53 protein-coding genes and 1 riboswitch (1 of these 54 running past the window's edge) are annotated in these 57,671 nt (G+C 43.7%); of the genes, 41 read left to right on the forward strand and 12 right to left on the reverse strand.

What is annotated here, in order from left to right:
• Window positions 1-118: 118 nt before the first annotated feature.
• The 3 genes from HNQ46_RS10700 to HNQ46_RS10710 form a co-directional block, all read right to left on the reverse strand.
• Window positions 119-634 carry a hypothetical protein gene (locus HNQ46_RS10700; protein WP_183684678.1) on the reverse strand — a complete coding sequence of 172 codons (516 nt, stop codon included), beginning with the start codon at window positions 632-634 and terminating at the stop codon, window positions 119-121.
• Window positions 635-695: 61 nt separating this feature from the next.
• A complete protein-coding gene (locus HNQ46_RS10705; RefSeq protein WP_183684679.1) occupies window positions 696-1,268 on the reverse strand; it encodes a hypothetical protein in 573 nt (190 codons plus the stop codon).
• A 747-nt stretch (window positions 1,269-2,015) separates the two neighbouring features.
• Window positions 2,016-2,660, reverse strand: a complete 645-nt coding sequence (locus tag HNQ46_RS10710) for a hypothetical protein (protein WP_183684680.1) — start codon at window positions 2,658-2,660, stop codon at window positions 2,016-2,018.
• Window positions 2,661-2,799: 139 nt separating this feature from the next.
• On the opposite strand from HNQ46_RS10710, the gene gdhA reads away from it, so the two are divergent.
• From gdhA to HNQ46_RS10735, 5 genes are all read left to right on the forward strand, one after another.
• Entirely contained in the window at window positions 2,800-4,134 is a 1,335-nt protein-coding gene (gdhA, locus tag HNQ46_RS10715; RefSeq protein WP_007157527.1) for an NADP-specific glutamate dehydrogenase, read from the forward strand.
• A 208-nt stretch (window positions 4,135-4,342) separates the two neighbouring features.
• Complete coding sequence (gene metE / locus HNQ46_RS10720; RefSeq protein WP_183684681.1) at window positions 4,343-6,610, forward strand: 5-methyltetrahydropteroyltriglutamate--homocysteine S-methyltransferase; 2,268 nt, start codon at window positions 4,343-4,345, stop codon at window positions 6,608-6,610.
• Window positions 6,597-7,499 carry a methylenetetrahydrofolate reductase [NAD(P)H] gene (gene metF, locus HNQ46_RS10725; protein ID WP_183684682.1) on the forward strand — a complete coding sequence of 301 codons (903 nt, stop codon included), beginning with the start codon at window positions 6,597-6,599 and terminating at the stop codon, window positions 7,497-7,499. Before metE ends, metF begins: the two co-directional genes overlap by 14 nt.
• Before the next feature lie 301 nt (window positions 7,500-7,800).
• Window positions 7,801-8,694, forward strand: coding sequence for a DUF3881 family protein (locus HNQ46_RS10730; RefSeq protein WP_183684683.1), 894 nt, complete (start codon window positions 7,801-7,803; stop codon window positions 8,692-8,694).
• 55 nt (window positions 8,695-8,749) lie between these two features.
• On the forward strand, window positions 8,750-9,514 hold the full coding sequence (locus tag HNQ46_RS10735; RefSeq protein ID WP_183684684.1) for a YlmH/Sll1252 family protein: 765 nt from the start codon (window positions 8,750-8,752) through the stop codon (window positions 9,512-9,514).
• Between the two features lie 824 nt (window positions 9,515-10,338).
• Here the strand turns inward: HNQ46_RS10735 and hflX are convergent.
• The 3 genes from hflX to HNQ46_RS10750 form a co-directional block, all read right to left on the reverse strand.
• The gene (gene hflX / locus HNQ46_RS10740; RefSeq protein ID WP_183684685.1) at window positions 10,339-11,619 is read right to left on the reverse strand and encodes a GTPase HflX; all 1,281 of its coding nucleotides are present in this window, start codon (window positions 11,617-11,619) and stop codon (window positions 10,339-10,341) included.
• Between the two features lie 60 nt (window positions 11,620-11,679).
• Window positions 11,680-11,874, reverse strand: a complete 195-nt coding sequence (locus HNQ46_RS10745; protein WP_183684686.1) for a type II toxin-antitoxin system HicB family antitoxin — start codon at window positions 11,872-11,874, stop codon at window positions 11,680-11,682.
• 337 nt (window positions 11,875-12,211) lie between these two features.
• Window positions 12,212-12,991 (reverse strand): DUF1461 domain-containing protein, encoded by a 780-nt coding sequence (locus HNQ46_RS10750; RefSeq protein ID WP_183684687.1) that lies wholly within the window; start codon window positions 12,989-12,991, stop codon window positions 12,212-12,214.
• Between the two features lie 113 nt (window positions 12,992-13,104).
• Between HNQ46_RS10750 and ybaK the strand changes: the two genes are divergently transcribed.
• The 19 genes from ybaK (at window position 13,105) to HNQ46_RS10840 (ending at window position 31,928) form a co-directional block, all read left to right on the forward strand.
• Window positions 13,105-13,596, forward strand: coding sequence for a Cys-tRNA(Pro) deacylase (gene ybaK / locus HNQ46_RS10755; RefSeq protein ID WP_183684688.1), 492 nt, complete (start codon window positions 13,105-13,107; stop codon window positions 13,594-13,596).
• Window position 13,597: 1 nt separating this feature from the next.
• Entirely contained in the window at window positions 13,598-14,635 is a 1,038-nt protein-coding gene (locus HNQ46_RS10760; RefSeq protein WP_183684689.1) for an LLM class flavin-dependent oxidoreductase, read from the forward strand.
• A 168-nt stretch (window positions 14,636-14,803) separates the two neighbouring features.
• Entirely contained in the window at window positions 14,804-15,088 is a 285-nt protein-coding gene (locus tag HNQ46_RS10765) for a thioredoxin domain-containing protein (protein WP_183684690.1), read from the forward strand.
• A gap of 144 nt (window positions 15,089-15,232) precedes the next feature.
• Entirely contained in the window at window positions 15,233-17,644 is a 2,412-nt protein-coding gene (locus HNQ46_RS10770; RefSeq protein WP_183684691.1) for a glycoside hydrolase family 31 protein, read from the forward strand.
• 576 nt (window positions 17,645-18,220) lie between these two features.
• Window positions 18,221-18,349, forward strand: a complete 129-nt coding sequence (locus HNQ46_RS12195; RefSeq protein WP_279287720.1) for a hypothetical protein — start codon at window positions 18,221-18,223, stop codon at window positions 18,347-18,349.
• A gap of 147 nt (window positions 18,350-18,496) precedes the next feature.
• Complete coding sequence (locus tag HNQ46_RS10775) at window positions 18,497-19,471, forward strand: molybdopterin-binding protein (RefSeq protein WP_183684692.1); 975 nt, start codon at window positions 18,497-18,499, stop codon at window positions 19,469-19,471.
• A 92-nt stretch (window positions 19,472-19,563) separates the two neighbouring features.
• The gene (locus HNQ46_RS10780) at window positions 19,564-20,601 is read left to right on the forward strand and encodes an XdhC family protein (RefSeq protein WP_183684693.1); all 1,038 of its coding nucleotides are present in this window, start codon (window positions 19,564-19,566) and stop codon (window positions 20,599-20,601) included.
• A 19-nt stretch (window positions 20,602-20,620) separates the two neighbouring features.
• Window positions 20,621-21,607 (forward strand): GTP 3',8-cyclase MoaA, encoded by a 987-nt coding sequence (gene moaA, locus HNQ46_RS10785; protein WP_183684694.1) that lies wholly within the window; start codon window positions 20,621-20,623, stop codon window positions 21,605-21,607.
• Window positions 21,608-21,620: 13 nt separating this feature from the next.
• Window positions 21,621-22,544, forward strand: a complete 924-nt coding sequence (locus HNQ46_RS10790) for an MOSC domain-containing protein (RefSeq protein WP_183684695.1) — start codon at window positions 21,621-21,623, stop codon at window positions 22,542-22,544.
• A 165-nt stretch (window positions 22,545-22,709) separates the two neighbouring features.
• Window positions 22,710-23,648: a molybdate ABC transporter substrate-binding protein gene (gene modA / locus HNQ46_RS10795; protein ID WP_183684696.1), complete on the forward strand. Its 939-nt coding sequence runs from the start codon at window positions 22,710-22,712 to the stop codon at window positions 23,646-23,648.
• Window positions 23,648-24,337 carry a molybdate ABC transporter permease subunit gene (modB, locus tag HNQ46_RS10800; RefSeq protein WP_243155921.1) on the forward strand — a complete coding sequence of 230 codons (690 nt, stop codon included), beginning with the start codon at window positions 23,648-23,650 and terminating at the stop codon, window positions 24,335-24,337. Before modA ends, modB begins: the two co-directional genes overlap by 1 nt.
• The gene (locus tag HNQ46_RS10805) at window positions 24,337-25,500 is read left to right on the forward strand and encodes a sulfate/molybdate ABC transporter ATP-binding protein (protein WP_183684698.1); all 1,164 of its coding nucleotides are present in this window, start codon (window positions 24,337-24,339) and stop codon (window positions 25,498-25,500) included. Before modB ends, HNQ46_RS10805 begins: the two co-directional genes overlap by 1 nt.
• A gap of 93 nt (window positions 25,501-25,593) precedes the next feature.
• Window positions 25,594-26,082 (forward strand): cyclic pyranopterin monophosphate synthase MoaC, encoded by a 489-nt coding sequence (gene moaC, locus HNQ46_RS10810; protein ID WP_183684699.1) that lies wholly within the window; start codon window positions 25,594-25,596, stop codon window positions 26,080-26,082.
• Entirely contained in the window at window positions 26,079-27,278 is a 1,200-nt protein-coding gene (locus HNQ46_RS10815; protein WP_183684700.1) for a cysteine desulfurase family protein, read from the forward strand. Before moaC ends, HNQ46_RS10815 begins: the two co-directional genes overlap by 4 nt.
• Window positions 27,279-27,389: 111 nt before the next feature.
• A complete protein-coding gene (locus tag HNQ46_RS10820) occupies window positions 27,390-28,223 on the forward strand; it encodes an Rpn family recombination-promoting nuclease/putative transposase (protein WP_243155922.1) in 834 nt (277 codons plus the stop codon).
• Window positions 28,224-28,448: 225 nt separating this feature from the next.
• Complete coding sequence (locus tag HNQ46_RS10825; protein ID WP_183684701.1) at window positions 28,449-28,781, forward strand: ArsR/SmtB family transcription factor; 333 nt, start codon at window positions 28,449-28,451, stop codon at window positions 28,779-28,781.
• 80 nt (window positions 28,782-28,861) lie between these two features.
• Window positions 28,862-29,080, forward strand: a complete 219-nt coding sequence (locus tag HNQ46_RS10830) for a cation transporter (protein WP_007157499.1) — start codon at window positions 28,862-28,864, stop codon at window positions 29,078-29,080.
• 163 nt (window positions 29,081-29,243) lie between these two features.
• Window positions 29,244-31,280: a heavy metal translocating P-type ATPase gene (locus HNQ46_RS10835; protein WP_183684702.1), complete on the forward strand. Its 2,037-nt coding sequence runs from the start codon at window positions 29,244-29,246 to the stop codon at window positions 31,278-31,280.
• A gap of 24 nt (window positions 31,281-31,304) precedes the next feature.
• On the forward strand, window positions 31,305-31,928 hold the full coding sequence (locus tag HNQ46_RS10840) for a hypothetical protein (RefSeq protein ID WP_183684703.1): 624 nt from the start codon (window positions 31,305-31,307) through the stop codon (window positions 31,926-31,928).
• 272 nt (window positions 31,929-32,200) lie between these two features.
• Here the strand turns inward: HNQ46_RS10840 and HNQ46_RS10845 are convergent, their stop codons facing one another.
• Window positions 32,201-33,085 carry a LysR family transcriptional regulator gene (locus tag HNQ46_RS10845; RefSeq protein WP_007157496.1) on the reverse strand — a complete coding sequence of 295 codons (885 nt, stop codon included), beginning with the start codon at window positions 33,083-33,085 and terminating at the stop codon, window positions 32,201-32,203.
• A 427-nt stretch (window positions 33,086-33,512) separates the two neighbouring features.
• Here HNQ46_RS10845 and HNQ46_RS10850 point away from each other — a divergent pair, with 427 nt between their 5' ends.
• Window positions 33,513-34,922, forward strand: a complete 1,410-nt coding sequence (locus HNQ46_RS10850) for a uracil-xanthine permease family protein (RefSeq protein ID WP_007157495.1) — start codon at window positions 33,513-33,515, stop codon at window positions 34,920-34,922.
• A 473-nt stretch (window positions 34,923-35,395) separates the two neighbouring features.
• Here the strand turns inward: HNQ46_RS10850 and HNQ46_RS10855 are convergent, their stop codons facing one another.
• Window positions 35,396-36,049: a helix-turn-helix transcriptional regulator gene (locus HNQ46_RS10855; RefSeq protein WP_183684704.1), complete on the reverse strand. Its 654-nt coding sequence runs from the start codon at window positions 36,047-36,049 to the stop codon at window positions 35,396-35,398.
• A 614-nt stretch (window positions 36,050-36,663) separates the two neighbouring features.
• On the opposite strand from HNQ46_RS10855, the gene HNQ46_RS10860 reads away from it, so the two are divergent.
• Together HNQ46_RS10860 and HNQ46_RS10865 are read left to right on the forward strand one after the other, a co-directional pair.
• Entirely contained in the window at window positions 36,664-38,346 is a 1,683-nt protein-coding gene (locus tag HNQ46_RS10860) for a tryptophanase (protein WP_183684705.1), read from the forward strand.
• Window positions 38,347-38,472: 126 nt separating this feature from the next.
• Complete coding sequence (locus HNQ46_RS10865) at window positions 38,473-39,819, forward strand: sodium-dependent transporter (RefSeq protein ID WP_183684706.1); 1,347 nt, start codon at window positions 38,473-38,475, stop codon at window positions 39,817-39,819.
• A gap of 104 nt (window positions 39,820-39,923) precedes the next feature.
• On the opposite strand, the gene HNQ46_RS10870 is transcribed toward HNQ46_RS10865, so the two are convergent.
• On the reverse strand, window positions 39,924-40,565 hold the full coding sequence (locus tag HNQ46_RS10870; RefSeq protein WP_183684707.1) for an NAD(P)-binding protein: 642 nt from the start codon (window positions 40,563-40,565) through the stop codon (window positions 39,924-39,926).
• Window positions 40,562-40,804 (reverse strand): hypothetical protein, encoded by a 243-nt coding sequence (locus HNQ46_RS10875; RefSeq protein WP_007157491.1) that lies wholly within the window; start codon window positions 40,802-40,804, stop codon window positions 40,562-40,564. Before HNQ46_RS10875 ends, HNQ46_RS10870 begins: the two co-directional genes overlap by 4 nt.
• A 284-nt stretch (window positions 40,805-41,088) precedes the next feature.
• On the opposite strand from HNQ46_RS10875, the gene HNQ46_RS10880 reads away from it, so the two are divergent.
• The 7 genes from HNQ46_RS10880 to HNQ46_RS10910 all read left to right on the forward strand — a co-directional run bounded on the left by HNQ46_RS10880 (window position 41,089) and on the right by HNQ46_RS10910 (window position 47,625).
• On the forward strand, window positions 41,089-41,811 hold the full coding sequence (locus HNQ46_RS10880; protein WP_243155923.1) for a Maf family protein: 723 nt from the start codon (window positions 41,089-41,091) through the stop codon (window positions 41,809-41,811).
• A gap of 191 nt (window positions 41,812-42,002) precedes the next feature.
• Entirely contained in the window at window positions 42,003-43,379 is a 1,377-nt protein-coding gene (locus HNQ46_RS10885) for a sodium-dependent transporter (RefSeq protein ID WP_183684708.1), read from the forward strand.
• 188 nt (window positions 43,380-43,567) lie between these two features.
• Window positions 43,568-43,685: riboswitch (FMN riboswitch) on the forward strand.
• Window positions 43,686-43,862: 177 nt separating this feature from the next.
• Entirely contained in the window at window positions 43,863-44,495 is a 633-nt protein-coding gene (locus HNQ46_RS10890) for an ECF transporter S component (RefSeq protein WP_243155924.1), read from the forward strand.
• Window positions 44,496-44,555: 60 nt separating this feature from the next.
• Entirely contained in the window at window positions 44,556-45,071 is a 516-nt protein-coding gene (locus HNQ46_RS10895; protein ID WP_183684709.1) for a hypothetical protein, read from the forward strand.
• Between the two features lie 76 nt (window positions 45,072-45,147).
• Window positions 45,148-45,657 carry a hypothetical protein gene (locus HNQ46_RS10900; RefSeq protein WP_183684710.1) on the forward strand — a complete coding sequence of 170 codons (510 nt, stop codon included), beginning with the start codon at window positions 45,148-45,150 and terminating at the stop codon, window positions 45,655-45,657.
• 112 nt (window positions 45,658-45,769) lie between these two features.
• Window positions 45,770-47,299: a polysaccharide deacetylase family protein gene (locus tag HNQ46_RS10905; protein ID WP_183684711.1), complete on the forward strand. Its 1,530-nt coding sequence runs from the start codon at window positions 45,770-45,772 to the stop codon at window positions 47,297-47,299.
• Window positions 47,300-47,322: 23 nt separating this feature from the next.
• Window positions 47,323-47,625: a YerC/YecD family TrpR-related protein gene (locus HNQ46_RS10910; RefSeq protein WP_007157484.1), complete on the forward strand. Its 303-nt coding sequence runs from the start codon at window positions 47,323-47,325 to the stop codon at window positions 47,623-47,625.
• A gap of 331 nt (window positions 47,626-47,956) precedes the next feature.
• Here the strand turns inward: HNQ46_RS10910 and HNQ46_RS10915 are convergent, their stop codons facing one another.
• On the reverse strand, window positions 47,957-48,586 hold the full coding sequence (locus tag HNQ46_RS10915) for a DUF1836 domain-containing protein (protein ID WP_183684712.1): 630 nt from the start codon (window positions 48,584-48,586) through the stop codon (window positions 47,957-47,959).
• A 155-nt stretch (window positions 48,587-48,741) separates the two neighbouring features.
• Here HNQ46_RS10915 and HNQ46_RS10920 point away from each other — a divergent pair, with 155 nt between their 5' ends.
• The gene (locus tag HNQ46_RS10920; RefSeq protein ID WP_183684713.1) at window positions 48,742-51,141 is read left to right on the forward strand and encodes an ATP-dependent helicase; all 2,400 of its coding nucleotides are present in this window, start codon (window positions 48,742-48,744) and stop codon (window positions 51,139-51,141) included.
• Between the two features lie 337 nt (window positions 51,142-51,478).
• On the opposite strand, the gene HNQ46_RS10925 is transcribed toward HNQ46_RS10920, so the two are convergent.
• Window positions 51,479-51,988: a GNAT family N-acetyltransferase gene (locus HNQ46_RS10925; protein WP_183684714.1), complete on the reverse strand. Its 510-nt coding sequence runs from the start codon at window positions 51,986-51,988 to the stop codon at window positions 51,479-51,481.
• 250 nt (window positions 51,989-52,238) lie between these two features.
• Here HNQ46_RS10925 and HNQ46_RS10930 point away from each other — a divergent pair, with 250 nt between their 5' ends.
• The 6 genes from HNQ46_RS10930 to HNQ46_RS10955 form a co-directional block, all read left to right on the forward strand.
• Entirely contained in the window at window positions 52,239-53,183 is a 945-nt protein-coding gene (locus tag HNQ46_RS10930) for a MurR/RpiR family transcriptional regulator (protein WP_330604604.1), read from the forward strand.
• A 39-nt stretch (window positions 53,184-53,222) separates the two neighbouring features.
• On the forward strand, window positions 53,223-54,218 hold the full coding sequence (locus HNQ46_RS10935) for a dihydroxyacetone kinase subunit DhaK (protein WP_183684715.1): 996 nt from the start codon (window positions 53,223-53,225) through the stop codon (window positions 54,216-54,218).
• 77 nt (window positions 54,219-54,295) lie between these two features.
• Window positions 54,296-54,940, forward strand: a complete 645-nt coding sequence (gene dhaL, locus HNQ46_RS10940) for a dihydroxyacetone kinase subunit DhaL (protein ID WP_183684716.1) — start codon at window positions 54,296-54,298, stop codon at window positions 54,938-54,940.
• Entirely contained in the window at window positions 54,937-55,872 is a 936-nt protein-coding gene (gene pfkB / locus HNQ46_RS10945) for a 1-phosphofructokinase (RefSeq protein WP_183684717.1), read from the forward strand. The genes dhaL and pfkB overlap by 4 nt, the downstream gene beginning before the upstream one ends.
• 13 nt (window positions 55,873-55,885) lie before the next feature.
• A complete protein-coding gene (gene fba, locus HNQ46_RS10950; RefSeq protein ID WP_183684718.1) occupies window positions 55,886-56,740 on the forward strand; it encodes a class II fructose-1,6-bisphosphate aldolase in 855 nt (284 codons plus the stop codon).
• A gap of 147 nt (window positions 56,741-56,887) precedes the next feature.
• A protein-coding gene (locus HNQ46_RS10955) for a substrate-binding domain-containing protein (RefSeq protein WP_183684719.1) crosses the window boundary here: on the forward strand, window positions 56,888-57,671 show its 5' portion. Its footprint extends 218 nt past the window's final position; only the first 784 of its 1,002 coding nucleotides appear in the window; the start codon lies at window positions 56,888-56,890; its stop codon lies off the right edge, out of view.

The raw sequence follows: 57,671 nt of genomic DNA on the forward strand, positions 1-57,671 counted from the left end.
ATAGCCCAAAATGAAAGCCAGCGCCTTTAGACGCTGGCCAGTAGCAGGGGCTTATAGCCCCGAGCAAACCACCCGTTTGACGGGTGGTAGTGATTCTTATTCTTTAGGGATACTATTATTATTTTTTAAGTTGCTGAATTGCACTTTCGGGTTCAAAAAAGACCTTCTTGAATTTCTCATAATAGTCCATATTATAAAAAAATCCCTTGTAATAGGGTAGAATTAATTTTTTGTTTTGGTACACAGCAAATCCATCACCTAAATCAAGAACCAGTACCTCTCCATTAATGATTTTTTGAAGGAATTCTTCTAATAGTTCAGATTGGTATGTTCTCTTTTCATTTTGGTGTTTTTGAGTCTTCTTTAATAGACGTAATGATATGATTTTTCCTAACCAAATACCCCAGAAATAATTCATTATAATATTAGAGAAGCAAATAAAAAACAATAATTTAGTATACCAAGTTATCTTAAATTCGCTTACAGCAAACCAGGTAAGAAATAAAAAGCAAAAGTAAATTATATTCAAGAATTGGTAGAATAGAAAATGAGGGTTGGCTTTTCCGGCACGAAAACAAAAGTTTCGAAAGCCTCTGGTATAGTAAACTTTTTCTCGCTCAGCTTTAGTTAACATTGATGCTTCCTCCTTTAGAAGTTATGGTTTGTTTCATCAAATCAGCAGGTGTCAACAACCCTTAACTTTTCTCTGATAAAGAGGAAGAATCTTTTTCAAAGTATTCTTTAGGGATACTGTTATTTTTAAGTTGCTGAATTGCACTTTCGGGTTCAAAAAAGACTTTTTTGAATTTCTCATAATAGTCCATATCATAAAAAAATCCCTTGTAAAAGAATGCAATTAATTTTTTGTTTTGGAACAAAACAAATCCATCACCTAAGTCAATGACCAGTACCTCTCCATTAATGATTTTTTTAAGGAATATCTCTAACCACTCAGATGGAGAATTCTGTGTTTCCTTCTGTTGTTTTTGAGTCCTCTTAAATAGATGTAATAATATGATTATTTTTAACCAAGTACCCCAGAAATAACCTATTATAATATTAGAGAAGCAAATAAAAAATAATAATTTAGTATACCAAGTTATTTTAAATTCGCTTATAGCAAACCAGATAAGAAATAAAAAGCAAAAGTAAATTATATTTACGAATCGGTAGAATAAATAGTGAGGGTTGGCTTTTTCGGCACGAAAACAAAAGTTTCGAAAGCCACTGGTATAAAAAACTTTTTCTCGCTCAGCTTCAGTTAACATTAATGCTTCCTCCTTTAGAACTTATGGTGTGTTTCATCAAATCAGTAGGTGTCAACTATCATTAGCGCTTCTCTGATAAAGAGAAAGAATCTTTTCCCAATTACTCTTTGGGGATATTGTCATTATTGTTAAGCTGCTGAATTACAATCTCAGGCTCAAAAAATACTTTTTTAAATTTATCATAATAGTCCATGTCGTAAAAAAATCCCTTGTAAAAGAGTGCAATTAATTTTTCGTTTTGATACAAAACAAATCCATCGAATAAGTCGATAACTAGTATCTCTCCGTTAATGATTTTTTGAAAGAGTTCCTTAAACGGTTTAGATCGGTATTTCTGTCTTTTCTCTTCTTGACTTTTTGTTTCTAATAATTGAAGTATTATAGAATGTTTATAAAGGATGATTCCTAACCAAACACCCCAGAAATAATTTGCTATAATGCTCAGAAAACTTAAAAAAAACCAGATTTAACAAACCAAGCTATTTTAAACTTGGCTATAGTAAATAAGATAAGACACATGAAACATAAGTAAAGAATTTTGCGTAATCGGAACAGTAGAGCATGAGGGTTAGCTTTTCCTGCACGAAAACAAAAGTTTCGAAATCCTCTGGTATAGAAAACTTTTTCTCGTTCAGCTTCTGTTAACATTGATGATTCCTCCTTTAGAAGTTATGGATTATTCCACCAAATCAGTTTTGCAAGTTACCATTAGCTCTTCTCTGATAAAGAGAAAGAATTTTTTCCCAATTACTCTTTAGAGATATTGTCATTATTGTTAAGCTGCTGAATTGCAATCTCGGGCTCTAAAAATATTTTCCTCAACTTCTCATAAAGCTCCATGTCATAAAAGAACCCCTTGTAAAATAATGTATATATATTTTTGTTTCGGTACAAAACAATTCCGTCTCCTAAATCCTTGACCAATATATTTCCATCAATGATTGCTTGTAGTAATTCCTCACGAGATTCAGAAAGATATTTCTGCCTCTTTTCTTGTTGCTTCTTTGTCTCCATCAACTGAAACAATACAGAATGTTTGTATATAATCATTGTTAACCAGATACCCCAGAAATAATTAGCTATAATACCCAAGAGCCCCCCAAATAAAATGCATTTAACAAGCCAATTTATTTTAAATCCAACCATTACAAATACGATAAGACACATGAAACATAAGAGAAGAATTTTGCGTAATCGGAGTAGTAGAGCATGAGGGTTAGCCTTTCCGACACGAAAGCAAAAGTTTCGAAAGCCTCTGGTAAAGTAAACTTTCTCTCTTTCAGCTTCAGTTAACATTGCTTTTCCTCCTACCCTTAGCATAAATTCTGAATCAGTATATTTAGGCAAAATGTTGCCACGAATCTTTCTTTTGCATCCTGCTTGCTCTTCCATTTTACGTGATATTTTATCGTGATTTTATGGAAGGAGCAATTAGTATTCTTTTTCGGAATACAAGATATTTCCTATTGTAGTTGAAAATGATTTAGTGCTATAGTTTAGCGGTAAATGAGGAAAGAATGGAGGCAAGTTTATGTCCTATGTAAGTGAGGTTTATCAGGCACTGGAGAAGAAGCATTCCAATGAGGCAGAATTTTTAGAGGCAGCGAAGAGAATTTTAGAGTCTCTGGAGCCTATTGTGGCAGCCAATGAGGAGCTTTACCGGAAAAATGCTTTGCTGGAGCGTTTTGTGGAGCCGGAAAGAATTATTAGTTTTAGAGTGCCTTGGACAGATGACCAGGGAAAGCACCATATCAATATCGGTTATCGTGTGCAGTTTAACTCTGCTATCGGACCTTACAAGGGAGGACTTCGTTTTCACCCAAGCGTAAATCAGTCTATCCTGAAGTTCCTGGGCTTTGAGCAGATTTTAAAGAACTCCCTGACCGGTCTACCCATCGGTGGCGGTAAGGGTGGTGCGGACTTTGATCCTAAGGGCAAGTCCGATGCGGAGGTTATGCGCTTCTGCCAAAGCTTTATCACAGAGCTGTATAAGTACATCGGAGCTAACGAAGACGTTCCTGCCGGTGATATCGGTGTAGGCGGAAGAGAAGTGGCTTATATGTACGGACAGTACAAGAGAATCACCAATTTGTACGAGGGTGTACTTACCGGAAAGGGAAGAACCTTCGGAGGCTCTCTGGCTCGTCCGGAGGCTACAGGATACGGTCTGGTCTACATTGTGGATGAGATGTTAAAGTCCGTAGGAAAGGAAATCAAGGGAAAGACCATTGTGGTTTCCGGTTCCGGTAATGTTGCTCAGTATGCCATCCAGAAGGCACAGAGCCTTGGGGGTAAGGTAGTAACCTGCTCCGATTCCGGCGGATATGTGTATGATCCGGAAGGCATCAAGCTGGATGTGCTTTTCGATATTAAGCAGGTGAAGAGAGGCAGAATTTCCGAGTATGCCGACCGTGTTGCGGGAGCGACCTACCATGCAGGAGAGCGTCCCTGGGGTGTAAAGTGCGATGTGGCATTACCCTGCGCAACCCAGAACGAGCTAAATGGAGAAGAGGCTAAGACCTTAATCAAGAACGGTTGCTTCTGCGTAGCAGAGGGAGCAAATATGCCTTCCGATGAGCAGGCTGTGGATGTATTCCTGGAGAATCACTTCCTTTACATGCCCGGTAAGGCAGCCAATGCCGGCGGTGTTGCCGTTTCCGCATTGGAGATGAGCCAGAACTCTCAGAGACTTTCCTGGAGTTTTGAAGAAGTGGATGAGAAGCTTAAGGGAATTATGCAAAACATTTTCAAGAGCGTATCCGAGGCGGCAAAGCGCTACGGCCATGAAGGTAACTTTGAGGTTGGAGCCAATGTAGCCGGCTTTGAGAAGGTAGCTGAGGCTATGCTGGCACAGGGCTTGGTATAAGAGAGAAGTAAGGGCGAGAGAACCGATTTAGGGTGAAGGACTTGGCTATAGGCAAAAACTATAGCCAAGTCCTGTTTTTTTATATTTGCCTAAGGAAACGTTTTTACGCTATACTATATCCACTTCAGAGACTCTCATTAGGGGGAGTCTAAGGAATGACAAGAAAAGCATTTTTGTAAAGGAAAATAAAAAGTAAGGAGAAAAAAGCATGCAAACATCAGTAATCGGTTTCCCAAGAGTGGGAGCATTAAGAGAACTAAAGTTTACAACAGAGAAGTTTTTTAAGGGATTGGTTTCCGAGCAGGAGCTACAGGAGCTTGCAAAGGATATTCGAAAGAAGCAGTGGTTAAAGATGCAGCAGGAGGAAGTGGATTTCATCCCTTCCAATGATTTCTCTTTTTACGATAACTTTTTAGATACAGCAGTGCTTTTTAACATCATTCCGGATCGTTACAGAGAATTGTCCTTAAGTCCCTTGGAGCAGTACTTTGCTATGGCAAGAGGCTATAAGGGAGAGGCCGGAGACGTGAAGGCTTTGGCAATGAAGAAGTGGTTTAATACCAACTACCATTACATGGTAGCGGAAATCTCCGATAAGGATGTAATCTCCCTTGTGGGTGACAAGCCCTTCCAGGAGTATGAGGAGGCAAAGGCTTTAGGGGTTGAGACCAAGCCTGTAGTTATCGGACCATTTACCTTATTAAAGCTGCTTCGTTATACAGAGAAGAAGACCGAGAAGGATTTCCTGGAGCAGGCAGTTTCCGCTTACAAGGCGTATGTGGAGAGATTCGTTTCTCTTGGTGCCAAGTGGATTGCCTTTGATGAGGCTTATCTGGTAAGAGACCTGGAGAAGGAAGACTTGGAGCTCTTTACCGCATTATATCAGGGAATTCTTTCTGTAAAGGGCAGCACCAGGGTTATATTACAGACATATTTTGGCGATGTAAGAGATGCCTATGAAAGCATTTTGGCACTCCCCTTTGACGGTGTAGGTCTTGACTTCTTAGAGGGTAAGGAGACCAAGGCACTTGTATCCAAGGGCTTCCCCAAGGACAAGCTTCTTTTCGCCGGTTTGGTAAACGGAAAGAATATCTGGAGAAACCATTACGAGAAGACCATGCAGGAGGTAAAGGATTTAGAGGCTAAGGGCATTTCCGTAGTACTTAGTACTTCTTGCTCCTTACTGCATGTTCCTTACACCTTAGTAGGAGAGAATAAGCTTTCCGAGGAAGTAAAGAGACATTTCAGCTTTGCTATCGAGAAGCTGGAAGAGCTTTTGGATTTAAAGGAGCTTCTTAGCGGTAAGGCTAAGCCGGAGGTTTTAGAGGCGAATAAGGCGCTCTTTGCAACAGCAAGACCGAACAGTGAAGACAAGTCGGTAAAGGATCGTTGTGCAGCTATTACCGATGCGGACTACACTAGACTTCCTGTATTTGAAGAGAGAGAAAAGCTTCAGAAGGAAGAGTTTAAGCTTCCCCTCTTCCCCACCACAACCATTGGTTCCTTCCCACAGAGTGCGGATGTTCGTGCCAACAGAACTGCCTTTAAGAAGGGGGAGAAGACCAAGGAAGAGTACATTGCTTTTAACCAAAAGAAGATTGCAGAGTGGGTAAAGATTCAGGAAGATTTGGATCTGGATGTACTGGTTCACGGTGAGTTTGAAAGAAACGACATGGTGGAGTACTTCGGAGAGCTCTTAAGCGGATTCTTATTTACCGAGAAGGCTTGGGTACAGTCCTATGGAACTCGTTGCGTAAAGCCGCCAATTATCTGGGGTGATGTACGTAGACTTTCCGCTATGACTGTGGAATGGTCCACCTATGCACAGAGCTTAACCAAGCGTCCCATGAAGGGAATGCTGACAGGACCTGTAACCATCTTAAACTGGTCCTTCCCAAGAGAGGATATCAGCATTGCGGAGAGCACAAAGCAGATTGCTCTGGCCATCCGTGATGAGGTATTGGATTTAGAGAAGAATGGTATCAAGATCATTCAGGTAGACGAAGCGGCTTTAAGAGAGAAGTTACCTCTTCGTAAGTCTGACTGGTACAGTGAGTATCTGGATTGGGCTATTCCCGCCTTCCGTTTGGTACACAGCGGATGTCAGGCAGGCACTCAGATTCACACCCATATGTGCTACAGTGAGTTTACCGATATTATTAAAGCGATTGACAACATGGATGCGGACGTTATTTCCTTCGAGGCTTCCCGTTCCGATTTACTGATTTTGGACTCCTTAAGAGAGAACCATTTCCGTACAGAGGTTGGACCCGGAGTTTATGACATTCACTCCCCGAGAGTGCCCTCCGTTCAGGAAATTAGAGAAGCATTGGCAAAGATGCTGAAGAAGATTGAAAAAGAGAAACTGTGGGTAAATCCGGACTGCGGATTGAAGACTAGAGCAAGCGAGGAGACCTTGGCAAGTTTAGCAAATCTTGTCCAGGCGGCAAAGGAATTGAGAAATGAGTATTGTTGATTTATTTCAAGAAAAAACAGTGTTTTCCTTCGAGGTGTTTCCACCTCGGAGGAACTCACCCATTGAAACCATATATGACACTTTGGATGAGCTTCGGGATTTAAAACCGGATTTCATTTCGGTGACATACGGGGCGGGGGGCGGAAAGAATAACCAAAGCACCATCCCTATTGCAGAGCACATTAAGAAGGTCTGCGAAGTGCCCAGCGTGGTTCATTTTCCTTGTATAAATTTAACAAAGCAGGATGTATTAGAAAAGATTGAAGAGTTGAAGACTGCCGGAATCAAGAATATCCTGGCTCTCAGAGGAGATATTCCGGAGGGAGAGGAGAATAGAGGAGATTTCCGTTACGCTTCCGACCTGATTGCCTTTTTGAAGGAGCACGGAAACTTCCATATTTCCGCAGCCTGCTATCCGGAGGGACATATTGAGAGCGCGGATAGAGTAGAGGACATTCGTTACTTAAAGAACAAGGTGGATGCGGGAGCGGAGCACCTGATTTCCCAGCTTTTCTTTGAAAATAAGCAGTTCTACATTTTCCAGGAGCGTTGCGCTTTGGCCGGAATTGATGTTCCCATTGAAGCGGGAATTATGCCGGTCATCAACAAGCGTCAGGTCTTAAAGATGGCCAGTCTTTGCGGGGTAAAGGTTCCGAAGAAGTTTCAGAATATTTTGGACAAGTATGAGGATAACCCCATTGCCATGAGAGATGCGGGCATTGCCTATGCGGTGGATCAGATCGTGGATCTGGTGACTCACGGCGTGGACGGTGTGCATCTTTACACCATGAACAACCCTTACATTGCCAGAAAGATTTATAAGGCAACCCATAGTCTTTTTGAGTCTACTCAGAAGGGCAACCCGGGCGGTTCCAGCGCTTCCGCATAGAGAGGGTAGGGAAGCTTTGAAAATGGCGTTTTTCAAAAAGCATTAAAATAGCAGTAAAATGAGCTTTCATGTGGCATAGGATGGAAAAGGGGAAGGTATCATACCCCGCTTTCCGACCTGTACCGCATGGCTTTTTTTATTCTCGCCTGTTTTCAAGACCATTTAGGGAGGATGCGGGCATTTGGCTTTGATTCGGACATGGGGTATGGTTTTAGACATTCCCCGGTAGCTATTGCAAGACAGTAGCCTTTGTTGTAAGATATGGAGATGGTTTCAGAGAGGTCAGGAAAGAGGAAGGCTAATGCATAAGTTTCTACGATCCATTGGGTTTTCTGCATTGCAGGAAGACAAGGATGCAGAGTTTTATTTACAAAGGGCAGTACATGAAAAATATCGCAGCAGCTTTGTCTCCTATGGAAATGGACAGGTGGTGGAGCAGTATCAGCTTCCGGTAGCTCCCTCTATGGGTATTACCGTGGTGGGGCACAGAGATGCAGAGGGAATTTTTCACAGGGACTATTATTTCCCTTACATGCGTTCCTACGAAGGGGTGGAAACGGTGGAGGGAAGCCTTGAGCGCCATGCGGAAAAGGAAACCTATGCCGGCGTGATGGAGGATTTTACCTCAGGGATTACCCTGATTTATTATCTTTGCAATTCTCTGGAAGCCTATCAGCTGAAACGGATGCAGATTAAGGCGGTGCCCAAGCAGGTCTATCTCACCGGACTTTCCGTGGAAGGAAAGATTCTTCTTCCCATAGAGAAGAAGGCGGAGGATGAGTGGGTAAAGCGACAGCACTTTGTTGAGCAGATGAAGCTTTTCGAGGCGGCAAAGGCAGGAGACCAGGATGCTTTGGAAACCCTGACGGAGACCGATATGAATCTGATGTCCGAGGTGAATGAGCGAATCGAAAAGGAAGATCTGTACAGCTTGGTGGAGTCCACCTTTATGCCTACCGGGGTGGAGTGCGATCAGTATTCCATTTTGGGAGAGATTGTGAATATTCGGGTAAAGAGCAACGTCTATACCCATGAAAATATCTTGGATTTAAAAGTAAGATGTATGGACGCGGTATTTCGCGTTTGCATCAATGAAAAAGATCTTTTGGGAGTCCCCGCCATTGGCCGCCGTTTTAAGGGCAATGTGTGGATGCAGGGAGAAGTGGAGTTTTTGGAGCAAGGCTCTAATTCCTAAGTATGATTGTTTGAAAGATAGATATAGGAAATAGTAAGCGAGACAATAAAAGACCATGAAAGACAGAGAAGATATTCTTGCCCACGTGGAAGATATTTGGCGAAAAACAGAAGAGCGCGGTATAGTGCGAAACAGTCCCTTTTTATCGGAAAGAGAAAGGGGACTTTTTTTAGAGAAAATCAAAAGGGAAAGAGGGGCTAAGTTTCTGCTTTTGGGAGGAGAAGAGGCGGAACGACAGGCCTTTTTCTTTTACCCAAGTTTCATGGAGGAGGAAGAGTGCAGGGAGCTTCTCTTGGAAGACAATCCTGTAGTGCTTTTGGAAATTCAGGGAAAGCAGAAAAAATTTTCCGAAGAATTGTCCCATAGAGATGTACTGGGAGCCATTATGAGTCTTGGGATAGAACGGGAAATGCTGGGAGACATCTTCTTTCGGGATGAGAAAAGCTATGTCTATCTGCTTCGGAAAATGAGGGACTATCTCTTGGAGAATTTGCAGCAGATTCGGCATACCAGTGTAGAAATCAAAGAGTGTGAGGAAGCCTTTGTCCCTAAGCAGGAAAGAATAGAGGAGCAGATTTTTGCCGCCTCCGAACGACTGGACGGTATCGTTTCCGCGGTATTCCACCTTTCCAGAGGAAAGGCACAGGAATACTTTGCCAAAGAACTGGTGTATAAGGACGGTTTGGCGGCGAAGGGCAGCAGCAGTCTAAAGGGAGGAGAAAAGATTTCCGTAAGAGGGCTGGGGAAGTTCCATTACCTTGGCCTTGAGAAAAACACCAAAAAGGGGAGAATGGTTTTACGGATCCTGCGATATGGATAGAGGAACTGTAACCATTGAAGGCGTTCGCTCCAATGCAGTATAGGCATGGAATCGGGCACGCTCCTGCTAAGCTCGCTCTCTTCGAAGCGAGGAACTGTAACCATTGAAGAGACAAGCTCCGATGTATAATAGGTCTGTATTTGGGGCACGCTCCCGCTAACCTCGCCCCTGCGAAGGGAAGGACTGTATACATCGAAGGCGTTCGCTCCAATGCAGTATAGACATGGAATCGGGCACGCTCCCGCTAACTTCGCCTTCGCAGCGGTACTAACTTCAAGCTTCGCTTTAGCTTGCTTTCAGTAAGTACCGGCGGGCTCAGATTGCCCTCTTCCATGCCTATACTGCATCAGTCGCTACAATTCATTGATGTTACAGTCCTTCTCTTCGCAGGTTTGCTAGTATCGGGCTCGGATTGCCCTCTTTCATGCCTATACTGCATCTGTCGCTTCAATTCATTGATTGTTACAGTCCTCTACTCCACAGGTTTTCGCAAGTATCGGGCTCGGATTGCCCTCTTTCATGCCTATACTGCATCAGCCGCTTCACTTCATTGATTGTTACAGTCTTTCTCTCCGCAGGTTTTCGCAAGTATCGGGCTCAGATTGCCCTCTTACAGACCTATTATACATCAGTCGCTTCATCTTATTGGTTTCTACAGTTCTTCGCTTCGCAAGTTTGGCTAGTATCGGGCTCAGATTGCCCTCTTCCATGCCTATACTGCATCTGTCGCTTCACTTTATTGATTATTACAGTCTTTCTTTCTGTAGGTTTTCAGCAAGTATTGGCCTCGGATTGTCTCCTCGTCTATCCATATCGAAGGATACTTAAACGGAGAATTTTTGGAGTTTTGCGTACAAGGCCTCCGGTAGGCGGAGTTCCATTTGTATTCCCTCCTCCTCGTAGGATAGGGAGAGGATTTTCCCTTCTTTTCGGATGCTGTTTTCCCAAGCCGCTTCGCTGTAGGGGAGCAGGATGGACAGGGGGCGGAGATTGGCGGAGGCTTTCTCGCTTACCGCCTCCATAAGTTCAGAAATTCCAATTCCCTCTTTAACGGAAATGTAGAGCTTTTCTCCCCTCTTCTTGGGAAGCTCCGACAGGGGAAGAACCTTGTCGCATTTGTTCATTACATAGAGCATGGGGATATGGCTTGCTTCCAGTTTTTTTAAGGTTACTAGGGTGCTATCCATGTGTTTTTGATAATTGGGGTCGGAATAGTCTACCACCTGTAAAATCAAATCCGCTTCAATGGCTTCTTCCAGAGTGCTGTGGAAGGCATCCAAAAGCTTGGGAGGCAGGTCTCGAATAAAGCCTACCGTATCGGCAAAAAGGAATTCCTCTCCCCGTTCCCCCTTCACATGACGAATGGTGGTATCCAGAGTGGCAAAAAGCATATCCTTTTCTTCCACCTTTTCCTTCTGACCTTCCTTACTCCAATCCAAAATGGCATTCATAAGACTGGACTTTCCCGCATTGGTGTAGCCCACCAGAGCAATTCTTGGAATATTGGATTTCTCTCTTTTCTGCCGTTTTACCCGGCGCACCTCTTCCTGCTTCTTGCATTCTCTTCTGAGAAAAGCCATTTCCTCCTGAATCTTTCGCTTGTCCAGCTCTATCTTCTTTTCTCCTGCACCACGGTTGGAAAGACCGGCACCGCCGCTTCCGCCCTGGCGAGAGAGATTTTCCCGAAGTCCAACAAGCCTGGGTAGCATATATTGAAGGGTGGCATACTGCACCTGCATTTTCGCTTCCTTGCTTCTGGCCCGTTCCGCAAAGATTTGTAAAATCACCTGAGTTCTGTCCAAGACCTCCACAGAAAGAGCCTTGGACAGGTTATGGAGCTGGGAGGGGGAGAGGGCATTTTGGAAAATGACCAGATCCGCCTCATGGAAGAGTACCGCGGATCTTACTTCCTCCACCTTTCCGGATCCGATAAAGGTAGCACTGTCCTCTCTGGCTAAGCTTTGGCTAATGCTGGTGCAGCATTCAATGGACAAGGCCTGACAAAGACCGAAAAGCTCTTCCATGTCCAGAGCAAAGTCTCTGTTCTCCGGAAATTCCACACCCACCAGAACCGCTTTTTTATTTTGAATTTGATTATTTTGCATAAAACTCCTTTATCCTTTACTCTGATATAGCTCCGCTTTTCTCTTTTACGGAAAACTACTTTATTTTTTTACCTTTGGTATAGGGATGCCTTCCTCCCTTGCTACTTCCAACCACTCTGCTAAAACTATTTCAGCATTATGTATTGCTTCCGTTCTAGTCTTTCCGTCTGCAAAAAATCCTTTTAGCTCCGGAATATCTGCGATATAAAGCTTATCTTCCTCCGACCAGTATATTTGAATTTCCCACTCTCTCATAATTACCCTCATAGAAAAATAAAGAAAATTTATTACAAGTATAAGCAATGTTTATCCGCATTCCATATATCATGAAAATATAAAAGGATATAAATCAATGCTATGTATTTGCCCCGTGCTATAGGTCTGGAAGGTGGGTCGTCTGAGCCCGATACTTGCGAAAACCTGCGGAGAGAAGAACTGTATCAATCAATGAATTGAAGCGACAGATGCAGTATAGGCATGAAAGAGGGGCAATCTGAGCCCGCCGGTACTTGCGAAAAACAAGGGTACCGAAGTTTTTCGCTTAGTATCCGCTGCGAAGGCGAAGTTAGCGAGAGCGTGCCCGATTTCATGCCTATACTGCATTGGAGCGAATATCTTCAATGGTTACAGTTCCTCGCTTCGAAGGATATCCCCAATTCCTTGCCACCTTCTTGAAAAACCATGCCAGAGGCAGGAAGGGCAGCAGCAAAAGCAAGAAGAAGCGTAGAATCCGAAAGGCGGTATCCTGAAAAAATTCTTCCGGCATAATGTTTATCATACGGCTTAGGGCCGGATCAAAGCTCCAGTTCCCTTGAGAGAAAAAGAGCAGATGAAACTGCGTAAAGGCTTGGTCAAAGTTTTGGCTGGCGTAGAGGAAGAAGAGCAGTAGAATCACTAAAAAGCCTGCCATACAATAGAGGAAGCCTTTTCCCAAAATGGCAAGAGCCCTTCCGTGTTCTAAAATCACAAGCAGAAAGATGATAGCCAGGAGAGAGAGGAAGAACATCATTCGCAGGGTGAGGCTTAGGGTGAACAAAACCCGTACATCCGCCATGTGAGAGGCTTCATCTTCCTGATAGAAGTTTTGCGCCACACCATTTACCGAAACGGGGATAATGAGATTCTCCCGATCCCCTCGAAGGTAGCGAAGGGTCTCTCCCATAACCTTTTCCAAATCCGATAAGGGGATGGACTCTCCCCGATTCTCCAGCAAAGCCTCTTGAACTTGGTATTTTTGAAATTCCTGTCTATAATAGGAAGGATTTCCGTAGCAGGCCAGCTCAAAGCCTGAGACGAAGAGGATAAAGACCAGAAACAAAGAAAAAAGTAAACAGGCCAAAGGATAGAATATATGTTTTAAATGGGATTTCATGATTTCCTTTCTTTTGTTCTTTGGTGTAAAATGTGTAAGGCTAAAAATCTATTTTCAAAGATTTTCCATATTTTTTTAGTATAACACGAAGCAAGGCAGTAAAGGAGGGAAAAATGGCTAAGGACAATAAAACCAATGTATGCCGTCTTTTGGATAAGGCAAAAATTCCTTATGTGGAGCAGGAATATCCGGTGGATGAGGAGGATCTGTCCGGAGCTCATGTGGCTTCCGTCTTAGGCTTTCCCCCGGAAATTATCTATAAAACCCTGGTATTAAAGGGGGATAAAACAGGCTACTTTGTGGCGGTGATTCCGGTGCTGGAGGAAGTGGACTTAAAGAAAGCGGCGAAGGTCTCCCAAAACAAGAAGGCGGAAATGATTCCCATGAAGGATTTGCAGCCTTTGACCGGATATATTCGGGGAGGCTGTAGCCCCATCGGCATGAAAAAGCATTTTCCCACCTACTTTCAAAAGCAGGGTGAGGAGCTGGAAAGAATCTATGTTTCCGCCGGTAAGAGAGGTCTGCAAATCGGCCTGTCTCCAAAGGCCTTATGTGCCTTTGTGTCCGGAAGCTTTGAGGATTTGATTCGTGGAGGAGAAGAGTAATATGAAGGTATCGATTTTAAATTTGGTTCCCCTGAGGCAGGGAGAAAGCTATAAAGCGGCAATGGAACGGATGGTGAATCTGGCGAAGAAGGCGGAGGAGCTTGGTTATACCCGTTACTGGATTGCGGAGCACCATAACACCCATTCCGTGGCCAGTAGCGCTACCCAGCTTTTGATTCAGTATGCCTTAAGCAATACGGAAAAAATCAGAATCGGCTCCGGAGGAGTGATGTTGCCGAATCATAGCCCCTATCTGGTGGCGGAGCAGTACGGCACCTTGGAAACCCTCTATCCGGGCCGAGTGGACTTGGGGCTTGGGCGTGCTCCGGGAACGGATTTGGAAACCGCAAGAGCCATCCGAAGAGGAGTAGGCAGAGAGTCGGATTTTGAGCGGGAGGTGATGGAGCTTTCGGAGTATTTCCGGGACACGGAGGTGGTGCATGCCTACCCTGCAGCAGGGCTGAACATTCCCCTGTATATCTTGGGTTCCAGTACCGACAGTGCCTATCTGGCGGCAAGACTGGGACTTCCCTATTCCTTTGCGGCTCACTTCGCCCCAACCATGATGGAGACAGCCATTCGGATTTATCAGGAGAATTTTAAACCCTCCGATGTTCTGGAAAAGCCCTATGTGATTTTGGGAGCAAATGCGATTCTGGCGGATACCAAGGAGGAGGCGGAGTCTTTAGCCACCACCCAGTGGCAGGCCTTTTTAAACATCATCACCAATCAGTCTCAAGGATTGCTCCCCCCTGTGCAGTCTATGGAAGAGGTTTGGAAGGACTATGTGGAGGCGGTAAGGGTTCCCCACTTCGGCCCGGTGGCATTTACCGAGGAGCTGATTCATCAGGAAAAGAGAATCGTGGAGCGGATGGGCGCCTTTTCTTTTATCGGCACCAAGGAAGAGGTGCAGGCGAAAATGCGGGAAGTGCAGGAGAGAGTGCATTTTGACGAGCTGATTGTCAACTCCTACATTTACGAAGAGAAGGCTCAGCACTATTCCTATCAGCTCTTAAGGGAGGCTTTGGAGGAGCTTTAAGAGCCGGACTTGGTCTTTTAACACATTTTCCGGAATTCCCTCGGGAGGCTTTTCCTCTTAGGAGAAAGCGGCGATTAGAGATATTTTAGAAAGATTTTCTTTTCCGGCATTGTTTTAAAGTGGAAAATACAGTAATCTGATGAAAAAGAATAATAGGAGGAAAATACAATGGCTAAAGTAAAGTTTTTTTATGTAAATGGTTGTCCTTATTGCGCACAGGCAAGAAAGGCCAGAGAGGAATTGATTGCGGAGAATCCTGCTTACGGAAAGGTGGAGTTTGAGGAAATTGACGAGGGCTTGCATCCGGAGCTTGCAGAACAATATGATTATTGGGCTACTCCCGCTATGTTTGTGGCAGAGGAGAAGATTTATGAATCTCATATTGGAGAAAAGTTTGAAGAAGCCAAGGAAAATGTAAAGAAGGTATTGGAGAAGGCTTTAGCAACAGCTTAATACAAAAAATAGCTTTCAAAATCCCGGAAGAAGGAATTTTGAAAGCTATTTTTCTTAGAAGAAAAATGCGAGAGATAGGGCATTCTATATTCGGGAAGAGAAAATAAGGCAGAAAAATATTTGCCTAGAGGGGAAGGATGGGTTATGGAAGGAATCAGAGAAGGCAATCAAATCAGGGGAAAGCACTTTCGATTTACGGTGCTGACAGAAAGACTGCTCCGTTTGGAATACAGTGAAAAGGGTTGCTTTGTGGATGGGGAAAGCCAGATGGCGGTAAACCGCAGCTTTCCTCCCGCAGAATTCCATTGGGAAGAGGGCAAGCAGGGAGAAGGGATTCTTCGAACCAAATATCTTCGATTGATTTATAAGGGGGGAGCCTTCAGCAGCGAAAATCTTCGGATTTTCGTCAGCGGAGATGCGGGAAATACCTCCGCCCTTTGGCATTACGGGGATAAAATCGAGAGCTTGAAGGGTACGGCCAGAACCCTGGACGGTATAGACGGTGCCCTGCCTCTTTCGGAGGGAATCGTTTCCCGACAGCTTTTCTCTGTTTTGGATGACAGCAAAAGTATGCTTTATAAAGACGGAAATTTCTTTGTACGAGAGGATTCGGAAGCAATCGACCTGTATTTCTTTGCCTATGGTACAGATTATAAGACGGCGCTAAAGGATTTCTTCCATTTGACCGGAGATGTTCCTCTGCTTCCCCGCTATACCCTGGGGAACTGGTGGAGCCGTTACTTTGTCTATTCCGAGGAAAGCTATCTGGAGCTGATGGACCGTTTTCAAGAGGAAAATATTCCCTTCCAGGTGGCGGTGATTGATATGGACTGGCACATCACCAAGGTGCCGGAAAAGTACGGTACAGGCTGGACCGGCTATAGCTGGAATAAGGATCTTTTTCCTGATCCTCCCCGTTTTCTAAAGGCTTTGAAGGACAGAGGGATGGCTTGTACCCTAAATGTTCATCCTGCAGACGGTGTCCGGGCCTTTGAGGATTGCTATCCCGCCTTTGCGGAATTTATGGGAGTGAATCAAAAGGAAGAAGAACCGGTGCTTTTCGACCTTTTGGATGAGCAATTTAGAGAAGGATATTTTCGTTTTGTGCATCACCCGATGGAAAAGGACGGGGTGGATTTTTGGTGGATTGATTGGCAGCAGGGGGAGAACTCCGGCATGAAGGGCTTGGATCCTCTTTGGATGCTGAATCATTATCATTATGAGGATAATAAGGGAAAAAATGGAGAGAAGCGCGGTTTGATTCTTTCCCGTTATGCCGGTCCCGGCTCCCACCGTTATCCCATCGGCTTCTCCGGAGATACGGTGATTTCCTGGGAAAGCCTGGATTTTCAGCCCTACTTTACCGCCACTGCCAGCAATATCGGCTACGGCTGGTGGAGTCATGACATCGGGGGACATATGTGGGGAGTGCGGGATGACTCTCTCTTTACCCGTTGGGTACAGCTGGGGGTATTTTCTCCTATCATGCGTTTGCACAGTACCAACAATGCCTTTAATGGAAAGGAGCCTTGGAAATACAGCCGGGATGCGGAGGCGGTTTCCAAGAATTTCCTTCGCCTGAGAAAGGCGCTGGTGCCCTATCTTTATACCATGAACTATCTGGCCCATGTGGAAAGACGTCCTTTGATTTTGCCGCTGTACTACGAGGAGAAGCCCTGGGACGGACTGTACGATTATAAAAATGAGTATTACTTCGGAACAGAACTGCTTTGTGCTCCCATTACGGAGAAGGAAGACCCTGTCAGCGGTCTGGGAAAAGTGAAGGCTTGGCTTCCGGAGGGACGCTGGGTAGACTTCTTTACCGGCGAGAAGCTTACGGGAGGAAGAGAACTGGAGCTGTATCGTAGCCTGGAAAGCATTCCGGTTCTTGCTAAAGAAGGTACCATTCTTCCTCTGGACGGCAGAGAAGAGGGCAATGCGGTGGATGCGCCGGAGCTTATGGAGCTTCATATCTTCTCCGGTGCTGATGGAAGCTTCTGTCTGGCAGAGGACGAGCATGAATATGCCGATTTCCGGAAAGAGGATTGGGCCTTTACCAGATTTTCCCTTCGACATGAAAGCAAGGGCGGCTCCGTGGAGGAGGTACTTCACATTTTCCCGGTGGAGGGAAATGAAAATGCTTTTCCCAAGGAGAGACTCTTTCTTCTGCACCTAAGGGGCGTGTCTTCTTTGGAAGGCTTAAGCCTGACATACGGGGATTCGGAGCTTCCGGCAGAAGCAGGGGACTATCTGGAAGAGGAGGATGCATTGCTCCTTTCCCTTCCTGCCTGGGACGGAAAAGAGAGCATTTGCCTTCGCTATCGCTACAATCAGGAAAAGAGAGAGGCACAGGAAAATAAGCTCTTACAGTACAGAGCCTTTACGCTTTTGCAGAATGCCCAGATTTCCTATGACGAAAAGACAAGAATTTTTGAATGCTTTAAGGACTTGGGAAAGAAGACCAGGGCGGAGATTTTGGGAGCGGTACATTCCCGCTGTACCTCGGAATCCCTACGGGGAGCCCTTGTGGAAATACTTTCTGCAAGCGGAGTATAAGATTTAGGGGCTGTAAAATAGTTTTCTAAGCAATATAGGTCTGAAACGGGATACGCTCTCGCTAGCTTAATCCTGTGTATTGAAGGACTGCATTTATCATAAAGATGCGCTCAAATGCAGTATGGGTCTATAATCAGGGCACGCTCTCGCTAACCTCGCCTTCGTAGCAGTACTAACTTCAAGCTTCGCTTTAGCTCGCTTTCAGTAAGTACTGACGGGCTCAGATTGCCCCGATTATAGACCCATACTGCATTATTCGCTTCACATATTGATTTTTCAGTTCTTCACTTCGCAGGATTTCGCAAGTACCAGGCTCAGACTACCCCATATTCAGACCTATATTGCCGAAAATCTATTATTTGCAGCCCCTTTTTTCTTGCTCAAAAATGCTGTCAACCTATAGACAAGGAAAAGCAAGGTCAAAGAGAATGGATTGTTTGAAATATACAAAAATAACGAAGTATTTTGTGCAGAAGCACAAAATGGAGAGTCTTGTAAAAAAGCTCCAAACTTATAGAAAAATGTTATAGATGGAAAGCGGAAGAAAAAATGGACTGTCCACAGGAAGCTAAGGAGATGAAAGAAATAATGGCGGAAAATCGACATTTTCGAGAAAAATCAAGAAAAAAACAGGAGAAAAAAGCCGGATTATCCTTGGGAAATCTCCTGGACAAATCTTGCTTTTCTATAAGAGAGACCGTATAATATGGAGAATAACAAATTTTTGTCAATCTAAAAAATATTTAGATTCATAAATAAGAGCTTCATTGTTTGTTTTCAGTTTTTACGAATATTGCTCGTATGCCTAGGGTATTTTGCGATAGAGATGAAAAAGCCGGAAAGGAGTTTCCTATGAGAGAACTCAAAACCACAGAGGCAGTGGGGAAAACCCTCTGCCAGGATATTACCCAGATTATTAAGGGAGAGAAGAAGGGCCCTGTTTTCCGAAAGGGTCATGTGATTCGGGAGGAGGATATTCCCGTGCTTCTTTCTGTTGGCAAGGACCACATTTACATCTGGGAAGAGGGGGAGGATACTCTCCATGAAAATGATGCGGCAGCCATGCTCTATGAAATGGGGCGGAGCGAAAATATGCATCCCTCCGAGGTGAAGGAAGGAAAAATCGAGTTTATCGCTGATTGCGACGGTATGCTGAAGATTCAATCGGAGAAGCTTTTTGCCCTGAATTCCTTCGGACAAATGATGATGGCCACCAAGAAGAATCACAGCTTTATCAAAAAGGGAGAGGCCTTTGCCGGCACCAGAATTATCCCCCTTTCCATAGAGCGGGAGAAGATGGAGGAAGTAAAGAAGATTGCGCCGGAGGGGGGCATTTTACAGCTTCTTCCCTTTGAAAAGAAGAAGGTGGGATTAATCAGTACCGGAAATGAAGTCTTTTACAAAAGAATTCAGGATAGCTTTACTCCGGTGGTACGGGAAAAGCTTTCTCCCTATCCGGTGGAAATTATCGGTCATGTGACTTGCCCGGATGATGTGGAGCAGGAGAAAGGGGCCATACAGGACTTCCTAAGACAGGGAGCGGACTTGGTCATCTGCATGGGGGGAATGTCCGTAGATCCGGATGACCGTACCCCATTGGCGATTCGCCTGTCCACGGAAGAGGTGGTAAGCTACGGAGCACCGGTACTGCCCGGTTCCATGTTTATGCTGGCTTACGCCAAGGGAAAGGTACCGGTTTTGGGACTTCCCGGCAGTATTATGTTTTGTCCCACCACGGTTTTTGACTTGCTTTTACCAAGAATCATGGCAGGGGACATTGTGAAGAAGGAAGAAATTGATGCCCTGGGAGAGGGCGGTTTGCTTTAAGACGGTTTAGCGATAAAACGAATGATCTAAAAGATGTTTTGCTATAGGACGTTTAGCGATAAGACGTTTTGCTGGGAAAGAGGGTTAGGCAGATGGAGAAAGCAAGAAAAGAAATTATCAGAGAGATTGCCGGGTTGAATTCTTCGGAGGAAAATGTACTTTTTCACTCCTTAGCGGAAGGAAGCCTTGGGGAATTGGCCTTGTTTTCTTCCGGAAAATGCCTAAGCCACAGCCCGAAATTCCCCTTTTTTGCCTCGGAAAAGGATAGAGAGGAATGTTTTTGGGTCAATCGTAAAGAAGGGATTTTTTCTCTGGGAGAGGGGAAATTCTTTGCGGAAACCCTGGCTTCAGAGAAAAAGCTCATCATTTGCGGGGCGGGACATGTGGCCATTGCCACCATTCGTCTTGGAAAAATGCTGGGATTTTCCGTGACTTGTATTGAGGATAGACCTCTTTTTGCCAAGGAAGCGGAAAAGGCAGGGGCAGACAGGGTGATTTGTGAGGACTTTGCCAAGGCCTTGGATAGTCTGGAAGGAGACCGGGACAGTTACTTTGTGATTCTGACCAGAGGTCATGTGCATGACCAGATATGCCTTCAGAGAATTTTGGAAAAGCCCAAGGCCTATATGGGCATGATGGGCTCCAGAAGAAGAGTGGCTATGATTAAGAAGAATCTTTTGGAAGAGGGATTTTCGCAGGAGCTTCTGGATTCTCTCCACAGTCCTATCGGTTTGAAAATCGGGGCGGAAAGTCCGGAGGAAATTGCTCTTTCCGTTATGGCAGAGATTGTAGGGGTGAAGAGCGCCGGAAAAAATACCATCGGCTACAGTGAGGAGATTCTGGACGCGGTGGAAAAGGAAGAGAAGCTGGTGTTGGCCACCATTATCGAAAGAAAGGGCTCCGCTCCCCGTTCCGTAGGCACGAAGATGTCCATCAATCCCCTGGGAGAGATTACCGGCACCATAGGAGGAGGCTGTGCAGAGGCGGAGGTGATTCAGAAAAGCCGAGAGCTTTTTCTGGAAAATGCACCGGAGGGCCTACTGTATCACGTGGATTTGACGGATGACGCCGCCGCGGAAGAGGGAATGGTTTGCGGCGGAATCTTGGAGATCCTTTTGGAGAGATATTAGAGGGTCAGGAGAGTAGAAGATGCAGGATAAGTTCCAAAGAAAAATCAATTATATGCGAATGTCCATTACGGATCGCTGTAATTTGCATTGCCAATATTGTATGCCCAATGGGCTGGAGAATCCTCTTCCCATGGATCGTTTGCTGACTTATGAGGAGCTTTTGCAGGTGGCAAAGGCCGCAGTAGCCTGCGGCATTACCCGCTTTAAGGTTACCGGAGGAGAGCCCTTGGTACGAAAAGGGGCTGTGGATTTTATGGCTTCCTTAAAGGCCTTTCCCGGGGTGGAGCAGGTAACGATTACCACCAACGGATTGCTCCTTTCCGAAGCATTGCCAAGATTTCAGGAAATGGGCTTGGACGGCATCAATGTTAGTTTAGATACCTTGATCCCGGAGCGTTTTTATGAGATTACCGGTTTTGATGCCCTGGACAAGGTACTTCAGAGCATCAAGGAGGCAGTAGCCTGCGGAATTCCTGTGAAGCTGAATACCGTTTTACAAAAGGGGGTCAATGAGGATGAAATCTTTGCTCTTTTGGCTCTTTGTAAAAAATATCCTTTGGACCTTCGTTTTATCGAAATGATGCCTATTGGTTACGGAAAAGAGCAAGACGGCATCGGAAATGACTTTTTACTGGAAAAATTAAAAAGGATTTATCCGGAGATGACTAAGGACATTTCCACCCATGGAAACGGCCCGGCAAAGTATTATAAAATTCCCGGATTTCAGGGCTCTGTAGGCTTTATCTCTGCCATGCATGGAAAGTTTTGCGCCCATTGCAACCGCATTCGTCTGACCTCTACAGGAAAGATTAAGCCCTGTCTATGCTTCGGAAACAGTATAGATGTCCGGGAATGTCTGCGAAATCCGGCATTTTCGGAAGAACAAAGGGATGAAATTTTATTGGAAAAGATTCAGGAAAGTATTTGGGCAAAACCGGAAAGCCATTGCTTTGAAAAGCTTTCCGAGGTGACGGAAAAGCGGGAAATGGGAAGAATCGGCGGATAGAATAGAGGATATTATGGGAAAAGTATTAGCCATTTGCTTGAGCGAGCAAAAGGGAACAGAAAAATCAGAGGTAGAGGAAGCTCTCCTGGTAGAGGATTTCGGCCTTCAGGGGGATGCCCATGCCGGAAAATGGCATAGACAGGTGAGCTTATTGTCCTTTGAGAAAATAGAGGATTTTCGAAAGAAGGGGGCTCAGGTAGACTTTGGGGCCTTCGGAGAAAATCTGGTGATAGAGGGATTTGATCTGTCCAAGTATCCGGTGGGCAGTGAAATTCATATAGGGGACTGTGTTTTAGAGCTTAGCCAGATTGGAAAGGCCTGCCACAGCCACTGCGCAATCTTTCACCGTATGGGAGATTGCATTATGCCAAGAGAAGGCATTTTCTCCGTGGTAAAAAAGGGAGGAAAGATCCGGGTGGGAGATCCGGTGGAAATCTTCCCTGGAAAAAAGGATAGACCCTTTACCGCAGCGGTAATTACCCTGTCGGACAGAGCCTCTCAAGGGGTATATGAGGATCAGTCCGGTCCTGTGATTACAGAGTTTTTGAAAAATCAGGGAATGATAGTGGAAGAGCAGCTTCTCCTTCCTGATGGAAGGCCGGAATTGGAGAAAGAAATCAAGAGACTGGCGGATCAGCGGCAGATTTCTTTGATTCTGACCACCGGGGGCACCGGATTTTCCGAAAGAGACTGCACTCCGGAAGCTACCAAGGCAGTATGTGAAAGAGAAGTACCGGGAATTCCGGAAGCTTTACGCTCTTACAGCCTTTCCATTACCAAGAAAGCCATGTTTAGCCGTCAAACTGCAGGCATCCGGAAGAAATCTTTGGTTATTAACCTTCCCGGCAGTCCCAAGGCCTGCAAGGAGAATCTGGAATATCTCTTCCCGGATTTATTCCATGGTTTGGGAATTCTTCGGGGAACGGATACAGATTAAGTACACTACTTTTCCTGGAGCTTTCGGAGAAGGAGTATAGACCGGATTCGTTGCTATTCTCGGGGCTTTCTGAGAAGGGACATAGCTAAGTACAGTACTTTTCCTGAAGACTCCGGAGGAAGAACGGAAGGATCGGGGAGAGAAATCATAAAAAAGGAGAATCCTATGAAGAAGAAAGCATTATTAGGCTTGGCTCTTGTGGCAGCATTAGCCCTGACAGCCTGCGGAGGAGCAAAGAAGGCAGAGAGTACAGCGGCAACAACGGAGAAGGCTTCTGAAATGGCAAGTGAAGCGGCTTCCGAGAAGGCCGGTGAAAAGGCTACCGAGGCGGCAAAAGAGGACGCAGAAAAGACGGAAGTACAGGTTTTCGTGGCGGCTTCTTTAAAGAATGTGATGGAAGATTTAGGGCAGCAGTATGAGAAGGAGCATCCTGAGGTGAAGCTGGTGTTTAACGCGGATTCCTCCGGAAAGCTTTTAAGCCAGATTCAGGAAGGTTATGACTGCGACATTTTCTTTTCCGCGGCACAGAAGCAGATAAACACTTTGGAGGAAGAAGGTAACCTTGTAGAGGGGACCAGAAAAAACGTAGTAAATAACCAGCTTTGCGTAGTTACTTTAAAGGACAGCGGCACTAAGGTTACCGGCTTAGAGACTTTGAAGGATGCGAAGTCTATTGCTTTGGCAGACGGTACCGTTCCCGTAGGAAAGTACACCAGACAGGCCCTTGTTGCTTTGAAGATTCTTCCTGAGACAGAGGATGTATCCAAGATTAGCACCAAGGAAGTTTCCGAGGCTTTAGGCGGTGTGGAGATTTCCGAGCAATCCAACGTTTCCAAGGTTTTGGCAGCAGTGGTGGAAGGCTCCTCTGAAGTAGGAACTACCTACTATTCCGATACCTATGGTTATGAGGATAAGATTCAGATTCTGGAGAAGGTTCCTTACGATTTGACCGGAAATGTCATCTATCCTATTGCTCAGATTAAGAACGAAGAAGCAAGTCAGGAAGAGCAGGATGCAGCAAAGGATTTCCTTGCCTTCGTAACTTCCGACAATGCTAAGACCACTTTCCAAAAGTATTATTTTGATACCAACGTAGAATCATGATGAATGAATTATTAGCAGGACTCCGGTCATTAGACTGGAGTCCCTTGTGGATATCCCTAAAGACGGCCTGTATCACTATGGTGATATGCTTCTTTTTGGGGATTTTTTTAGCCCAAAAGCTAGGAAAATGGAAGGAGCCCTGGCAATCCATTGCGGATAGCCTCTTAACCCTGCCCATGGTTTTACCTCCTACAGTGGCAGGATATTTTTTGCTGTTGCTTTTCAGTAAAAGACGGCCTGTGGGAATTTTTTTATATTCCCACTTTGGCATTAAAGTGGTTCAGTCCTTTTTGGGCTGTGTTCTTGCGGCTACGGTGATTTCTCTCCCCCTAATGTATAGAAATGCTAAGGCAAGCTTTGCCTTGGTTCCCAAGGATTTGGTACAGGCGGGAAGAACCTTGGGATTGTCGGAAACGAAGATTTTCTGGAAGATTATTCTGCCCCTTTCCGGTCCTGGAATCCTCTCCGGAACGGTATTAAGCTTTGCCAGAGCCTTGGGAGAGTATGGCGCTACCTCCATGCTGGCAGGCAACATTCCCGGAAAAACCGCCACCATTTCCCAAAGAATTGCCCTTGTGATGCAGGACCAGGACTATGTGACCGCAGGAGTATGGGTAGGGGTGGTGCTGCTGATTTCCTTGTTCTGCATGACGGCGTTACAGTTATTGTCGAAGCGAAAGGAGTTGTAATGGAGAAAGCAGAACAATCGTCTTTTTGTAAGCTGTCCTTTCAGCTTCCTTTGGATAGCTTCCTTTTGGATATTCATTTTTCTTCTAATAAAAAGCGGATTGGAATTTTGGGGGCTTCCGGTTCGGGAAAGAGTATGTGTTTAAAAAGTATTGCAGGAATTGTGACCCCCAGGCAGGGGGAGATTCTGCTAGGGGATTCCTGTTTATTTTCCTCTTCGAAAAAAATCAATCTACCGCCCCAAAAGCGAAGAATCGGTTATCTATTCCAGTCCTATGCCCTTTTTCCTCATTTGACAGTTTGGGAAAATATTGCCATCGCCATGGAAGGACAGGATAAGGAAAATCTGCTATCAAACTTTTGGAAGAGGGGAAAGAGCGGAGATAGAGAGATTTCGGCAAATTCTTCGGTGTTTAAGGAGCCAAGGGAGAGCAAGTCGGAGCGGATTTTCGCTTTGCTTCGGAAAATGGAGCTTTCAGGACTGGAAAAGCGTTTTCCCGCAGAGCTTTCCGGAGGGCAGCAACAAAGGGTTGCCTTAGCTCGCATCTTTGCCAATGAGCCCAAAATGATTCTTCTGGACGAGCCTTTTTCTGCACTGGATTTATATTTGCGGGATAAGATGCAGGAAGAGCTGATGCTGCATCTGGAGGATTTTCCGGGGCAGGCCATCATGGTTTCCCATTCCCGGGATGAGATTTATCGTTTTGCAGAGGAAGTGATTATGCTGCAAGAGGGAAAGGTGATCGGGCAGGGAGAGACCAAGGAAGTTTTCCGACAGCCCAAGAATCGTCAGGCGGCTATTTTGACCGGTTGTAAAAATATTGCTAAAGCAAAAAAGATAGGAGAGCATAGCATTTTCATAGAAGACTGGGGGCTGGAGCTTACGATGAAGCAGGAAATTCCGGAAAAGCTTTCTGCCATCGGTTATCGTGCCCATGATTTTATTCCGCTTTTTTCCGGGGGAGAGGAGAATGCTGTGTCGGTGCAACTGCTTTCCAAGGCGGAGCTTCCCTTTGAGCAAAACTTTTATTTTCAGCCGGAAAAGGGTGAGGGTGAAATTTGCTTTTTGGTGCAAAGAGACGGTCCCTATGGTAAAATGCAGGAGATTCCCAAGGCTTTACAGCTTCGGGAAGAGAAGTTGCTCCTTTTGACGGAGGAAAATTAAGGTATAGAAAACTTGCTTTTTTAGCAGATTAAACGAATTCAAGAAATGTACGAATTTGCAAAAAGCGAAGATATGTAATAGATTGGGAGAAGTATGGGAGAGTTTAGTCATTTTGATGATCAGGGAAATGCTAGAATGGTGGATGTTTCCGGAAAAGGGGATACAGAAAGAACCGCTGTGGCCAGAGGAAACATTTTCCTCAGTAAAGAAGCCATGGAGGCGGTACTGGGAAGAAAGGTCAAAAAGGGAGATGTGTTCACCGTGGCTCAGGTAGCCGGAATCATGGGGGCAAAAAAATGCTCGGATCTGATTCCCCTTTGCCATATTTTGCCCTTACAATCCGCAAAGATTTCCTTTCAGGTTTCGGAGGAAGAGGGAAGGATTACGGTGGAATGTCTTTGTAAAACCTCCGGAAAAACAGGGGTGGAAATGGAGGCTCTCACCGGTGTTTCCGTGACCTTGCTAACGATTTACGATATGTGTAAGGCTATTGACAAAAGGATGCATATGGAGGGGATTCACCTTGTGGAAAAGCAGGGGGGAAAGAGCGGTGCCTTCTATTACGAAGAGGAGAAAGAATGATTTATCTGGATCATGCAGCCACAACAGCGGTATCAAAGAGTGTCAGGGAAGCTATGCTTCCCTATTTTTCTGAGGATTACGGAAATCCCTCCTCCCTCTACCTTTTTGCCCAGAAGGCGAAAAAGGCGGTGGAGGACAGCAGGAGAAGTCTTGCCGGTCTTTTGGGCATTAATCCAAGGGAAATCTATTTTACCTCCGGAGGGACGGAAAGCGATAACTGGGCGATTCTTTCAGCCTTTTATTCCGCTATGGGGAAAAAGAGCGGTCTATCCTGCTCCGATGCAGCAGGTCAGAAGCAAAGACAGCCCCATATTATCTGTTCTGCCATAGAGCATCATGCTGTTTTGGAAAGCTGCAAGTTTGCGGAAAGTCTGGGGGCAAGAGTCAGCCGGATACCGGTGGATCGGGAGGGATTTTTGGACTTGGAAGCCTTGGAGCAGGCGATTACAGAGGATACGGTTTTGATTTCCGTCATGACGGCCAACAATGAAATGGGAACGATTCAGGACTTGCGGGCTATCGGAGAAATTGCGAAAAAGCATGAGGTGCTCTTTCATACGGATGCGGTGCAGGCCTTTGGGCAGATTCCATTGTCGTTTTCGGAAATGGGGATAGACCTGCTTTCCGCCAGTGCCCACAAGCTTCATGGCCCCAAGGGTATTGGACTTTTGGTGATTCGAAAGGGCGTTCGTCTTCCGGCCTTCCTTCATGGGGGAGCTCAGGAGCGGGGCTTTCGTGCCGGTACGGAAAATGTTCCCGCTATCGTAGGCTTTGCTAAGGCTGCAAAGGAGGCCTTTGCTACCATGGTGGAAAGAGAGCAAAGAAAACGGGAGCTTCAGAAGATGTTCTTTAGACGGCTTTTGCAAGAGGTACCCGGAATGCAGATTACCGGGGTGAATCCGCTGGAAACATCCGAGGAAAATAGACTTTCCGGCAACGTGCACATTTGTATAGAGGGAATAGAGGCGGAGAGTCTCTTGCTGCTTTTGGATCAAAAGGGGATTTGTGCCAGTGCCGGTTCTGCCTGTGCCAGCGGTTCCGTGGAGCCAAGCCATGTACTTTTGGCTATGGGAAAAAGCCATGTGGAGGCCTATTCCGGACTGCGTTTAAGCTTTGAAGAGGACTTAAAGGAAGAGGAGCTGGAGTTTACCGTGGAGGCGATTCGAGAAGGGGTAGAGCGCTTAAGGCGGGAATAAATATCATATCCGTATACGGATATTATCCGAATGTGGAGTATAGGAGAAGAGGCTAAGCCATTGTAAAATAGGCTGAGAAAGGCTTCTTCTTTTTTTACTTAGGAGGTTCCTATGCTTGGAAAGATGAAACGACATAAAATTAGTAGAGAAGAAAAGAGAGCGATTCTTGCAGAGTTCACTTTAATGGATGATATCTTTATGAGGGTAGTTTTGCAGGATATAAAATGCACGGAATATATCTTGAAAGTTCTTATGGAGAAAAAAATCAAAGTGAAAGAACAGCACTTACAAATGGACTTAAAGAATTTGCAAGGTCGTTCTCTTCTTTTAGACTGTCTATGCGAAGATGAAGATGGAAAACTCTATAATATTGAAATGCAGAACGATCTGGAAGGAGCCAGTCCCAAAAGGGCAAGGTATCATGCCAGTCTATTAGACATGCATAGTTTAGATGCCGGAGAAAAGTTCACACAATTACCGGAAAGCTATGTTATATTTATCGTGAAAAAAGATATACTGAATTTGCAGAAACAGATTTATTATGTGGATAGAAGGATTAGAGATTCGGAAGAATACTTTTTAGATGGTTCACACATCATTTACTTAAATACTGAGATTACGGAAGAAAATGCTTTTGGGGATTTGGTAAGGGATTTTCAAAGGAAAAATCCGCAAGAAATGCATTCGGCTGTTTTGGCAAGAAGAGTGAAGGAATTAAAGGAATCTTCCATGGAGAGAAAAGGGGGGACGGCGATGAATATGGCATTGGAAAAACTCTTGGCAGTAGGTCGGGAAGAAGGCAGAGAGGAAGGTAGAGAAGAAGGAGAAAGCAGAACTGCTCAATTGATGGGAGTTCTTGTGGAACAGGGCAGGTTAGAAGATATTAAAAAAGCTTCTTTGGATCAGGAGTTTCGGAAACAACTACTAAGGGAGCTAAAACTCTAAGGTAAAGTAAGAGACTTTCGAATTCTAAATATATTTGAAAGAAGGAAGAAAAATTCTTGACAACAGATTTACATATGATAATATATTCACATGTAAATCTGTTGTTGCTTTTTGAATGGTTTTTTACAGTTGCCATTCATTATGCAAGAGAAGAGGGACTTTACAAAAATTTTTACCATAAAGCTCGTAAAGCTCGTAAAGCCCGTAATCTCAGAAAGGAGAGGAATGAGTCAAGTGATTGCCTTGGAACATCAAAGAGCAGATAGTCATGCAATGATTTCTGAGGATAGCTTATGTGATTTAGCGGAAGTGTTTAAGGTCTTCGGAGATTCCACCAGAATCAAGATTCTCTACGATTTGTTTGAAGGAGAGAAAAATGTGACGGAGATTTGTCAGGACTTGGAAATGAATCAGTCCGCCATCTCTCATCAGTTAAAGCTTCTTCGCACCGCCCGCCTGGTTAGCGGAAAAAGAGTGGGGAAAAGCATTCTCTACTCCTTGGCGGATGAGCATGTCAAGACCATCATCGCTATGGGTATTGAGCATATCGAGGAATAAAAGACAGTAAGAAAATCAAAAGAACAAAAGTAATTCGCTTTTGGAAAAATGAAAAATCAAGATAGAAAAGAGGAGAAAAAATGAAGAAGAAGTTTGAATGTGAAATTGATTGTGCAAATTGTGCGGCTAAGATACAGGAAGCTATCGGAAAGATTCCGGGAGTACAGTCTGTAAAGCTAAACTTCATGATGCAGAAGTTTACCTTGGAGGCGGAGGATGATCGCTTTGAGGAAATTTTACAGGAAGCCATCCGTATCGGAAAGACCATTGAGCCGGACTTTGCAGTAAAGGGCGTATAAGAGTATAAGTCCAAAGCTTACAGTACTATGAGTAGAGTATTGAAGCGGATTATCAGAGTAAGTACCGGAAAAGCAATAGTTTAGAGTAAAGTATAGAGTAGAAACAATATAGTAAAGAAGAGCAAAGCATAGAGTAGAAAAAATATAGTAAAGGGGAAATACCATGTCAGAGAAACTTATTCGGGAAAGAAACAAGCTTCTTCTTTCCGTCATCTTATTCTTAATCTTATTGATTGTGGAAAAGACGGGGATTCTTCCCTTCCTTCCGGAGCATTCTCTTTGGTATCTTCCGCTTTATCTGATTCCTTATTTTCTCAGCGGCCTTTCCGTAGTAAAGGAATGTTTTCTGGGAATCAAAAACCGACGACCCTTTGACGAAGCATTGCTAATGACGGTGGCCACCTTAGGCGCCTTTCTTTCCGGAGAATTTGCGGAAGCGGTGGCGGTAATGGTCTTCTATCAGATGGGAGAGCTTTTCCAAAGCTATGCGGTAGGAAAAAGCAGAAAGTCCATTAAGGAGCTGATGGATATTGTACCGGAGCTGGCCCACATTGAAAGGGAAGACGGCACCGTAGATACCGTGGATCCGGATGAGGTAGAAGTAGGGGATATGCTTTTGGTAAAGCCGGGAGAAAGAGTGCCGGTGGACGGCATTGTCCGTCAAGGAGAAAGCATGGTAAATACGGCAGCCCTTACCGGAGAGTCCGTCCCCAGAGAGGTATTCCCCGGAGAAAAGATTATTTCCGGCTGTATCAATGGAGAGGGCATGCTTAGGGTAGAGGCTTTGAAGGCCTTTGAGGATTCCACTGTTTCCAAGATTTTGGAGCTGGTGGAGGAGGCCTCCGAGAAGAAATCCAAGGCGGAGAACTTTATCACAAAGTTTGCCCGGATTTATACCCCGATCGTAGTATATTCGGCGTTGGCATTGGCTATACTGCCAAGCCTTGGCCTGTTCTTGGGAACAAAAATAGGCCTGGTGTCTCCGGAGTTTTTCGCAGCCCATCCTCCCCTTACCTGGTTATATCGTGCCTGTACCTTTTTAGTAGTGTCCTGTCCCTGCGCCCTGGTGATTTCCGTGCCCCTGTCCTTCTTCGGAGGAATCGGTGCGGCTTCCCGAGAGGGTGTACTGGTAAAGGGCTCCAACTATCTGGAGCTGGTATCTAAATTAAAGGTTGTGGTGTCCGATAAAACAGGAACCCTAACCAAGGGAAATTTCGCCGTGCAGGAGATTGAGCCTTGGGAGGGAATTTCCAAGGAAGATCTTCTTCGCACTGCCGCTATGGCGGAAAATGGTTCCACCCATCCCATCGGGCTTTTCATTCTCAGCGCCTATAAAAAATGGATGGAAGATTCTTCGAAGGCTAATGCTTCTCCGGAAGATGTCGTAGTAGAAAGTGATCCGATGAAACATTCTTCCGGAAAGGAAAGCAACAGTCTTCCTTTCCCGGAAAATACGGAAAATCGCAGCGGTGCAGGCTTGATTTCCATTGTGGAAGGGTGCAAAATCTTAGTGGGAAAGGCCAAGCTTTTAGAGGAAGAAGGCATTTCCGTACCACAGCAGGAGAAGGGAGCTGCCACCATTTGTCTGGTAGCAAAGGACGGTCAGTATCTTGGCAGAATTTTGATTGCGGATGAAGTAAAGGAAAGCAGTAAGGAAGCAGTTTCGAAAATGAAGCAGCAGGGCATTGAAAATGTGGTTATGCTTACCGGAGACAGTACTCCTGTAGCGGAGGCGGTAGGCCGGGAGCTGAATTTGGACAGCGTTTACGGAGAGCTGCTTCCCGCCCAGAAGGTGGAGAAGGTAGAGGAAATTCTTTCTTCTTTAACAGAGGAAGGGGAAAAGCGCAATGGCTACCTTGCCTTTATCGGAGACGGTATCAATGATGCACCGGTGCTTTCCCGAGCGGATGTGGGCATTGCCATGGGCGCTATGGGCTCGGACGCTGCCATTGAAGCGGCGGATGTGGTGATTATGGATGATGATCTAAGCCGAATTCCTACCCTCATTGCCATTGGAAAGAAGACCATGAGGATTGCGATGCAGAATATCGTTTTTGCCCTTACGGTAAAGTTCCTGGTGCTCATCTTAAGTGCCGTAGGACTTGCCAATATGTGGGCAGCAGTATTCGGAGATGTGGGCGTAACTGTCATTTGCATCATCAATGCTATGCGACTGATTCAAAACCCGAAATCTATCTAAAAGAGAAGGAGAAGTCCTGAGCAAATGGAGAAGAAACTGGATTTTTTTTATATCGGTGAGTCCTATGGGGGAAACCAGGATTGGTGTTTTGACCATATGATGCAGCTGGGGGGCTGTGGCGCTATTACCGCCTGCGACAGTTCGATTTATCTTGCCCTGCACCATGGAAAAAAATCTTTATATTCCGGGAATTTGGAAAAATTAGATCAGGACGAGTACCTTTATTTTACCGAAGAAATGAAGAAATACCTGCATCCCCGTTGGTCCGGCATTGATAAGCCGGAATTATATGTGGAGGGATACCAAAATTTCCTTAAGGATCATCAGGAGGAAAATCTGATGATGACCATAGTTTCCGGAGAGGAAAATGTAGCGAAGGCGAAAGATTGTATTGTGGAGCAGATTGATAAGAATCTTCCCGTGCCGATTTTGGTCTTAAACCATCAGAATCAGGACTTGGATGATTATATCTGGCACTGGTTTTTACTGATTGGCTACCGATATCAGGGGGAAGACCCGCTGGCAGAGGGAAATGATTTTCAGATTCAGACCGTAACTTACTCGGAAGCGGCTTGGATTTCCCTGGAGGCGCTTTGGGATACAGGCTATAAGACCAAAGGCGGCTTGATAAAGTACCACTTACTATAAAACATTAGAGCTAGAACTATAGTGTAAAAAGCTTATAGGACGATATGAGCTAAGTGGAGCCTAATATTTTTCGAAAATCAGCTCTGATACCGGATTATGTACATGAATATAAACCACCCTACATCTTTGATTTACAAATCTGTAGGGCGGTTCATTCTTTTTTAGAAGTGAATGGAAAAAATAGTAAAGCGAATCTTCCTGTAGCGTGCCCGAGTTTAAGCCTATCCTGTCAGGAAGAGCTTACTGTTTTATATTCGCTTCTTTTTCTTCTTTTATAGCATCGATAATTCACCCAAAGCGATGAAGTTCTTCATTTCCTCCGTAATCCACTTGTCCTTATGGTAGAAGAGCTGGCGATACATCTGCATCTCAAAGTCCTGCACCTTCAGAAGTCGTAGGCTTCCGTTGTTTAGACTTTCCTCCACGGCATATCTAGGGAGGAAGGAAAGTGCTTGATTTTCTTTGATCAATTCGATAATTACATCCGGATTTCTGGTTTCAAAGAAGGGGCGTATACCCAAATGCCGGGAAGCCAATTCCTGCTCTAAAGCGTATCGGTAATTGGAATCCTTCTCCGTCAGGAAGAAGGGCTGGTTTAAAAGCTCAGCCAAAAGATATTCTTCCTTTTTCGGTAGCTTAGCATCTGTGGAAGCCACAAAAACGACAGACTCCGGCTCCTCTAAAGTCTTCTCCCAGTTCTGTCCGTAAACCTTCTGGTCGATGTAATAGGCCAAATCAATCTGGTTATGATCCAGCATCTCGTTCAGCTCCTTCGGTGTTCCGGAGCGAATTTCCAAAGCCACGGTAGGGTAGTGCTTATAGAAATAACTGACTACCTTCGGCAGTTTAAAGCTGAGTAAGGACTCCAAAGTGCCAACACGCAACCTGTGATCCTTTACTACGGCATTTCCCAACATCGCATGGACATCATCCACTTTTCGAAGGATTTCATTGGCATACATCAGAAACTTCCTTCCGGGAGGGGTTAATTCCACGTGCCTTCCTACCCGGTCAAAAAAGCGGGTGTTGAACTCCAGCTCTAATTGGCGAATCTGAATGGTTACCGCCGCCTGAGTGTAGCCCAGGGCTTCTGCCGCCTTGGAAAAGCTTTGTAATTCAACGATTTTTATAAAAGAATGCAGTTGTCTAATTTCCATGATGTCTATCCTCCACGCATTATCTTCTCAGTATATAACCAATATTCAATTTTTTGTTGAAAACGACCTATAAAATTTATTTCCGTTTAATGCAAAATATCTTATAATAAAAAATTTTCCTATTGACTTATGTTTATTTTATCACAGAAGGAAGAAGGGGGAAAGGAACGCTTTTCTGAAGATTCTAAAAATTCTACGTATTTTAAGGCTATTCTATCAATACATTTCAAGAGGAGACGAAAAAGGCCGAAAACCTGCCGGAGGCAAGAAGGAAAATAAGTAGGGAAAGAATAGTCTTCTTACAGAATGTATGGGAAAATAATTTTGACATAGTTAGAGTCGGAGAGTATGATAGGGAACGGCGTAAATGTACGAAGAAAATTGAATAGACTGAGATTCCCTGAGAATAGCTACAAAGGAGGCTAAAGTGGAGAAAATCAAAAATATCGGAGAAGAAGCTATTTACGATGCCAGAGTCTTGGGAAAAGGAAGGTTTGTGGTCTTAGGATTACAACATCTTTTTGCCATGTTCGGAGCAACGGTGTTGGTACCCTTGCTGACCGGCTTATCCATTTCCACCACCCTGCTTTTTGCGGGACTGGGCACACTTTTGTTTCACTTTCTCTCAAAGAATAAGGTGCCCGCATTTCTAGGCTCTTCCTTCGCCTTTTTGGCAGGGTATATGAGTATAGCACCCAATAAGGAGCCGGAGCTTCTGCTCTACGCCTGCTTCGGGGTAGCCTGCGCAGGACTGATGTATCTGGTGCTGGCCTTTCTCTTTCAGGCCTTTGGAGCCAACCGGGTTATGCGATTTTTTCCGCCGGTGGTTACAGGACCGATTATCATTGCCATCGGGTTAAACCTTTCCAAGTCTGCAGTGGAAAACTGTTCCAGCAACTGGGGACTGGCTCTTCTGGCTATCTGCGTAGTCATCTTTTGCAACATTTTCGGAAAAGGAATGGTGAAAATCATTCCCATCCTGCTGGGTGTTCTGATATCCTACAGCTTTGCGGCAGTTTTAGGCTTTGTGCCCTTTGACAGTATTAATGAAGCGCCGATTTTCGGCTTTCCGATAGACTATCACAGAACGGTTTTCTCCCTATTTACAGAGGGTAAGCTGGATCCGGCTCTACTTCTGAGCAGCAGCTTGACCATTATCCCCATTTCCTTTGCGACAATGATGGAGCATATCGGCGATATCTCCGCCATTTCCTCTACGGTAGGCATTAACTATCTGGAGGATCCGGGCTTACATAGAACCCTTTTGGGAGATGGCTTAGCCACAACGCTTGCTTCCCTTTTCGGCGCTCCTGCCAATACAACCTACGGAGAAAATACCGGTGTGCTGAGCTTAACCAAGGTTTATGACCCCAGAGTCATTCGTCTGGCTGCCTGCTTTGCGGTACTCCTTAGCTTCTGCCCGAAGTTTTCCGCGGTGATTGAAGCAATGCCTCAGGCCATTATCGGCGGAATTTCCCTGGTGCTATACGGCATGATTTCCGCGGTGGGTGTTCGAAATGTGGTGGAAACCAAGGTGGATTTTTCCAAGAGTAGAAATATCATCGTGGCGGCTATGATTCTGGTATTGTCCATCGGAATCAACTACTCCTCCGAGGGAGCCCTGCATTTTCAGCTCTTCGGTATCCAGATTGCCTTTTCCGGCATTGCTACAGGCTCTTTAGTAGGAATTTTGTTAAATGCCATTCTTCCGGATAAGGACTATGAATTCGCTGAGAATAAGCCTAATGACACCGGTGTGGATTTACAGATTTCTCAGGGAAGCAGTTTGCTGTTTGAAATTGCAACAAAATACGGTGACAAGGAAAAGAAGGATTAAAGACTGGAAAAGGACTGTAGTTTTTATAAAGATGCGCTCTAATGCAGTATAGGTCTATAATCGGGGCACGCTCCCGCTAACCTCGCCTTCGTAGCAGTACTAACTTCAAGCTTCGCTTTACTCGCTTTCAGTAAGTACTGACGGGCTCAGATTGCCCCTATTACAGACCTATACTGCATTATTCGCTTCACTTATTGATTTTTACAGTCCCTTTTTGTGATTATACTACTTTACTCTGTCACCGCTTTTGGTTTATGTCCTGCCACCATAGCGTGTCCTGTGATAAAGCACATCACCATTCCAACAACTGCTACGACTGCCCAGAATTGATGTTTCTTCAGCATGTTAAAAGCTCCTTTCTTGATGTACCCAAACCCTGTGTTGCTTTGTAGGGTATCCGTTGATGGGTGTAGTTCTAATTATTGTTCTCAAATCATAGCATACTTTTGCGAACCTTAAAAACATATCAAAGTTTATTTTTCCTTTTTTACGATATCGAGATATCTATACATACTGGCGGGAGAGCAAGACAGTCTATTTCCTACGGTTTTTATGGCACCTTTCATGGAGAATATGCCTTTTTGATAAAGCTGGCGTATAATATCAAGCTTTTCTGAATGACTTAGATCACTGAAAGGAAGGGACTTGTTTATTCTATTCAATATTTCATCTATAGTATTTGAAATATTTTCCGAAAATATTGTTTGCTCATCATTACCCTTTATTTCTATGGAAATATTTTTGGATACATAATTATCCGGATGACATAGAGAAAAAATTAGATTTGATAGTTCTTTGTATCGATTATCATCAAAGTTTATATTTAGCCCACCTACGACTTTGCAACTTTCATCTTTTATAAAAAAAGAAGAGGATCTCAAAATCTTGCCATTGGAGGAAAGCGCTCTATAATTTGATAGCCATGTTTCCTTGGCGGACTCTTCTCTTTGTAAAATACTTTTCATAGTTGGACTGAGCAGATCTCCACTTTTTCTGCCGCTGATATTTCCGTTAATGATATATAGGATTTGCTTTAGATCATATACTATAATTTCGTAATCAGGTCCCAGTACTGTACCTAAAAAATCAGAAAGATCAATATATTTTTTTATATCCAATTCATTCATAATCGCTCCAAATTCTGATATTTGTATGCTTTCAGCACACAAAAAATTTTATAAAAACAGCTCTAATTTATTATAGCAAAACTTCATGCTCCTAAAATCGCTTTTTAAGCAAAATCACCAAAATGACAAATTTGGGGTATAGAGATAGATGAAAAAGAAATGAGAAAAAATTCTCAAGAAAATTCTCAAATATTATTTGCTGTAAAGAGATATAGGAAAACAAAGGCTTTTTTTAATACATCTATGCAGAAACCTAGTGTAAAGGCAAAGAAAAATCCCATAAAATTTATCAAATCACTATTTTGTTATTTCTGAAGCTTTGTTTCAAAAGCCGATATTTGTACAAAATACACATAAATGCACTAAAATATCACTAAAAATAGCTTTTAATTAAACAATATTGACAGGTGATTAAAAGGGTGATAAATTATTCTCATAGCAATATGCTTATAATAATATATGTAAATATATAAATTTTGGTTATTAAGCACATAGCAGCATGTTGGCTAAAGTAGTATTTCTATCTTGCTTCAAGGGATTGTAATACCGTCCGCCAGTCGTTTCTTACGATGACCGGGGTATCAAAATATATTTTTATATATGGAGGTATTAAAATGGAGTACGAGAAAATGTTAGGTGTAGAGGCACCAAAGTCATGGACACACGTAGTGAGAGAAGTTCCTACAGTTACCCAGGAGCAGAGAAGAAAAGCTCTGGAAATGACGCATTACAATGAGTTTGCTTTTCCGGCAGGTCTTTTATACATTGACTGTCTTTCCGATTCGGGTACTACATCCATGACAGACACACAGTGGTCAGCGATGTTCCTTGCAGATGAATCTTACGGAAGAAACAAAGGATATTATGTTCTTTTGGATGCATTTAGAGATGTATGGGAAAGAGGAGACAATCAGAAGAGACTCATCAATTACATCAAAGAAGGTGTAGACAAGGATGATGTTGAAAAAATGATGAATGAAGTGTATCTGGTGGACTATGAGGGCGGATTTATCAATGGCGGTAAGTACCAGCTATCAAGACCTAATACATTTATCGTTCCTCAGGGACGTTGTGCAGAGGCACTTTTGTTTGATGTATTAAAACCGTTATTTGCAAAGAGATGGCCGGGCAAAGTATTCACGATTCCATCAAATGCTCACTTTGATACTACAGAAGGTAATATCAAGCAAATGGGCAATGTACCCAGAAACCTTTTCCATAAGGAAATCTTATTTGAGGTACCCAAGAGCGGAAAATATGAGAAGAATCCTTTTAAGGGAGATATGGACATTGATAAGCTCAACCAGCTTATTGAGGCTGTAGGCGTAGAGAATGTTCCGCTGATTTATTCTACAGTTACCAATAACTCTGTATGCGGACAGGCTGTTTCCATGAAGAATATCAGAGAGGTTTCCAAGATTGCACACAAGTACAATATTCCATTTGTTATGGACGGTGCAAGATGGGCAGAGAACTGTTACTTCATTAAGATGAATGAAGAGGGCTATGGGGACAAGTCCATCTGTGAAATTGCAAAGGAAATGTTCTCCTACTTTGATGTGGTTTCCGCATCCCTTAAGAAAAATGGACATGCCAATATGGGTGGCGTTTTGGCCTTCCGTGACAAGGGACTTTTCTGGCAGAAGTTCTCAGAGTTCAATGAGGACGGTAGCGTAAAGACAGATATCGGACACCTTTTGAAGGTTCGTCAGATTTCCGCTTACGGCAATGACTCTTACGGCGGAATGTCCGGACATGATATTATGGCGCTTTGCCAGGGTATGTATGAAGAGGCAAGATTTGACTATCAGGACGAAAGAGTAAGACAGTGTCAGTATCTGGCAGACGGTCTTACAGCAAACGGTGTTCCTGTAGTACAGCCTGCAGGAGGACACGGAATTTATATTGATGTTGATAAGTTCTTTAACTATAAGAGAGGCCATGAGAGCTTTGCAGGACAGGCACTTTCTCTGGAGATGATTCACCGTTACGGTATTCGTTGTTCAGAGCTTGGAGATTTCTCTATGGAATATGATCTGAAAACTCCTGAGCAGCAGAAGGAAGTATGTAATGTTGTCCGTCTGGCGATTAACAGAAGTCAGTTTAGCAAGCAGCACATGGACTATATTATTGCAGCACTGACACAACTTTATAAAGACAGAGATACAGTTCCCAATCTAAAGATTACCTTTGGTCATACATTACCAATGAGACATTTCCATGCATGGGCAGAGCCCTACGCGCCATCTAAGGAAGAAATGTGTGATGAAGGAAATTACAAATATTGGGAAAAATAAATGAGATATCGTAGGATATGCCGGCGATACTCGTAAAAAAATAAAATATCTTGGCGTCCGGTCTTGTAGAGACCGGACTGCTATCCACAAGAGAGACTTACATTTTTATCAAGATGGAGGAAGCTTATGGGTTCAGATAATACCGCTGTAAAGCAGGATGGATTTAACTCACAAATAGGTTTTATTATAGCCTGTGTAGGTTCAGCCGTTGGTATGGGAAACCTGTGGAGATTTCCGGTGCTTGTGTCAGCCTGGGGAGGAATGACCTTTTTAATCCCTTACTTCCTATTTGTTATATTGATAGGCAGTACAGGAGTTGTGGAAGAAATCGCCTTAGGAAGGAGCACAGGGAAAGGTCCTATAGGTGCATTTGGCGCTGCTATGGCACATGCCGGAAAAAGCAGAAAACTTGGTGAGAGTATAGGAATTATACCGACAATAGGTTCTTTGGCTCTTGCTATAGGCTATTCCTGCGTAGTAGGCTGGATTTTTAAATATGTTGTCATGGCATTTACAGGCAAGCTCTTTGGAATGGGCGCCAATATGGATGTCATAGGAGGGACTTTTGGATCCACCGCTACGGCTTTCGGAAATAATATATGGATTATTATAGCGCTTATTGTAAATTTCGCCATTATGGCATTTGGAGTTGCGGATGGTATAGAAAAAGCAAACAAGTTTATGATGCCGCTGCTTTTCGTAATGATGATTGGACTGGCTATTTACATAGGAATTCAACCGGGGGCAGTGAACGGATACAAGTATATCTTTACTGTAAATCCGGAGGGATTAAAGGATGTAAGACTTTGGATATTTGCATTCGGACAGGCGTTTTTTTCCCTTTCTATTGCAGGTAACGGCACAGTGATTTACGGCTCCTATCTCAGTAAGAAAGAAGATGTACCTTTCTCTGCAATGAACATAGCTATATTTGATACATGTGCGGCACTGCTTGCAGCGCTGGTTATTATCCCTGCTATGGCCACATCAGGAGCAGAGCTTAGTGAAGGTGGTCCGGGACTCATGTTCATTTACCTTGTAAATATCATGAATCAGATGCCCGGTGGTATGCTTGTAGGAATAATATTCTTTGTATGTGTTACCTTTGCAGGACTCAGTTCACTTGTGAATCTGTATGAGGCGCCTGTAGCTACATTGCAGCAGCAGTTTAGACTGAGTAGAATACAGTCAGTAGGAATAATTGGTGTACTCGGCGTCGTTGTTGCAGTATTGATACAGGGAATTGTAGGAAGTTGGATGGATGCGGTGTCTATCTATATTTGCCCTATTGGTGCGGTACTTGCTTCAGTAATGTTGTTCTTCATATTTGGAAAGCAGTATACAATGGAAGCGGTAAATGCAGGTGCAAAGAAGCCTAAAGGAGATACCTGGTTCTTTTTGGGTAAGTATGTTTATACAGGACTTGCGTTGCTTGCACTTATAGCAGGTGCATTCTATGGCGGAATCGGATAATCAAGCTATAATAGAATAAGAATAAACCTTTTCATAATAAAAAGGGGCTGTAAAAATCAAAATAGTTTTCTATTTCTTATTTTGATTTTTTACAGCCCCTTGTTTTAAAATCCCTGTTTATGCTTTTCTTTTAAAAGCATTTCTCCTACCCTTCTCCCCGCAGCTCCACCGGATTGCACTGCTTCGGCAATGCTTTGGGTGGGGGCAAGACTTTGCCCTGTCAGGAAAAGTCGGGGGGAGCCTGTTTTCTTTTCTTCTTCTATAAGAACAGAAACAGCGGCATTTTCCTCCGGAGTAAATGCTCCCACAGCCAAGACTAAAGCCTTACTGATAAAGAAGCGTTCTCCTTCCTTCGTTTTAGCCTTTAAGAGATAGCGATAAGCAGAAGCTTCGCCTTGGGAATGCACTATCGAAAGAGCCTCCCTTGAAAGAACATAAATTTCCTCTACTTCCACACTCTCTTGATGAGCGACTCCATAATTTTCCAGAAAAAGGGAAAAATGGGACAGAAGCTCTTTAGGCTGAACGGTCTTTGCAAAGAGCCCGCTTATCTCTTCCGTGCTTTTTCCTAAACGCCCTCCAAGGCTTTCTTCTTTTTCCAATAAAAGACTGTTTTCAATCCCAAGATCCGCTGCGGCAGAGATGGCGGCTAAGCCGGAACAGCCGCCTCCCACCACCAGCAAATCAGAAAAAAAAGACTCTTCCGCTTTGGGAAGAGTCAAATTTTCGCAAGTGCGGAAAATCAATTGTGGGCATCCCCCATCATGAATTCAACAACCTTCTTCATGTCCTCCGGCTCATGAACAATCAGTTCCAGCTCTTTAATGTAAGCCTTGTCCAACATCTGAGACATCATCAGCATCTGGGAGAGCTTGGACTTCAAGTTAATTCGGTCTCCTTCCGGAGAAACCAACTCTACCTTTCCGTGTAAGTCATTCAATAGCTTAAATAAGCCTTCTACGTTGTTTACATTTTCGATTTTCATAGAATTCCCTTTCTCTAAGACATGTACTGCGCGTAATGCGATGAGTTCACCTTAGTATAAAGCGGAGGAAAATGCAAGAAGAAATCTTTTGGAGAAAAGAGGAAATTTCTTTGCTGTTTTCTCCGCTTATTTTCCCGGAAAACATCGTATTTCACAAAAAAGAGAAAGAAAATCATTTTTATGGCAAATTGTAAAAAAATTACTGTGAAAACAGAAAAAAATCGTTAAAATAGAAAGGCGACTGCAAAAACAGAGGGGCAATTGCAAAAAAGAAAGGAAGAAAAATGGGAAAGGATATAAATAAAGACGAGGACTTCTTGGAGAAGCTGGGGCTTTCCAAAGAAGATGTTGACCTTTTGGAACATAAATTAAAAGAGCGGGAGGAAAGAAGGAAGGAAGCGGAAAAAAAGGAAAAGCCCATCACGGTGCTATTTCCCAAGGTGGTTTTGGCTTCCGCATCTCCAAGAAGACAGGAGCTGATTCAGCTTCTGGGACTTAAGGCGGAGATTCATCCCAGTGGAATAGCGGAGGATGTAACGGAGGCGGATCCCAGTCTTTTGGTGCAGAAGCTGGCCTTTCAGAAGGCGGAGGACGTGGCAAAGCAGTATCCGAAGGACTATCTTGTGATTGGGGCGGACACGGTGGTATTTTTCGAGGATTGGATTTTGGGAAAACCGAAAAGTAAGGAGGATGCCTACAGGATGCTTTCCGCCCTTTCCGGAAGAGCCCATCAGGTCTATACCGGGGTCAGCCTTCATTTTCAGGGGAAGAAAATGGGCTTTTACGAAAAGACCGAGGTGCAGTTCGCAAGACTTACGGAGCGGGAAATTTGGGATTATATCGAAAGCAAAGAGCCTATGGATAAGGCGGGGGCTTATGGCATTCAGGGACGTTTTGCCCCCTTTGTAAAGGGCATTGCAGGGGACTATTACAATGTGATGGGCCTGCCCCTTGCCAGGCTCTATCAGGCCTTGAAGTTTTTGGGAGCGGAAGGAGAGGCATTGTAAGGAAAATTTTGGGTGGAGCTTTTGTGTGGAGTTGCCCCCTCTTACTTATCGCCCTTGTGAACAGGGGCATGGTTCTTGTCTGGTGTGGCATGGAAAATTGTTTTGAAAAATGTGATTTTTCCGGAAGTTATGGAGAAGGCTTCTAAGAAAATAGAAAAGAAATGTTATAGCAGTAGAAAGGAATTTAGAAAATGAGTAGTGAAAAGCAAAAACGAAGTAAGTTCAGCTCCCGCCTGGGCTTTGTCTTATCCGCTGCAGGCTCTGCGGTGGGCTTGGGAAATATTTGGAGATTCCCTTATTTGGCGGCGAAATACGGAGGGGGAATCTTCCTTTTGGTTTACCTTCTTCTGATGCTTACCTTTGGTTACACCATGATAATTGCGGAAAGCGCCATCGGAAGAATGACCAGAAAGAGCCCCGTGGGAGCCTATGCCCACTTTGGAAAGGACTGGATGTTCAAGGCAGGAGGCTGGATTAATGCCATTATCCCCATCCTGATTGTACCCTATTATTCCGTCATCGGCGGTTGGGTATGCAAATATCTCTTCGGCTATATCCAGGGAGAAACGGAAGCCATGGCCACGGCCGAGTACTTTACGGAATTTATCGGAAATGGGGTAAAGACGGAGTTTTGGTTTTTGATTTTTACCTTGCTGGTACTTTGGGTTATCTTTATGGGTGTGGAAAATGGCATCGAAAAGGTGTCCACCTTTATGATGCCGATTCTGGTGATTCTGGCAATTCTGCTTTCTATTTATGCCATCACCAGAAAGGGCGCATTTGCCGGAGTAAAATACTTCTTAGTTCCCAATATCAAGAACTTTTCCTGGATGACGGTGGTTTCCGCCATGGGACAGATGTTCTACTCTCTCTCCATTGCCATGGGAATCCTGATTACCTTCGGCTCCTATATGAAATCCGACTTGTCTATTGAAGAATCCACCAGCCATGTGGAGGTTTTTGACACGGCCATTGCGGTTTTGGCAGGACTGATGATTATTCCCGCGGTTTTCGCCTTTTCCAATGGAGACCCCTCCGTATTAAAGGCAGGCCCTTCTCTTATGTTTATTACTATGCCGAAAATCTTTGCCAGCATGGGCTTTGGTCGAGTAGTGGGGATTCTCTTTTTTGCCTTAGTTTTCTTTGCGGCACTGACTTCCGCTATCGCTTTGGCGGAAAGTGCGGTTTCCACCTTCCAGGATGAACTGAAGTGGAGTAGAAGAAGATCCACAGTGGTTTTACTGCTGATTATGGTGGCTTTAGGAACCCTCAGTGCTTTAAGCTATGGGCCTTTATCTTTTGTAACCATTTTGAAAAATATGCCCTTCCTGGATTTCTTTGACTTCCTGACCAACTCCGTGATGATGCCCATTGCGGCTATGGCTACCTGCCTTTTGGTGGTCAGAGTAATCGGTGTAGAGGGGATTGCGGCGGAAGTTATGCGAAAGGATGCTCCCTTTAAAAGAAAGGCGGTATTTAATTTCATGATCAAATACCTTTGCCCCTTCTTTGTGGCGATTATCCTGTTCAGTTCCGTAGCCGGTGTACTGGGATGGATTAAGTTCTAAAAGTATCGAAGCAAAGTATTGAAGCAAAGTATCGAAGCAAAGTATCGAACTAAAGTGTCGAACTAAAGTGTCGAACTAAAGTGTCGAAACAAAGCGTCGAAACAAAGCGTCGAAACATGCTCTAAAAGCGTAAAAAATATTCCTTGCAAAGTTTTAGGCAGAGGAGTATTCTTAGTATCGTAAAAATGAATGTTCTTCAGGGCGGGGTGTAAGTCCCCACTGGCGGTAAAGTCCGCGACCTGCGAAAGCAGTTGAACCGGTGAAACTCCGGTACCAACAGTATAGTCTGGATGGAAGAAGACGAGCGTTGTGCTTTCTGCCCTGTACTTTTTGTACAGGGCTTTTTCTATTTTCAAAGGCGTTTTTAAAGAGGATTCCTTTGAAAATACAAAAAAGAAGGAAAATGCCCGGTCCTAAAGCCTTTCGAAAAGAACCACCGGAAGAATGCAGTTTGCAGAAAATGCAAAGAAAGAGAGGACAGCAATGAAAGCAGAAAGTCAGGGAAGAATGGTGAGCAGTGTGAAGAAGAGTAGTGTGGGATTTTTGGCGGTAACAGGAATATTATCCGCTATAGCGTATATTTTGATGTGGATTGAGTTTCCTATTCCTTTTTTAATGCCTCCTTTTATCAAGTTTGATTTTTCGGATTTTCCTGCCTTAATTGCAGCCTTTGCCTTGGGGCCTGTTTCCGGAATTTTGGTGGAGCTTATCAAAAATATTCTTCACAGCTTTAGCTCCGGTTCCTTCGGCGTGGGAGAACTTTCCAACTTTATCCTTGGGGCAAGCTTTGCAGGTACCGCAGGATTTATTTATCAGAGAAATAAGACGAAGAAGGGTGCAATTATTGCCTCTGTTGTTGGTGCAGTGGTTATGGCGGCTATTTCCTACCCCTCCAACCTTTTGGTGGTTTATCCCTTCTACTACAACTTTATGCCGAAAGAGGTAGTGCTTTCTGCTTATGAGTTGATTCTTCCCTCCATCGGCAGCATTGAAAAGGCTTTGCTTATCTTTAATGTGCCCTTTACCTTTGTGAAAGGCATGATTGATGTAGTTCTTTGCCTTCTACTGTATAAAGGAGTATCTCCTTTCCTGCATAAGTTAAACGGAGAGGGATAATCCGGGAGTCCTTCTTTTGTTGGGGTCAGTCATAAAATAATTGAATTAAGGTGATGATCTATGAGTTCAACAAGATACGATAGACTGGTACGCGAAGCAAAATTCGGTGTGAAATTAATTCACAGAGAATATTGCTCCGGAAAAGAGATAGCTTATGTAATTATTTTAACCGGCTTAGGAGATTATTTTGTCGGAATCAGTCCGGAAGAAGGCCACAATAATCAGGCAGTTATTGATGCTATTCACCAGTATTACGCAGAAACGGAAGATGCAAGGGTGATTGAAGGATATCAGGCCGGAATTTATGAGCTAATAGAAGTATCAGGACATATGAAAATGTTTAGTAATTTATTGAGGATTCTCTTCTATGAGCTTTATAAAGAACATAGAGGAGAGGCTAGTTTTACTCTGGATATGGAAGAGATTTTTAGACAGCTAAATAGTATGATTTTGGAAAGATATCATAATTTCGAGAAGGAAGATCCATTTTTTGAACCATGGTTTTCAAGATATCAACAATCTGCACTGGACGATTATGGCTTAGTTTTGCAAGGAAAGCCGGAGCAATCGAGCTAGGACATTATGTGTTTCTACTTTCTGCCAGATTTTCAGATTATTCAGAAAAAGAAGTATTAATTACAAGGTGAATTCTATGAGTGAAACAAGATACGATAGACTGGTACGTCACGCAAAATTTGCCGTGAAACAAATTCATAAAGCATATTGCTCCGGAAAAGAAATAGTTTATGTAATTATTTTAACCGGCCTAGGAGATTATTTTGTCGGAATCAGTCCGGAAGAAGGGCATAATAATCAGGCAGTTATTGATGGTATTCACCAATATTACGCAGAAACGTTAGATGCAAGAGTAATTGAAGGATATCAGGCTGGGATTTACAAGCTAATAGAAGCATCAGGACATATGAAAATGTTTAGAAATTTATTGAGGATTCTCTTCTATGAACTTTATAAAGAACATAGTGGAGAGGCTAGTTTTACTATGGATATGGAAGAAATCTTTCGACAGCTAAATAGTATGATTTTGGAAAGATATCATAATTTCGAGAAGGAGAATCCATTTTTTGATACTTGGTTTTCCAGACAGCAGACTTTTGCGATGGAACATTATGGACTGATTTTGCAAGGAAAGCCGGAATCTTAGAATTATAAAATCGACCTTGCTGCCTCCTGTACTTCCTGAAGTCCTCTCCATTTCCCCCTTGCGTTCAAGGCAATATTTTGTACAATAAGAGGGAGACAGAGAGAGGTGTCGGATGAACAGAGAAGAATTTGATGACGAGTATTACCAGCAGAAAATGATGGAACACCGCATTCGGATGGAGAAGCGGAGAGAGAAAAGAAAGAAGGAGAAGCGCCTGCATATCCTGCTCTTTTTTCTTCTGCTTCTTTTGTTGTTCCTGGCTTTTATCGGGGTACGTTATGCCCTGCCCTATGTGCAACAGCAGGGAGGTATTTCCTTTGGGAAGAAGGTCTCTGAAAGCACGATTGCCAAGAATCGCCCGGTGGTAAAGCTTGGGGAGGGGGAAACGGAAGAGAAGGGCGATGTAGTAGAGGCAAGTGAAACTCCGGCTCTTTCGGAAAAGGATGAGGCCTTAAAGACGGCGGAGCTTCAGGCGAAGCAGTATGACTATGACAGTGCCATCGCCACCTTAAATGCTTTGAACCTGTCTTCCGATACGGAGATTTCCGCGAAGATTTCTCAGTATGAAGAGGAGAAGGGCAAGCTGGTTCCTGCCAATATGGATGATATCACCCACATTTTCTTCCATATCCTGATTGTGGACCCGACCAGAGCCCTGACAGACACCCATCAGGGAAAGCAGTTCAATTCCGTAATGACCACCATTCCGGAGTTTGAGGAAATTATCAAGGAAATGTACGATCGAGGTTACGTGATGGTGCATATGCATGATTTGGCGGAAATGCAGGAACAGCCGGACGGAACGAAGAAAATGGTGAAGAAGCAGATTATGCTTCCGGAGGGCAAGAAGCCCTTTGTCATGTCCCAGGACGATGTGAACTACTATGTTTACATGGAAGGACACGGCTTTGCGGACAAGATGGTTTTGGATGAAAATGGAAAGCCTAAAAACCAGTATACCGATAAGGACGGAAATGTTACCATTGGGGATTATGACCTGGTGCCGATTTTGGATAAGTTCGTGGAGGAGCATCCGGATTTTGCCTACCATGGCCATAAAGCGGTGATTGCTTTTACCGGCTATAACGGCGTTCTTGGCTATAGAACCGATGAGACCTTTGATCCTAATTCTCCTGCCTTAGACCCGAAGAACAGGGCAAACCCCAATATCGAAGAGGATAAGGAAACCGTTAAGAAGATTACCAGGGCTATGAAGGAAGACGGCTATGAATTTGCCTCCCACTCCTGGGGACATATCAATTTCGGTACCAGAGATTTGGCTTCCATTTCCAAGGATACGGATCGTTGGGAGAGAAACGTGGAGCCTCTTCTGCCGGATCCCTGTGAGATTCTGCTTTACCCCTTTGGAGATGATATTGGGGACTGGCATCCCTATCAGAAGGGAAAAGAAGACGGAAAATATGATTTGCTGGAGGCGGCAGGCTTCCATTACTTCTGTAACGTAGATTCCGCAAAGGTTTGGATGCAGTACGGAGATGATTTTGTCCGGCAGGGAAGAAGAAATCTGGACGGCTATCGCCTGTATGAATCCTACAGCGGAGCGGCGGATAGACTTTCCGACTTGATTGACGTGAAGAAGGTCTTTGATACCAGAAGACCTACCCCTGTAACCTGGGAATAAAGAAGCATTTGGAGAGGAAGAAAATGAACCGGAAACTAGACACCGAAGAGGTACGACATTTATTTGAGGGAATGCAGCAGCTGGAAACCACGGAAGAGTATTTTCGTTTTTTCGAGGATCTCTGCACCATCAATGAGCTTCTGGCCATGGCCCAGCGTTATGAAGTGGCCAAGCTCTTGCAGGAAGGCAAAACCTATATCGATATAGCGAAGGCCACAGGAGCCTCCACCGCAACCATTTCCAGAGTCAACCGTTCCCTACATTATGGAGAAGACGGCTACGCAGTAGCCTTTGAGAGGATAGCCAAAAAGGAAGAGGAAAAATAAAAGGAACAGCTTTAAACAATCAAAAAGCTTCTCAACGATATAGCAAAGAAGGCCATAAAAATAGCTTTGCCGGCTATAACATTGGAACACGGGGTAGTCTGAGCCCGTCGGTTCTTGGCTTTTGTTTTTAAAAAAGCTTAGAACCGCTAAGGAGGTGCTATTTATAAGAATAGCACCTCCTGTACTTAGACCAACTTCCGAAGGAATTTGCTTTGCGAAGCAAAGTGAGCAGTGGTTAACAGAAACCACTGCTCAGTCAAGGCGAGGCTAGCGGGAGCGTGCCCCGGTTGCAATGTTATAGGACGACAAAGCATTTAGCGTCTTGTATCTTTTATTTCTTTTTCCTCTTCCTTTTCTTTTGGCTCTCCTCCATGCGGTCTACTATTTTTTCCATGAGTTGCTTTTTAAGGTAGACATCAAAGGCCAGGAGACTTAGAAAGGAAAAGCTTTGGAGCTGTTCCCGCTCCGATTCCTCCAAGTTGGCAAAGGCGGGATCCTGTTCCGAAAAAGAGCTGTTGGCAGTTTGAAACTTTTTCTCTAAATCCTCCACTAAGCTTTGCATTTCTCCATTGGCAAAGGAGAAGATTTCTTCGTAAATATCTGTGAGTCTGGGTTTGCTGTGAAGAGAAAAATAATTTTCCGCTAAAGGATCCACCACGGTACGGATGTCGGAAAGACTCAACATACTCTTATAATAGTAGATTAAAAGCAGAATCAGCATGTGATTCTTGTTGTAGCGCTTTCCAACAGGAGGAGGCAGAATCTTATTTTTGGCATAATTATTAATCATGGTCTTGGTAAGCGCTTTGTCCTCCGGATGACGCTTCATGGAGGCCAGATGTTCCTCCATAAATCCGGTCACCTGATCCATGTATAGATCCAGGGAGGGCAGGCTTCCCGCATGCACATGATGTAAACTTTTAAGATATTCAGTTAATTCATTTAAATATTGTTCGTCCATAAAAACAAGTATAGCATAGCGAAGTAGAATTACAAGAATTTAGCAGTGGCTATAAGGGGAAAATGGTACTATCCTTAAGCAAGGCAGCTTAAAGTACGAAGGAAAAAATAAGAGAGTATAGGGTATATATGACCTAAGGAAAAGAAAGGAAAGCCATGGAGCTGAAAAATATATTAAACAAAGAACAGTATGAGGCCGCCACCCATGGAGAGGGGCCTCTCTTGATTTTGGCGGGGGCAGGCTCGGGAAAAACCAGAGTGTTGACCCACAGAATCGCCTACCTGATTTTGGAAAAGGGAGTTTCTCCCTATCAAATTCTGGCGATTACCTTTACCAATAAGGCGGCCCAGGAAATGCGGGACAGGGTGAATCAGCTTCTGCCGGAGCGGCAGGGAGAAATCTGGGTTTCCACCTTCCACAGTATGTGCCTAAGAATTTTACGAAGAGAAATCGGAAATCTGGGCTATGATTCCGACTTTTCCATCTATGACACGGATGATCAGAAAACCGTGATGCGGCAGGTATTTAAGGAATTACAGATAGATAGCAAGATGCTGAAGGAAAGGTTGGTGCTTTCCGCCCTGTCCCAGGTGAAGAATCAGGGGCGAACCGTTTCCGACTATCTTTTGGAGGATCCGGAGGATTTTCTGGATGGGAAGATTCGTGCCTGCATACGACTGTACGAAGAAAAGCTAAAACAAAACAATGCCTTGGACTTTGACGACCTGCTTTTACGCTGTAAGGAGCTTTTTGAGAAGTTTCCGGCAGTTTTAGAGAAGTATCAGGAGCGTTTTCGTTATATTTTGGTGGACGAGTATCAGGATACCAATGATGTGCAGTTCCATTTGGTTTATCTCCTTGCTAAGAAGTATCAAAATATCTGCGTGGTGGGAGACGACGACCAGAGTATTTACCGTTTCCGGGGTGCCAATGTGGAAAATATCCTCTCCTTTGAATCTCATTTTCCAAACTGCAAGGTGGTGAAACTGGAACAAAACTACCGCTCCACCGCTCCTATTCTGGACCTGGCCAATGTGGTCATTGCGGAAAATCAGCACAGAAAGCAAAAGAAGCTTTGGACTGCGGAGAAGGAGGGCTTGAAGGTAAGCTTTCAGGAATATGAAAGTGCCAAGGAAGAGGCGGCGGCTGTTATCCGAGGCATTCGGGATGCAGGTTGGAGCTATAAGGACCAGGCGGTGCTGTACCGCACCAATGCCCAGTCCCGTCTACTGGAGGAGCAGTGTATTCATTGGAATATTCCCTACCAGATTGTGGGGGGCGTGAACTTCTACCAAAGAAAGGAAATCAAGGACATCCTTTCCTATATGAAGATTTTGGTGAATAAAAAGGATGATGTGGCTCTTCGGAGAATCATCAATGTGCCAAAGCGGGGCATTGGCGAGGCCAGCCTTTTAAAATTGCAGCAGTATGGAGAAAGCCTTGGAGGCTTTTCTTTGGTGGAATCCCTTCCCTTTGCCAAGGCGGCAGGACTTTCCGGAAAAGCTTTAAGCATGGTGGGAAGCTTTCAGGAAATGCTGGAGAGCTGGAAGGATGTGGAATTAAGCGCCCTTATTGAACGCATTTTACAGGATACGGAATACGAAAAAGACCTTCAGGCAGAGGGGGCTATAGAGGCGGAAAGCCGTATGGAAAACATTCAGGAGTTACAGGGAAAGCTTCAGTCTTATATCGAGGAAAATGGGGATGAGGGCAGTCTTTCCGCCTTTTTGGAAGAGGTATCTTTACTTTCCGACTTGGATAGAAGTGACTTAACGGAAGACAAAATCACCCTGATGACCTTACATGGAGCCAAAGGTCTGGAGTTTCCGGTGGTCTATCTGGTAGGCTTAAATGAAGGCCTCTTCCCCAGTGCCCAGTCCATGTTTACTCCCGAGGAACGGGAGGAAGAGCGAAGACTCTTTTATGTGGGAATCACCAGGGCGGAAAAGGAACTATATTTAACCGCAGGAAGAGACCGGGTGGTGCATGGACAGTATCAGTCCATGCTGGTCAGCTCCTTTGTGGATGATGTGCCGGAGGAGCATTTGGAGAAGAAGTACCTCTATCGGAAAAAGCCCAGTGAAGAAGATATTTTCATGGAAAAAACAGGCCGTTCCGGTTATAGCTCTTACTTACAGCAGGCGAATCAGTCTATCAAAGCTTATATGGGACAGTCAGATTCCTACGGCTCCTCCGGTGCCTATGGTCCTTCCGGTTCCTATAGTTCCTCCGGTTCCTACGGCTCTACCGGTGCATATAGTTCATCAGGGCGTTCATCCTCTAATCTATATGGCAGTGCCGGATATTCTTCTTCCAAAAAGCCTTTGGATCTTCAAGCCTATCAAAAGGCCGGCATTATCCAAAAGGGCATTTCCGGCATGAGCTCCGGAAGCCTGGATTATCAGGTAGGAGATCGGGTCAGCCATGCGAAATTCGGAGAGGGTGAAGTTTTGGCCATAGAAGAGGATAAGAAGGATAAGCTGGTAACGGTGCTTTTTGATACCGCAGGGCAGAAGAAGATGCTGGCAGGCTTTGCCAAGCTGAAAAAACTATAGTATGGAATAAAGGGGCTGTATTATAAAGATACGCTCTAATGCAGTATAGGTCTATAATCGGGGCACGCTCCCGCTAACTTCGCCTTCGTAGCAGTACTAACTTCAAGCTTCGCTTTACTCGCTTTCAGTAAGTACTGACGGGCTCAGATTACCCCTATTATAGACCTATACTGCATTATTCGCTTCATTTAATGATTTTTACAGTTCTTCACTTCGCCGGATTTCGCGAGTACCGGTGGGCTCAGACTACCCCTATTTCAGACATATATTGCCGAAAATTTCTTTATTAGTTTGATTTTTGCGCAGTCCCTTTTTTGGCGTATAAAAACTTAGCTTATTACGCAAGAATATAAACCATATCCTCCCAGCTCTCTCCGCCCCAGGTGGAGGGGGATTTACCCAAATGCTCATAGCCAAAACCGCTGTAGAAAGGAACAAAGTGGGTATGGCAGGTGAGAAAAATCTTCTCAGTACCCCGCGCTTCCTCCATGTCAATATAGCGGTTCATAATCTGGCTGGCGAGCCCTTTTCCTTGATATTCCGGTCGAACCTCCAGACCTAAAAGAAAGCAATGCTTTGCTCCTTTTTCCTGTAAGGAGGCATTTTGAAAAAATTCATCTAAAAAGACTTCAGAACCGGAGTGAATACCGCTCATATAACCGGCAATCTTTTTATTCACTTGATCAAAGGCAATCAAAAAATCTTCCGGTATTTTCTCAACACGGTCTTTGACCTCTCCATAGCTACAGGCTTCATTTTCCGAAAAACATATCTTTTCTATCGCTGCTAATTCTCGGATATCCTCTTCAGTAGCCGCCCGAAAAAGATACCGCTCCTGATTATACATAAGACTCCTTTCAAAAATGATAAATTTTATTATTTTATATCATAGCAGAGATTCATAGGAAAGGCAAATAAGAGGGGAACTATTCTAAGTATTCAAAAACAGGCTTTGTAATTACTGTTTATGCTATAAGAGAATTTTATAATCGCTTTTATATTAGTTGATTATGTATAAGTTTTTGCTAAAAAATTGTCTGAATTCCTGAAAAATATATGTAAGATTGACATTCTTTGTGGAGTGGAATAAAGTTACTGTGAAACAAAAAATTAGTACATTACAGATATATGAAACAAAAGTACATACGAAAGGAAGTGAGCGCTTCGTGCAACAATCTGTTATTCCGGAGATTAAATCATTATATCCTCAGATGAATGAAGCAATGCAAAAAATAGCAGATTATCTCATTGATACAGAAGATAAGAAGTGTGTGGAGAGAGCTAGTGAATTAGCTCGTAGGAGTGGAGTCAGTACAGCTTCTGTCAGTAGATTTGTAAAAATGATGGGGTACAAAGAATTCCGTGACTTTCGTCTAAAGATTGTGATGGAAAAGCAAGAGGAGAATCGGCAGGAAGAAAATGAACTAAATTATAACGGTGAGCCTATTACTGGAGATGCTCATTCTATCTGTAAAACTATTTTTTCAAAAAGTGTTAGAGAACTTGAGGAGACTTGGGGGATACTGGACTTTGATACTATGCAGACAGTGGCAGATTTGATACATGAGGCAAGAAGAATTGTGGTCATCGGCGTGGGTCGATCAAAAGTCACTATGGAGGCACTGTACTCTAGGCTTTATCGCATTGGATACCCGATTATGATGTTTAGTGATGCCCACGAGATTGTAAATATTACATCCATTATGGAAAAAAAAGATATTTTGATATGCGTGAGTAATTTTGGGCAGAGTAAATCAGTGGTTGAGGGAGCAAGAAGAGCGAAAAAAAGAGGTATTCAAGTGGTGGGAATCAGTAGTATTAAAGAGTCTCCACTAGCTAAAATTTCGGATTACACCTTATTTAGTGCATATGATTATAATAATGCGCAGGATGGGAACCTATTTGATCCGTCCAGTGAAAATTTGGCACAGCTTGTTATTGTGGATTGTCTTTATATGCTCATTGCTCATAAGAATAAAAGAAAAAATATCACTTACTTTAAGACATTTTCGAATGAGATTCATACAGAGCATATTAAATAATTAATGAAATGTTTAGAGGAAAAAGAGTAGGAGGAAAAAATGAATCGTTTACATAATACGCTGGAAAAAGCGGTAGAAGAAATGATTGATGGATATGTAGAAACCTACCCCAATCTTTTTGAACGGATAGAAGGACAAAAAGTTCTATTGTATAAAGATAGAAAGAATGGTGTATCTATTTTAATTGGAGCAGGGGCAGGTAATGAGCCTTGGCCGATTGGATATGTGGGAAAAGGACTGGCTGATGCTTGCGTTTTAGGGGATATTTTTACTGCACCGGCAGCAGGCAGTATTCTTAAAACGATTCGTGCGCTTTCACATGATGAAGGAGTACTGTGCATTGCAACAAATCATGCAGGGGATGTTCTAAATTTTGAGTTGGTAAGTGAGCTTGCAGAGTTGGAGGGAATTAAGACACGACAGATTTATGTTTCGGATGATGTGGATTCATCAGAAGAAAGAGAGGAGAGAAGGGGTATTGCCGGTGTTACATTGGTATTAAAAATACTCTCTGCGGCCAGAAATGCGGGACTTAGTTTAGAAGAACTAGTGTCTTTGGGAGAGAGAATAAATGATAATCTTTCCACGGCAAGTGTAACCACTTCTCCGGCTTTTGTTTTCGAAAATGGAAAACAAGCTTATGATTTACCGGATGGTTTTGTAGAATACGGTATGGGATTTAACGGAGAATTAGGAAAAGAAAGAACAAATTTGCCAAGTGCGGATTCTTTAATAGAGAAGCTCATTGAACCTTTACTGATTGATTTACAGCTAAAAGAAGGAGATGAGATCGCTGTTTTTCTAAATGTATTTCAGGCAACAACTACCTTGGAAGAATGCATCCTCTTATATAGTCTCCAGAATGCTTTGAAGAGGAAGAAAATAAAAGTATTTGATACCTTTGTTCAATCACTCTTTCCCACACAAGGAGCAGGGGGACTCTCTCTTAGCTTTTTGAAAATGCAAGAGGAATATAGAGGATTTTATAAAAAAGAAGCGTATTCGCCGTTGTTTTACAAAAGAGAAATGGAATAAACTTGGTGAGTATCATATACAGAGTACAGGGTGTTCAAACTTAATGTAGAAGAAAAGATTTAGAAGGTGAAGACAGTATGAAGGAAGTTAGTGCTGATCAAGTAAAAAGAATGATGGAGAGAGTTGCTCAGAAAGTGGTGGAGTCAGAGCCGTACCTTACAGAGATTGACTTGAAAATAGGTGATGGAGACCATGGAACAGGTATGAAAAGAGGCTTTTTGGCTGTTCAGAAAATGTTGCTTGATTTGAAAGTTGATTCCTGTGAAGGGGTTTTTCGAGCAGTGGGTACTTGCCTTTTAGACACTATGGGCGGAGCTTCAGGCGTTTTATTTGGAACGGTTTTTATATCGGGAATTGTAAAAAGAGAGGAACGAAACAGTTTCAAATTAAGTGATTTTGCAGAGATTTTTTCTATTTCTTTAACTTCACTAAAAAAGAGAGGGAAAGCTAAAGTAGGAGATAAGACCATGGTGGATGCTTTGGAGCCGGCAGTTCTTGCTCTGGAAGAGGGCGCAAAGGAAGGATTGGATCTTATAGAGGGTTTTCAAAGAGCTGCTTTAGCTGCAGAAAAAGGGATGGAGTACACGAAAACGATAAAAGCACGTTTTGGAAGAGCAAAGTATTTTGGAGATAAGGCCATCGGGCTGCAGGATGCAGGAGCTACTTCAGTGTACATTATTTTCCAAGCTATGTCGGATTTTTTAAAGGGGGAGAAAAATTGATTCTTACAGTTAGTTTAAACCCTTGTATTGATAGAACAATAGAGATTGAGAAGTTCCTTTATGGAGGAACAAATAAGGTTTTGAAAACAAGGGAAGATATTTCGGGAAAAGGAATTAATGTCAGTATAGCGTTACAAAATCTTGGTGTTAGCAATATAGCGACCGGTTTTTCTTTTTCGGAAGATGAGGCCAGATTGAGACGCTTTTTTGAACGTATTCATTGTCCTTATCACTTTCACACAGTTCAAGGAAGTCTTCGTGTAAATGTAAAGATTTTCGACACAGAAAAGCGTGTAATGAGTGAGTTTAATGATAAGGGACAAGAAGTTACTGAAGCCGATGTGTCTGCTTTCTTCTCTTTGATGGAAAAAGAGTGGGAAGGGACGGATATCTTAGTTGTGGATGGCTCCGTACCACCAGGGGTTCCAAGGAGTATTTATAAGGAATTAATACTTTTAGCAAAGGAAAAAGGGATAAAAACAGTCTTAGATGCTACTGGAGATTTACTAGCTTTGGCATTAGAGGCACAGCCGTATTTTGTGAAACCGAATCGGGAAGAGTTGGAAGCTTTTTATGGAAAGGCATTTAAAGATACCAAAGAAATGATTAGCTTTGGCAAGAGCTTACTACAGAAAGGCATACATTATCTTTGTATTTCATTGGGAGAGGAGGGAGCTTTATTTCTCACAGCAGAAAAGTGCTATCAGGCAAAACCGGTAAAGATTCTTGTACAGGGAGTGCAGGGGGCCGGGGATTCCATGGTGGCAGGAGCTTGTTTGGCGATGAAGAAAGGCCTTTCGGATGAAGATATTTTTAGATATGCGGTAGCTTGTGCAACAGGATCTTTACTACATCCGGGTACTCAGTTGTGCGAAAAAGAAGATTTGGAAGCAATGTTACAAAAGGTTGAAATTATCAATTTAGAAGAATAGAAAGGGGAAAAATATGGCTTTGGTAAGTTCTAAGGAAATTTTGATGAAAGCGCAGCAAGAGGGCTATGCAGTCGGTGCTTTTAATGCGGAGAACATGGAGATGGTTCAGGCAATTGTAGCAGCGGCAGAGGAATTATCTTCTCCGGTAATTATTCAGACAACTCCGGGAAGCTTGCAATATGCAGATACAGATATGTTTTTTGGAATGGTAAACGCAGAAGCAAAAAAGGCGAAAGTGCCGGTGGCTTTACATCTGGATCATGGAAACAGTGCAGAGCTTTGTGCGAAAGCGATTCTATCCGGTTACACCTCTATCATGATTGATGGCTCTAAGCTGGCTTTTTCTGAAAATGTAGCTCTTACGAAGAAAGTGGTTGAGTTTGCACATGCTATGGGAGTGCCGGTTGAGGGAGAACTAGGAACGGTAGGAGGAAAAGAAGACACACATGAAGTAAAAGACAGTGAAAAGTCCTATACCGATCCTGAAGAAGCAAAGGAATTTGCAGAGCAAACAGGTGTGGATTTCCTTGCAGTTGGTATTGGAAATGCTCATGGATTTTATAAAGGAGTACCAAAGTTACGATTTGATATTTTGGAAAAAACCAAAAGTCTGGTAAGTATTCCTATTGTTCTACATGGTGCGTCAGGAATTCCTGATGAAGATGTAAAGAAATCAACAGGCCTTGGTATTTGCAAAGTGAACTTTGCAACCGAATTAAGAGATGCCTTTACCAAGGGGGTAAAAGAGTACCTTGAGAAGAATCCGGAAGTATTTGATCCAAAGAAATATAATGGAGCAGGTAGAGAAAAAGTTAAGGAACTTATTAAGCATAAGATGCATGTATTGAATAGTGTCCATAAGGCATAAAAACTTAGATAAGAATTTGGAATACGTGAAACAATGTTTTATTTTTCTCAATAATGGACAAATTTTAACTCGAATCAAAACGGGTAAGCAATCACGCAGACCTCGTTCTGAATATTTACTTACTTATCTTTAAAGGAGGAAAAAGTGATGAAAAAAGGTATTTCATTGGTACTCGCAGCTTTAATGGCTGTATCTCTTGTGGCTTGTGGAGGTGGCAGTGCTGCAAAGAGCACAACTGCTGCAGCATCAGAGCAAACAGAAAAACAGACAGAGAAAGCCGGAGAGACGGAGGCTAAGAAGGAAGAGACTAAAGGAGAAGCAAAGACCATCGGTGTAAGCTTACTGAACAGTACCCACGTGTTCTATAATAGTATCCAGACTGCTATGGAAGAGCAAGCAAAGGAATATGGATGGACTTTAGATGTACAAGATGCTGCAGGAGATGCAAATAAGCAGCTTGGTCAGGTACAGGATTTTATTACCAAGAAAGTAGATGCTATTGTTATTGCACCAACTAACTCTGCAGGATCCAAGTCTATGATTGAGCTTGCTGAAAAGGCTGGAATTCCGGTATTTACTATGGATATCGCTTCTGATGGAAAGCCGGTTACTCACGTTGCTACAGATAACAAGAAGGGTGGACAGCTTGCTGCTGAGTATGTGGTAAATAATATCCTTACCGAAAAAAAGGGTAATGCAGCAGTAATTACTTATTCTGAAATCGAAAGCTGTGTAGATAGAGAGACCGGATTTACAGATTATTTAAAGGAGAATGCTCCGGATATCAAAGTAGTTGATGTGCAGAACTATTCCGGTGACCAGCAGAAGGCTGCAGATGTAATGCAGAACATGCTTTTAAAGAATGATAATATCGATGTTGTTTTCTGTGTAGGAGATCCTGCAGCTATTGGTGCTCTTTCCTCTATCACAG

Origin of the sequence: Oribacterium sinus (assembly GCF_014202695.1) — a bacterium.
Taxonomy (GTDB): domain Bacteria; phylum Bacillota; class Clostridia; order Lachnospirales; family Lachnospiraceae; genus Oribacterium; species Oribacterium sinus.

Coding starts and splice junctions, on each gene's coding strand:
- HNQ46_RS10890 (WP_243155924.1), top strand. CDS start 43,863: ATGAAAGCAGAAAGTCAGGGAAGAATGGTGAGCAGTGTGAAGAAGAGT.
- HNQ46_RS10760 (WP_183684689.1), top strand. CDS start 13,598: ATGAAGGTATCGATTTTAAATTTGGTTCCCCTGAGGCAGGGAGAAAGC.
- HNQ46_RS10710 (WP_183684680.1), bottom strand. CDS start 2,660: ATGGAAGAGCAAGCAGGATGCAAAAGAAAGATTCGTGGCAACATTTTG.
- dhaL (WP_183684716.1), top strand. CDS start 54,296: ATGAAGGAAGTTAGTGCTGATCAAGTAAAAAGAATGATGGAGAGAGTT.
- HNQ46_RS10920 (WP_183684713.1), top strand. CDS start 48,742: ATGGAGCTGAAAAATATATTAAACAAAGAACAGTATGAGGCCGCCACC.
- HNQ46_RS10905 (WP_183684711.1), top strand. CDS start 45,770: ATGAACAGAGAAGAATTTGATGACGAGTATTACCAGCAGAAAATGATG.
- HNQ46_RS10775 (WP_183684692.1), top strand. CDS start 18,497: ATGAGAGAACTCAAAACCACAGAGGCAGTGGGGAAAACCCTCTGCCAG.
- HNQ46_RS10860 (WP_183684705.1), top strand. CDS start 36,664: ATGGAGTACGAGAAAATGTTAGGTGTAGAGGCACCAAAGTCATGGACA.
- HNQ46_RS10840 (WP_183684703.1), top strand. CDS start 31,305: ATGGAGAAGAAACTGGATTTTTTTTATATCGGTGAGTCCTATGGGGGA.
- gdhA (WP_007157527.1), top strand. CDS start 2,800: ATGTCCTATGTAAGTGAGGTTTATCAGGCACTGGAGAAGAAGCATTCC.
- modB (WP_243155921.1), top strand. CDS start 23,648: ATGAATGAATTATTAGCAGGACTCCGGTCATTAGACTGGAGTCCCTTG.
- ybaK (WP_183684688.1), top strand. CDS start 13,105: ATGGCTAAGGACAATAAAACCAATGTATGCCGTCTTTTGGATAAGGCA.
- HNQ46_RS10910 (WP_007157484.1), top strand. CDS start 47,323: ATGAACCGGAAACTAGACACCGAAGAGGTACGACATTTATTTGAGGGA.
- HNQ46_RS10820 (WP_243155922.1), top strand. CDS start 27,390: ATGCTTGGAAAGATGAAACGACATAAAATTAGTAGAGAAGAAAAGAGA.
- HNQ46_RS10865 (WP_183684706.1), top strand. CDS start 38,473: ATGGGTTCAGATAATACCGCTGTAAAGCAGGATGGATTTAACTCACAA.
- HNQ46_RS10735 (WP_183684684.1), top strand. CDS start 8,750: ATGAAAGACAGAGAAGATATTCTTGCCCACGTGGAAGATATTTGGCGA.
- metF (WP_183684682.1), top strand. CDS start 6,597: ATGAGTATTGTTGATTTATTTCAAGAAAAAACAGTGTTTTCCTTCGAG.
- HNQ46_RS10845 (WP_007157496.1), bottom strand. CDS start 33,085: ATGGAAATTAGACAACTGCATTCTTTTATAAAAATCGTTGAATTACAA.
- HNQ46_RS10780 (WP_183684693.1), top strand. CDS start 19,564: ATGGAGAAAGCAAGAAAAGAAATTATCAGAGAGATTGCCGGGTTGAAT.
- HNQ46_RS10835 (WP_183684702.1), top strand. CDS start 29,244: ATGTCAGAGAAACTTATTCGGGAAAGAAACAAGCTTCTTCTTTCCGTC.
- HNQ46_RS10770 (WP_183684691.1), top strand. CDS start 15,233: ATGGAAGGAATCAGAGAAGGCAATCAAATCAGGGGAAAGCACTTTCGA.
- HNQ46_RS10855 (WP_183684704.1), bottom strand. CDS start 36,049: ATGAATGAATTGGATATAAAAAAATATATTGATCTTTCTGATTTTTTA.
- hflX (WP_183684685.1), bottom strand. CDS start 11,619: ATGCAAAATAATCAAATTCAAAATAAAAAAGCGGTTCTGGTGGGTGTG.
- HNQ46_RS10705 (WP_183684679.1), bottom strand. CDS start 1,268: ATGTTAACTGAAGCTGAGCGAGAAAAAGTTTTTTATACCAGTGGCTTT.
- HNQ46_RS10765 (WP_183684690.1), top strand. CDS start 14,804: ATGGCTAAAGTAAAGTTTTTTTATGTAAATGGTTGTCCTTATTGCGCA.
- HNQ46_RS10825 (WP_183684701.1), top strand. CDS start 28,449: ATGAGTCAAGTGATTGCCTTGGAACATCAAAGAGCAGATAGTCATGCA.
- HNQ46_RS10805 (WP_183684698.1), top strand. CDS start 24,337: ATGGAGAAAGCAGAACAATCGTCTTTTTGTAAGCTGTCCTTTCAGCTT.
- HNQ46_RS10875 (WP_007157491.1), bottom strand. CDS start 40,804: ATGAAAATCGAAAATGTAAACAACGTAGAAGGCTTATTTAAGCTATTG.
- HNQ46_RS10700 (WP_183684678.1), bottom strand. CDS start 634: ATGTTAACTAAAGCTGAGCGAGAAAAAGTTTACTATACCAGAGGCTTT.
- HNQ46_RS10900 (WP_183684710.1), top strand. CDS start 45,148: ATGAGTGAAACAAGATACGATAGACTGGTACGTCACGCAAAATTTGCC.
- HNQ46_RS10925 (WP_183684714.1), bottom strand. CDS start 51,988: ATGTATAATCAGGAGCGGTATCTTTTTCGGGCGGCTACTGAAGAGGAT.
- HNQ46_RS10895 (WP_183684709.1), top strand. CDS start 44,556: ATGAGTTCAACAAGATACGATAGACTGGTACGCGAAGCAAAATTCGGT.
- HNQ46_RS10790 (WP_183684695.1), top strand. CDS start 21,621: ATGGGAAAAGTATTAGCCATTTGCTTGAGCGAGCAAAAGGGAACAGAA.
- metE (WP_183684681.1), top strand. CDS start 4,343: ATGCAAACATCAGTAATCGGTTTCCCAAGAGTGGGAGCATTAAGAGAA.
- HNQ46_RS10880 (WP_243155923.1), top strand. CDS start 41,089: ATGGGAAAGGATATAAATAAAGACGAGGACTTCTTGGAGAAGCTGGGG.
- modA (WP_183684696.1), top strand. CDS start 22,710: ATGAAGAAGAAAGCATTATTAGGCTTGGCTCTTGTGGCAGCATTAGCC.
- HNQ46_RS10745 (WP_183684686.1), bottom strand. CDS start 11,874: ATGAGAGAGTGGGAAATTCAAATATACTGGTCGGAGGAAGATAAGCTT.
- HNQ46_RS10830 (WP_007157499.1), top strand. CDS start 28,862: ATGAAGAAGAAGTTTGAATGTGAAATTGATTGTGCAAATTGTGCGGCT.
- moaC (WP_183684699.1), top strand. CDS start 25,594: ATGGGAGAGTTTAGTCATTTTGATGATCAGGGAAATGCTAGAATGGTG.
- HNQ46_RS10915 (WP_183684712.1), bottom strand. CDS start 48,586: ATGGACGAACAATATTTAAATGAATTAACTGAATATCTTAAAAGTTTA.
- HNQ46_RS12195 (WP_279287720.1), top strand. CDS start 18,221: ATGAAAGAAATAATGGCGGAAAATCGACATTTTCGAGAAAAATCAAGA.
- fba (WP_183684718.1), top strand. CDS start 55,886: ATGGCTTTGGTAAGTTCTAAGGAAATTTTGATGAAAGCGCAGCAAGAG.
- HNQ46_RS10730 (WP_183684683.1), top strand. CDS start 7,801: ATGCATAAGTTTCTACGATCCATTGGGTTTTCTGCATTGCAGGAAGAC.
- HNQ46_RS10935 (WP_183684715.1), top strand. CDS start 53,223: ATGAATCGTTTACATAATACGCTGGAAAAAGCGGTAGAAGAAATGATT.
- HNQ46_RS10885 (WP_183684708.1), top strand. CDS start 42,003: ATGAGTAGTGAAAAGCAAAAACGAAGTAAGTTCAGCTCCCGCCTGGGC.
- HNQ46_RS10815 (WP_183684700.1), top strand. CDS start 26,079: ATGATTTATCTGGATCATGCAGCCACAACAGCGGTATCAAAGAGTGTC.
- moaA (WP_183684694.1), top strand. CDS start 20,621: ATGCAGGATAAGTTCCAAAGAAAAATCAATTATATGCGAATGTCCATT.
- HNQ46_RS10750 (WP_183684687.1), bottom strand. CDS start 12,991: ATGAAATCCCATTTAAAACATATATTCTATCCTTTGGCCTGTTTACTT.